Source organism: Microbacterium sp. H6 (assembly GCF_003314775.1).
GTDB classification, from domain to species: domain Bacteria; phylum Actinomycetota; class Actinomycetes; order Actinomycetales; family Microbacteriaceae; genus Microbacterium; species Microbacterium oxydans.
Window position 1 is genome coordinate 4,512 of record NZ_QOAY01000068.1, and the last position, 50,185, is coordinate 54,696.

Below are 50,185 nucleotides of genomic sequence, written 5' to 3' on the forward strand. Positions count from 1 at the left end.
TCGGTACTCGGCGTCAGAGGAGTGGGCGATGCGGTCGAGGTCGCCGGACGGATCATCCAGGCGGCCACGGAGGACGCGAAGGCTCTCACCGCCGAGCGCGACGCTCAGGAGCGCGCTTCGCTGCTGCGCACGATCGGCATCGCCGAGGGCCAGGCGGTGCCGCCGGCGCTGCGGACACAGCTCTCGGCGCTCGAAGACGATCAGAAGAAGCGGGCTACGCGGAGCCTGCGCGACGGGATCGACCGTGTGCTCACCGACCTTCAGTCGCTGTACCGCGACGTCGTGATGCTGCAGTTCGGGCAGAGCGAAGGTCTCATCAACAGCGAGTTGCGCACCGAGCTGTCCGACCTCGCTTCCGCCTGGCCCGAGACCCGTACTCTTGTCGTACTTGACCACCTTGCCGAGACGCGGCAGTCGCTGGAGCGCAACGTCGCCCCGCTGCTCGCCCTGGAGAGCTTGCTCGTGACGATCACGAGCGGGAGGAAACCGTGAACAATCGATCGACTTCCCGCCTGCGCCGCGCCGCCGCGGTCATCGCAGGGCTCGCCGCCGCGTCCGTCGCCCTGTCGGGCTGTCTGTACGCGATGATTCCCGAGCAGTCGTCACGGCCGTCGACGACGAGTGCGCCGGACACCGAGGGCGTCGCCGAGGACCTGCTGCCCTTCTACTCGCAGGAACTGACCTGGACGGAGTGCGGTGTCGGCTTCGACTGCACCGATGTCACCGCTCCACTCGACTGGGAAGACCCGGGGAAGGGTGAGATCACCCTCTCGGTCGTCCGACACCGCGCCGAGGGCACCCCCGTCGGCTCGTTGCTCACGAACCCGGGCGGTCCGGGGGCCAGCGGTGTCGACCTGATCCTGAACAGCCTCGACTTCGCGGTCGGCGCCGACCTCATCGAGAACTTCGACGTGATCGGGTTCGACCCGCGCGGCGTCGGAGATTCCACCGCGGTCACCTGCTACGACGCACCGCAGATGGACGACTACCTGTACGGCATTCCCTCGGCAGCACGAGGCACGGCCGAGTGGGAGGCCGAGCTGCTCGACTCGCACAAGAAGTTCGCCGAGGCGTGCGATGCCAACAGCGGGGGGATCCTTCCGTACATCACCACGGTCAACGCCGCCAGGGACATGGATCTGATCCGCGCGCTGCTGGGCGACAAGCAGCTGAACTACCTCGGCTACTCGTACGGCACGTTCCTCGGTGCGACCTACGCGAAGCTGTACCCCGAGAAGGCCGGCCGCCTGGTGCTCGACGGCGCGATCGATCCCGCTGTCCCCGGGCTCGAGGTCGGCGCGACGCAGGCGCTCGGGTTCGAGTCCGCGCTCCGCGCCTACATGCAGGACTGCCTCGACTCGGGGGAGTGCCCGTTCAACGGCAGTGTGGATGAGGCGATGGCCGATCTGGGGGCGCTGCTGGCGAGTGTCGACAGCACCCCTTTGAAGAGCGGAGACGGCCGCATGTTGGGTGCGGACTCCCTGATGACCGCCATCATCGCCGCGCTCTACTCGCAGGACAGCTGGGGCTACCTCACGCAGGCGCTCGATGAGGCACTGCAGGGCGACCCGACCTCGGCACTGTTCCTCGCCGACTTCTACAACGGACGCGAGAACGGCACCTACACCGACAACTCCACCGAGGCCTTCCGCGCCTACAACTGCATGGACTACCCGGTCGAGGATGACCCGGCGGCAGAAGCGGCGACGAACGCGAAGATCGCCGAGGGCGCGCCCACGATCGCGCCCTACTGGGCCGGGCCTGACTCCTGCTCGGTCTGGCCCTACCCGCCCACGGGCACGCGAGGTGAGATCAAGGCTGAAGGCGCCGGCCCCATCCTGGTGATCGGCACGACGAACGACCCGGCGACCCCCTACGAGTGGTCGGAGTCGCTCGCGAACCAGCTCGAGGAAGGTGTTCTCATCACGCGTGTCGGCGAGGGGCACACCGGATACAACAAGGGCAACGCCTGCGTGGACGACGCGGTCGAGGCGTTCCTGCTCGACGATGTCGTACCGGAAGACGGGCTCCGCTGCGAATGAGGAGGCCTCGATTCGCGAGTGAGCGCGAGACAGGGTAATATCGGTGATCGCGCCGCTCACGCGTCGCACGCCGCTTTAGCTCAGTCGGCAGAGCATTTCACTCGTAATGAAAAGGTCGTCAGTTCGATTCTGACAAGCGGCTCCATCAAACCCCCGGAATCCCTCGTGATTCCGGGGGTTTCGTCGTTTATGTCGGTAGCACCTGCAAACGTAACGATTGCGAGTGCATGTGTGCACCTATGTGTGCACTGCTCCGATGAGAGGAACGACGATGCCCAAGAAGCGCAGTCACGGCGACGGGGGGCTCTTCTACGTGAAGAGCCGGGGCCTCTGGCGAGGCGTGATCGACGACGGGTACCACCCCGACGGCCGACGACGTCAGCGCACCGTCAGCGGCAAGACGCAGAAGGTTGCGCGCGACAAGCTCGACGCCCTGCGCGCAGAGATCCACGACCACGGTGCACCGCTCGACAAGGCGGTCACCGTCGAAGCATGGGCCGAGCACTGGCTCCGGACCGTGTGTGAGCCGGCCATGAAGCCCGCAGCACTCGCAGGGTACGAGTCCGCAGTCCGGAAATGGATTCTGCCGGCGCTGCGGAAGAAGCGGGTGTCCGCATTGAAGCCATCCGATGTGCGCGCAGTAACTCTGTCGGTGACTAGTGCCGGCCGAGCGGTTTCGTCCGCCCAAAAGGTGCACGCTGTGCTGTCCTCAATGCTCGAAGCTGCACGAATGGACGGCCTATGCGCGAAGAACGTGGCCCAAGACGTCACACCGCCCGGGCGGGGCGAGGGAGGCCGTGGCGCGCTCGACACTGACGTCGCGCTCCGCGTCCTACAGACAGCGCTCGGACGCCCCGACGGCTCCCGCTGGTGGTTCGCGATCCTCACGGGGATGCGACAAGGCGAACGACTCGGCGCGACGATCGACAGCGCCAACCTTGCTGCCCACGACTTCACTGTGCAGTGGTCGCTCACCGAGGTGCGCTTTCGACACGGATGCAGCGAGCCATGTGGGAAGAAGCGCGCAGGCGCGTGCCCGAATCGGAAACTGATGGTCGGGCCAGGCCTTGTTCACCGCCAGCTCGACGGGCGACTCTGCATCGTGCGCCCGAAGTCCGGCAACGTCCGCACATTTCCCCTCATCCCCGCGCTCGAGAGTGTCCTCACGACGTACCTCGCCGCCGACACGCGACCGAACCCGCACGGGCTCATCTGGCGAAACGACGACGGCTCGCCGATCACGCCAGAGCAGGATCAAGCCGAGTGGCGTTCGATCCTCCTCGAAGCGGGCGTCATCACCTCTGAGCAGGCGCTACCGCCGCGGGAGCGACCCGAGGGCACACCCGATACCCCGACGACGCACTTCGCGCGGCACACGACCGCGACCGTGCTCATGGAGCTCGGCGTGGACGCGAAGGTCATCGGCGAGATCGTGGGCCACGTGGACGTGCGCACCACTCGTGGATACCAGCACGTCTCGTCGGCCGAGGCTCGCCGCGCGCTCCAGGCTCTCGGCGACCACTTCGTCGACGCGCTCGAAAGGTAGGCTCTCGACCATGGGAAGACGACAGCGAATCCTCACCGGCTGCGCGGACTGCTTCAAATGCACGACGAGTCGTGTCGGCGTCGGGGCGCGAAACGCGGGTCGCGTGGGCGCGGCCGTCGCGACTGTCGGGATCTCTGAGGCCGCTATGGCTTTTGCCCGCACGTGCAACACCTGCGGACACCAGATGTCTCTCCACGATCGCCCGGGCGCGCAGAGCCCGGCAGGGCGTGCGTTGAGTGCGGCTTTCAATCCTCCTGCCGCCACTGACGGGCGCCCGTTCCCGCCATCCTTCTACGAAGGGCAGGAGCAGGCTGCAGAAGCCCCCTCCGCGCGCTACGCCGCCCCGATTGCATCCGATGGTCCCGATGCGGGATGGTACAGCGACCCGGACGGCTCGCCGACGCTCCGCTGGTGGAACGGTCGAGAATGGACCGATCACCGGAAGTAGACACTCGCCGGCGTCAGACTGCAGGCACCTTCTCTGCCCACTGGCCAGCGCCCATGCGCGGGTCGACATACACGGTGTCACCGATTCGTGCGAGCACGCGCTGAAAGGCGACGACGAGTTTGGTCGTAACCCCCAGGTCGTATGCCATCGCGCCAAGATGCCCTTCCCAGCGTTCTTCCGCTGCGCGATAGCGCTCCGGGGTGATGAGACACAGAGCCGCCCACTCATCGGCGCGCCGCTCCTGCTTCGCGTTCACTGGTCCGAACTTCGATGGGACGTCGCCCCAGATCGCGTGTGCGAGCTCGTGCGCCAGCACGGATCGTTCTTTCCGCAGCGTCATCCCAGCTCGCAGTCGAATCCGATTGAGGTCGTGGCGGTATTCGCCGTCTCGTGTCGCCAACTCGACATACTCAATCGTGATCCCGAGGGCACCGGCCATGTCCTCAAGCATTCTCGTCATCCGTCGTACCCTTCATCGGTCTCATCTTCGTCGGTTCGTTCCGACGCGACCGCACGAACGTCATCCTGGACGGGGCCACGGACGTTGCGAGTCTTGGCGATGCTGGTGACATTCGATGGCGTGCCGGGAATGAGGTCGAGAAGCGAGATGCCGTCGGCTTGGAGGCGGGCTACTGCGCGTGCGATGACTCCATCTGGCGAGCTCCCGAGGGCTGTCGACATCTTGCCTAGCTCCTCTACGTCGATCATCCGTAGGCCGTTCAACGACTTGCTCACCGTCGGATGAGGCATGCCTGCCCGCTCCGCTAGTGCGCGAACACCCAGATTTCGTTCCGCAGAGAGCATTCGGAGCTCTGTGGCCACAGCCGACAGGAGTGGTCCAAGATCTCGCGCTTTGGTTCCCATATGGAACACGATAGCTAATTTTGGAAACACCGTCTACCTAGCTTGACCTGGTTCCAAATGGAACCTAATCTCATCCACATGAAGTACGACCAGATCAAGCACCACGTCGCCGCAGAGGTGCGAGCGGCCATCGCACGAGCTGGCCTCACCCATAAGCAGGTTGCCGAAGCCATCGGCATGGCGGAGGCCACCTTCTCCCGAAGGGCAAACGGGCACACCCCGTTCTCAGTTGTCGACACCGTGCTCATCGCCGTCTTCCTCGGCATCGATCCCGTATCCCTTCTTCGGATGCCGGCTGAGGGCAGCGCCCTCGCGGAGAATGCGGCATGAGCGCCGGTGTAGTCCAGCGCATCGAGTTCGCGCCGGCCCTCTTCACGCGAGAGCTCGCGGCGTACTACCTCTCGAAGTCGCTCCGCGAGGTCGACGACCTGCGTTCGAAGGGTGAGCTGATTCCCGTCGGAGACGGCAAGCGTGTCACCTTCACCAAGGCGGAACTCGATCGGTACGTCGAGAACCTCCCGGAACGGGACGGAGAGCGCGATGCATGACTCCCTGCCGTTCTTCTTCTGGTTCCCCGTTGCCGTCCTCCTCTGGACGCTGCTCCTCATCATGACCATGCGCTCCCTCCGCCGAGACCCGCACGAAGACCTTTCGCGTCTCGACCGTCTCGACGGGATCACCGACCGCCCGCGTCGCTAAACCGGGTCGCCGCGCTCCCAGTCGCCTGCGACAGGGCCGGTACTCAGTGCACCCACTTTCGAGTGGATCGCACTCGCACCAACTCAACTCCACACAGGACCGAATCCCGCACAGGGATACGAGGGGCCAGTCGAAGCCACGATGCTGCGATCCCTCATGCACTCGCGTCGGCGGGCCGTGGCAGGCCCGAGACGACGCGGAGGACGACTGTGCGGGGGGAATGCGCGCCGAAGGTGATGCCGAGAAGGCGCGCTCGAGCGGGGATGACGCTATGTCGCGTCGTGGCCCCGTAGCGAACGTGACGCACGACTGAGTGCTGAACAACCGCGGGTGACTCATCGAAGGGAAGCCCACAGATTTCCGACCGGCGACGAGATATCGCCGGCGCCCTGAACCTCATGGAGTACACCGTCGGACAAGTCGACGGCAGGGCACGCAGACCTACTGCACAACGAAAGGAAGCTCATGACAGAGGCAATCGTGTGGGGAGTCATCTGGCTCATCCTCACCTTCGGAGGCGCATGGCTCATCTACGCGCTCTTCGCGCTCGGAGGTGTCGGGCTCGCAGCGGCCACCGACAAGCTCTGGATCGCCCCGATCCTCGTCGGCATCGGGATCATCGGCGCTATCGCATGGTTCGTCTTCGGCGCCGTGCACACCGTGCTGCAGATCATCGACGTGATCCGGCTCGCTACGGGCGGCTGACGTGCTGCTCCAGATCGCCCTCTGGGTAGCCGCCGTGTGGATGGCGTTCAGCGCTCTCGCCGTCATCAGCCAGATCGGTAAGCCTCGTGCACCGATCACACCTGGAACCGCCATCTTCTCGCTGATCGTGACCGTGCTCATCATCGTCACGCTGATCGCGGCCGCCCTCCAGCACCAGTAGTCCCACGCCCGTGCGTGCGCTCGCAGATCGGCGCACGGGCACGCAGAAACCGAAGGAACCGAATGCCCGGACGACGTGAAACCGTCCGGGCCTTCTCCATGCAAGAAGGAGCGAACCGATGATGACGTTCAGCAGTCTCGAGGAGATGGCGGCCACCCGTGGGCGTTGACTTCACCCGCCAGCCGTCGAAGACCCTTGAGCGGGTGTTCAAGTCCCTTGGAGGGCGTGTCCTTGAAAGAGCCGGCCACAGCGTCAGCTACGCCTTTCCGGACGGCGGGGTGTTCGCGATCCCGGCTGGTGTCCACGCCGGCAACGCGAAGCTCATCTACGACACGGTGCAGGCGCGGTACGGCACGAAGGACACGCGTTCACGCACCGACCCGCTGCGCTCGGCCGTCAAGCGCGCTGGAGCGCCAGCGATCGCGGTGGGGCACCTCGCGATGTCGAAGCATGCCAACGACCGGTTCGAGCTCATGGCGGCACAAGCTCGCCTCCATCAGACGGAGGTCCGTGACGCTCTGCAGTTCCCCGAGCAGGTGCTGTGGTCCCCGCTGCACGAGTCCTGGCTGTGGGTGCGAGGTCGAATCATCGTCGCCGTCGTCCTGGACGAGAACGGCATGACGATCATCCGCACGATCCTGTGGGCCACCGAAGACCTGTGGGAACAGAACCCCCGGCCTCCGAAGGAAGACGCGTGACGCCCCGGACCCCCAATCCCACCATCCACGACTACTGCCGCGCCTGTTTCGGGTGGGGCGCTCACACCGTCCGCAAGGGCACCGACTACGAAGACGAAATCGACTGTCTCGACTGCGGCGGATCAGGCATCCGCCGAGGAAGGAACGAACCGATGAACACCAACGCACTCGCCCACACCGGAGACCCCGAAGTCTCCCACATCGCCGCGATCAGCCTCACCGGAACCAACACGGAGAAGGTGATGCACGTCGTCGTCGACCTGCTGCACGAGCTCGGACCGCAGACGCCAGCCGAACTCGAGCACGTCTACCGATCGCGTCGCGCGGTCAACGACTGGCCGCAGGTCGCGTTCTACAGCATCCACAAGCGGGTGTCGCAGATGAAGAAGCACATCCGAGTGCTGCGCGGAACCGGCATCCGCGCGGGAGGTGCCGAGCGTGTCGAGTTGGCCATGGAGCCGCTCAGGGCACACACCCACGTCACGACGCACATGCAGGGCGACGCGTGAAGACGTCGCGTCCGGCACGACGGTTCCCCGCCCGAGCTCTCCGTGGCGGGTGGGTGGGGGAGCGATCAGTCTCACAGCCGAGCGTCGGTGACCGACTGCGATCAGTTCAACACCAGAGCCTCGGTACGACGTTCCATTACGCCGAGCGCATCACGCGAATCGAGCACAACAACGGCGCGACGACCTACTTCCTCGCCAGCTCCACCACCATCACCGCGCCGCAGGGCGCTCAGATCTTCTGGGAAGCAGCATGACGAACATCGACACCGTATTCGAACCGACTCGATCGCAGGGCAGCGCCCTTCTGCTCATCTTCAAGCTCCTCGTGTTCTATCCGGGGATGCTGGTGGGCCTCGCCTGGATCATCACCAACGCGCTCACCGGCATCATCGCTGACGGCGTCACCTTCTGGCCCGTCCTCGGTCTCGTCTTCGCATTGTGGGTGATCGGATCATGGTTCACCCCGACGAAGACGAAGTGACCGAACCTGAGTTCGCTCCACCAGTACCGGCGGTCGCCGCGATCGACGCTCCGCTCACTGTGCGCCGCGCGACCATGACGCGCGCCAGCCTGATCGCCAACATCGTCGTCGCTTGCTCGTGCATCGCGATCATCGCGATGGGCGCCGCGTACCGGCTGGCAGGAATGCCATGACCGACCTTGCCTCGCTCACCACCGAAGAGCTGCGCATCGTGCGCGACGATCGCTCGGCGCTCACAGACGGCATCTACCGCATCATCGATCAGCCGATCGACGAGTTCAGTGTTCGCTCGAAGCTCTTCGCCTACATGTCGGAGCAGACCCTTGCGGCGACACACGAAGTGCTCAACCGGCTGCTACAGCGCCAGGAATCGAAGGAGGACGGCGCGTGATCGAGTACCGCGACGAACCGAACAGCCCGTGGAAGCCCAGCCGGTTCGCCTGGCTCCCCGAAGACATCGAGTGGCTCAACTCGACCGTCGGGTGGGCCATGTACCGACAGACCGGAGATCCATCATGAGCGTGTTCACAGCGACCAACGGGATGACCGTCGAACGCGATCACAACGGAGACGTGATCCTCGACAGGGCCACTCGCCACCCTTCGATCTTCATGGGTGAAGGCACGGCACTCGCGCTACGCGAGTTTTTCCAGCGTGAGCGTGACGAAGCCAACGGCGTCTGGCGCTCACAGATCGACCCCGCTTGGACTGCGGTTCACCAGGACGGTTATCCGAGAGTGAAGTTCCGCAACGACGACGGGATGCGTGAGTTCTCGATCTACCCAGACCGATCCAACATGCATGCATGGTCGCCTGAGCTCCAGAGGATCGGTCTGGAGTACCTGGATGCTCGCCCGGAGCGGAAACCCTGGGAAGACGCGCAACCTGGCGAGGTGTGGGCGCTCGGCATGGGTGGCGGGTATCACTGCGACTCGATCTCCGTGATCGAGACCGCGGAAGGTATCCGCTTCATCTGGGGCGTCAGTGGCGGCGCGATCCGGAACATCGCGATCACCGATCGAACCATCGACTACGGCAAGCGGGTTTTCCCGCCGGAGGACGAATCATGACCGACGCCGTTTACACCGGGCTGGTCCTCGATCTCCCCGAGCCCGACTATCACGCCCACCCGTCGCTCTCATCGACCGGAGCGAAGCTGCTCCTCGACTCGGCCGCGAAATTCGACTGGGTCGTGAACAAGCGCAACCGGCAGGAGAAGAAGGCATACGACGTCGGCACGGCAGTCCACTCGCTCGTGCTCGGTACCGGTGCCGAGGTAGTGATCATCCCTGACGAGCTGCTCTCCGGGGACGCACGGTCGATCTCGAGCAAGGCTGCGAAGCAGTGGGTCGTCGACGCGCGGGAGGCCGGCAAGCTCCCGATGAAGGAGGCTGAGTACACGCCGGTGAAGCAGATGGCGGACGCTCTGCTCATGCACCCCACAGGTCGGGCGCTGCTCGATCGGCCGGGAAACGCCGAGGCTTCGATGTTCGCGATCGACCCGGTCACCGGTATCGAGCAGCGCTGCCGGTTCGACTTCCTTCCCGACGACCGCCGGGTCGCCGTCGACCTCAAGAAGACACGGCCCGGCCACGCCCGCCCGTTCAAGTTCGCGTCGACCGTCGTCGAGTACGGGTATCACGTGTCGTGGGCCTGGTACACGGAGATCGCGGCGCTCATCGGCGAACCGGTCGTCGACATGGTCTTCCTCGTCGTCGAAGACGCCCCGCCGTACAACATCCTCCCGGCACGTCTCAACGACGAGTTCAAGGAGATCGGGGCCGCGCAAGCGCGCGTCGCCCGCGAGCGGTTCAAGCGCGCGCTCGACACCGGCGAATGGCCCGGCTACGCGCCAGAGATCCAGCTCATCCGCCCACCCCAGTTCGCCATCTACGACCACATCGACTCGCAGGAGAACCCCACATGAGCACCATCAACCCGGAGACGGCTCAGTGACCGCGCCCGCAGTGATCGAGCTTCCCGAGACGCAGGGGCAGTCACGACTCCACCGCCCCGCGAAATCCGAGAACCCGGACGACATCACATCGGCCGCCGACCGCATCGACGCGTTCTGGGAGAAGCACCCGAACGGGAGCATCCTCACCGAAGTCGAGACGACGGTCGTCGAGGCAGTCGACGTTCTGCCGTATCTCGTGTTCACGGTCCGCGCCTACGTGCGCAAGCACACCGAGGACGACCGACCGAGCGCGACGGCCCACGCGACCCGCGGGCAGAACGACGACGACGAACTCGTGCGCCAGTTCCCTCAGGAGACGGCCGAGACAGCGGCAATCTCCCGAGCCATCCGGAACATCGGCATCCTCACCAGCACGACGAGGCCGTCGCAGGCTCCGAACGCACCGGCGGCGCCCGGAGTGCTCCCGCCCGTGAATGCTCTCGCGGTCGCCCGCAAGGCGAAGGGGTGGAGCCAGAAGACGCTCGCGACTGCCATGACTCAACGCGGCTTCGCCTGGTCCCAGGCCGTCGTCTCGAAGGTCGAGAACGGATACCGCCCTCTGCAGGATGACGAGGCTGAGGCGCTCCGTGGGCTTGTCGACTACCTCGGTGCATCGTGAAGCCCCTCGTATGGCGAGGCGACATCTCGGGGAAGTGGCGGGTAACCACCGATCGTGGTTCTTGGGTCAGCATGGTGGGCACCAGCGACGCCGGGTATGACACACAGCGGGAGGCGTACGACGCCGCGTGCGCAGCCCTTGCGGCTGTTCCAACGTGAGCGCGATTCCCGCGAAGGTTCGCGCCGCGGTCCATGAGCGGGCTGGTGGCAGATGCGAGGGGTGCGGCAAGGCCGCACCCCTCGAACTGCATCACCGGAAGTTCCGCTCACGGGGCGGGAAGCACACGGCAGCGAACATCGTCGCGTTGTGCGGGTGGGGCAACCATACCGGCTGCCACGGCCTCGCTCACGGACCGAACCCGCCCCAAGGGTGGTCGCTCCCGTCCGGGCTGAGCGACCCCACCAAGGTGATGTTCCTGCACCACTGGGGACTCATCTTTCTCGAAGACTGACCGGGGGTGCCCCGGAGAATGGGGCACCCCGTGGTCGACATCAAACGCATGATCCAGGCGCAGGAGAGGCGCGCGGAAGTTTTCGCCGACGGGGATCTCCCGGAGCACCTGAAGCTGTTCGTCCTCGCGGGCCTCCACATCTGGGAGACAGCCCCCGACGCGGTGAAGGTGAAGACCTTCACGAAAGAGCACTGGGCGTACCGCGCGCTCCGCATGATGGGCTACAGCGGAACAGCCGAAGAGCTGTCCCCCAAGCTCAGGTTCATCATCTTGAGCAAGGACGTCCCGAAGTACCGGATGCCTGAGGATCGCAGCGCGTGCATCGGCACGATGCTTCGCCCGTCCGGTGGGCCGTGCAAGCAGAAGCCGACGATCACGACCACGATCCCGAACCCTCTCACGGGTGAACGGGAGTGGTTCGCGTCGTGCTCGCGTCCCATCCATCGCGCCGACTTCGACGCGCAGCGGAAGGCGGCATGGCAGGCGTGGCGCGACAACGGCGAGCCGAAACCAAAACCCAACAGCGGCGGCCTCCTGCTGCGCTACTTCGGGCCACGCATCGAGGAGCTCTACGCGTGGGCCGACTCCGACTATCAGCGGGGCGACAAGGTGCCCGAGCCGCCCGCACAGAAGCTCGCGATCGTCACCAGCTTGGCCGATCGCCGACCCCGAAGGGACACGTAATGTCCAAGATCATCCTCGTCCGAGGCATCCAGGCCTCCGGCAAGTCCGAGTTCGCCAAGACGTGGGCGGCGACCGATCCCGAGAACCGGGTCCGGGTCAACCGCGACGACATCCGCCAGATGATCAGCGGCACGTCGAAGACGCTGCTCTCGCACGACCTCGAGTCATTCGTGACACGGATCGAGAAGAGCGTCGCGCTCACCGCGCTCCGCGCCGGCAAGGACGTCGTCATCGACGCGATGAACCTCCGCTCGAGATACGTACGGGCATGGGTCAGCCTCGGCTACCCGGTCGAGTTCGTCGACTTCCCCGTGTCCCTCGACCTGGCGCTCGCTCGGAACGAGGCACGCGGTGGGAAGGTTCCCGAGGCCGTGATCCGGGCGACGTACGAACGGCTGACGTCGAAGGGGAAGCTGCCTGACCCACCGACCGCCGACGAGCCACCCGCTCCCGTCAGGCAGTACGTGCCCGACGTGACGAAGCCCACCGCGATCATCGTGGACATCGACGGCACTCTCGCCCACATGGGCGATCGCCGCGGACCGTACGACTGGGACAAGGTCGGCATGGACGAGCTCGACATCCCCATCGCTGTGCTCGTGAACCACATGGGCGAGACGCACCGCGTCGTCCTCATGTCTGGACGCGAAGACATCTGCAAGGGGGCGACCGAGCGCTGGCTGCTCGACAACAACGTGCGCTACGACGCGCTGCACATGCGCGCCGCCGGCGATCGCCGCGCCGACACCGTCGTGAAGGCCGAACTCTTCGACCACCACGTCCGGGACCAGTTCAACGTCATCTTCGCGGTCGACGACCGCAACGCCGTCGTCGCCGGATGGCGAGCGATGGGAATCAAGACCCTGCAAGCCCAGGAAGGGGCATTCTGATGCGCATCGACGCACTCATCGACATGGACGCCGTCGCCGACGAAATCGCCGCTGGCTACGTCACAGAGAAGACGCACCCCGAGTTCCCGCAGCTGCGCATCCTCAACTACACCGACCGGTGCCAGTTCGATCGGCACTGGAACCAGATCACCCGTCTCACCCGCGGGATCATCTACGACGCAGAGACCCGCGAGGTACTCGCCCGCCCCTTCCCGAAGATCCACAACCACGGCGAGCCAGATGCCGGCGAGCTGAACCTCGACGAGCCGATCATGGGTGCGTTCGACAAGCTCGACGGCTCGCTCGGCATCACGTACATGCGACCTGACGGCCTGCCCGCGATCGCCACTCGTGGATCGTTCACCTCGGAGCAGGCGGTGCACGCAACCCGCTGGCTCCGGGACTCGCCATGGGGAGAGCACGTGGGCCACGGAATCGGCACCTACACGTGGCTCTGGGAGATCATCTACCCCGAGAACCGTATCGTGATCGACTACGGCGATCGCGACGAACTCGTCTACCTTGGTGCGATCGCGCACGAAACTGGCGACTACTCGCCTCCCTATGTCCGCGAAGAAGAACTGGCGAGCACGACAGAGATCTACGCGGGGACGCTGAGGGACGCGCTCGCGATCCCACCGCGCCTGAACGCCGAAGGTCTCGTCGTGTGGCTCGACTTCAACCGCGCGGTGAAGATCAAACAGGCCGACTACGTCGAACTCCACCGCATCGTGTCGAATCTCACCGTCAAGGAAGTCTGGCGGCAGCTCCGCGCCGGCACCTTCGATGGCTTCGTGGTCGCGCTCCCTGACGAGTTCCACGCCTGGGCTCGGGACACCTCCGCTCCGCTCATCCAGCAGCACCGGGACGTGGCATACGCGGCCTCGATCTGGCTCGACTTGCTCGCCCACCAGGGGCTTGAGACGCGCAAGGACCAGGCGCTGTTCATCACCTCGAGAGTCGCAGCCGACATGCGTGGCCTCGTGTTCTCTCTGCTCGACGGGAAGAGCATCGACGACGCGATCTGGCGGATGATCGAACCGAAGGTGGCACCGGATGCCTGACGCAGAGCAGACCAACGCGGACGCGAAGCTGGCCGCATTCCTGGCGGGCATCGAGGCGAACAACGCGCTCTCTGACCACCTCAACAGCCTCAAGGTAGGCCTCGAGGAACGTGGATGGTCGACCCCTAACGCTGAGCAGGCGGCGATCGTCACCACGAACACGATGATGCAGCTCTCCACCCTCGGGATGCGCTGATGTCCTTCCCTGCCCGATTCAACGGCCAGTGCGCGGCGGCGTGTGGCTACCGCATCCACGAGGGCGACGAGATCGAGAAGGACGCCGACGGGAAGTACCGACACGTCGACTGTGTCCCGGCGCCGACGAAGTTCGACATGAGCCCGAAAGACGTCGTCTGCCCGGACTGCTTCTGCATCCGGCCCTGCCGATGCCTCGACTGAGGAAGGACCGTCGATGACGATTCCACGGAAGTCCGGGGCGGCGTTCTCGCTCCCGATCCCGCTCGACGCGATGCAGACCATCCAGGAGTGCATCGAGCGCGTCTACGGAACGGGCGAGACCCGCATGTGGATGCAGGGCGACCAGATGCAGATCGTCGAGCCGGAAGACGGCTGGGGTCCGCGAAAGCGCGGACGCGGTGCCCTGCCGTCGGCATCGAACGATCAGATGCGGCTCAAGTACCTCGAGCTGCGCGACGGCAAAGCGGTTCTCACGATCGAGGACATGCAGTACACGGTCCTCGTCGTGTCCGAGATCGCCCGCCAGTGGTTCGCGAGCGTCGGCGGCGTCAACTACGTCGAGACGAAGCTCATGGTCGCCGACCACCCTGACCCCGAGTTCGTGTTCACGATGCAGCGCATCGACGGGCTGACGCCAGCCGACAAGCTCGCCGCGGCCGAGACGCGCATCGCCGAGCTTGAAGCCGAGCTCGTCCAGTACCGAAAGGAGCCGTGATGGCTCAGAAACCTCGCACTCCGGTGCATTTCCCGCGGATGAAGGTCCGCGGACGCCGGAACAGGGCGAAGCTCACTGAGCGGCGACGCTACGTCACCGTATTCCCACACGCCGCCATGACGGTCTCCGACGACAGACGCATCGCGCGCTTCGATGTCATCGCCGGATGGCGCCCGGGATGCCAGCGCATCGAGATCACGACGATCAAGGATGGATACGGCCGCGCGGTGCCCGGTATCCCTCCCCACACGGTGGTGCGACCAGCACCCCGCCCGGAGCCTCAGTACAAGGTCGAGTTCGAGATCGAGAACCGTATGAGTGCTGAGACCTGGGACATGCTCTTCGGGAGGGATCGCGATGGCGAAGGATGAGCGCCTCTACATGACGTTCCCGAACGACTTCCACCGGCACCCGAAGCTGCGCAACCAGCCAGCCGAGGTCAAGTGGGCGTTCGTGGAGATGAACGGCGAGGCGCGCATCGCAGACAACGACGGACGATTCAGCGCGGAGGACGCCGAGTTCCTGTGGTCCGCGGATATCCTCGAGGCGCTGACCGGCTCGCACCCGACACGTCCGCTGGTCGTCCGCGACGGCACCGACTACGTCATCCGCGAGTACTCGAAGCACCAGCAGACGAAGGCGGACCGTGAGGCCCGGAGCGCGGCGCGGGCTGAGGCGGGGCGCAAGGGAGGGCTTGCCAAAGCCCAAGCAAGTGCTAGCAAGAGCCAGGCCGACGATGGCAACCAGAAGCAGAGTCAGAGTCAGAGTCAGAGTCACCAGACTTCTACTCACGTTTCAGAGAGTCCGTCACGAGATACACGCGCGAGCGACGTGACGGACGCTCAATCTGAGACCTACCGAAGCACACTGGCAAGCCAGTACGGGATCGACGTGATGCGCATCCGGGCGCACATCTTCGACAGGCTCGGCATGACGATCGCTCCCGAGGACACCGTCAACGTCTCGATCTGGATTCTGAACAAGATCAAGACGCCACCGCGCGCGCCGACGAAGTACGTCCTCGCCGCCATCACCCGTTCACCGGCCGAGGTGCAGCAGTACATCCACGAAAACGGACTCGTCTGAGTCTGAGTTATCCACAGGTCACCCCCGTCCGGGCGGTGGCCTTTCTCGTTTCAGGAGGAAGTCATGCCCTCTGGGTACACCGCCGATCTTCACGACGGCAAGCCGGTCACGTTCGAACAGTTCGTCCTCAAGTGCTCCCGGGCGATGGGCGCTGCGATCATGCAGCGCGACGAGTCGCCGGACGTGGAGATCCGGGAGCGCACGCTCGACGACCACTACGTCGAGCGAGTCTCCGCATCGGCGATCGCCCTGCAGGACGCGATGCGTCGACCGCAGTCTGAGTGGGCGGAGATGCAGGACATCGCACTCACCGAGGCCGCGGCCTACCGGGAGAAGTACCTGGCCGACGTGCAGGCTATGCGAGAGCGCTACGAGGAGATGCTCGGCCAGGTGCACGACTGGACTCCGCCGACGGCGGAGCACGCGGGGCTGCAGAAGTTCATGATCGATCAGCTCACCGAGTCGATCAGCTTCGACTGCACCGGCTGGGAGCCGGCCGTACCCGAGCGCCTGTCCCCGGACCTCTACGCACAGTCGGAAATCGCACGGCTCACGAAGGCACACGCGAACTACGTGAAGTATCTCGCAGAGGAGCGCGAGCGCATCGCCGGGCAGAACGCGTGGGTGCGGGCGCTGCGCGCGTCCCTCCAACGGCCATGAAGTCTCACGACCTCGAGTTCGCCGAGTACCTCGATGCGTGCTGCGGACGCTACGCCCGCTCCCTGCCGTATAGGCGACGCCTCGAACTCGAACGCCCGCTGCCACCCCCACATCCGAACACCGAGCATCTGTACCCACGCAGGCTCGCTCCATACCCGAGGAGGAGCGCATGAGCGCCGACATCCTGTCCGACCCCACCCACCCGCACGGCACCACGGAGGGCTTCGACCGCGGATGCCGGGGGAGCCACTGCCCGGCAGATGTCTCCTGCCGTGTCGTCCATCTCCGCTACAACGGCGACTTCGCGTTCCACCGTGCGATCGACTCAGGCATGACGCCTGCCGAGTTCGTCGAGCAGGAACGCGCTCGCCCGAGTGCGCCTCGCACGCTCGGGAAGGTCGTCGGCCGCCGCCAGTACGTGCGCCGCACGCCCGGTGTCGCCTCGACCCCGTATCAGCAGTCGATCATCAACCTTCATGCGCTGCGTCTCACCGACGCGGAGATCGCAGAACGCCTCGGGAAGACCCGAGATCAAATATGCGCGACACGCCGACTGCTCAAGCTGAAAGCCAACCGGAGCCCCCGCCACATCGCGGGGGTTTCTTCGTCCTAGGAGACCGATGACACCGTCAGCAGCGACGCTCGAGCGCTCGCACACCGACCTTCTCACGCAGGCATTCGTCGCCGGCCACGACACCCGGAAGCTCAAGGGCTACGTGCAGCCGAGCGTCCCCTGGAATGGCCTCACCGTCACCGATCTGTTCTGCGGTGCGGGCGGCTCCTCGTCGGGGCTCGTCGAGGCCGGTTACCGCGTCATGATGGCCGCGAACCACTGGGATCTCGCGATCGCATCGCACCAGGTGAACCACCCGGAGACCGACCACTCTCAGGCGGACATCAGCCAGGTCGACCCGCGGTACTTCCCGACGACTGACATCCTGTGGGCGTCGCCGGAGTGCACGAACCACTCGATCGCGAAGGGCGTCAAGCGCCAGCGCGCGATGAACGAGGCGCTCTTCGAACTCGATGGCACCCGCCCGCTCGTCGACGAGGCTGCGAACCGCTCCCGCGCGACGATGTGGGACGTGCCGCGGTTCGCCGAGCACCACCAGTACAAGGCGATCGTCATCGAGAACGTCGTCGACGCCGCGAAGTGGATCATGTTCCCCGCCTGGCTGCAGGCGATGGAGCTGCTCGGCTACCGCCACCAGATCGTGTGGCTGAACTCCATGCACGCTCAGGCGGGCGGCCTGCCCGCACCGCAGTCCCGCGACCGCATGTACATCGTCTTCTGGCGCGCGGACCTCGCGACGAAGAAGCGCCCCGCTCCTGCGATCGGGAAATGGACGCGCCCCGAGGCCGTCTGCCTCGAGCACGGCCTCGTGCGCGCCGTGCAGGCGTTCAAGAAGAAGGAGCCGTGGGGACGGTACCGGGCGCAGTACCTCTACCGCTGCCCCGAGTGCTACGCGGTTGTGGAACCGGGATGGCTGCCCGCAGCGTCGATCATCGACTGGTCGATCCCTGCACCGCGCATCGGCGATCGCGAGAAGCCCCTCGCCGAGAAGACTCGTGAGCGCATCCGGCGTGGCATCGAGCGGCACTGGACGCCGCTGGTCGTGAAGGCTGCGGGGAACACGTACGACTCAGCATCAGGGAAGCCGGGGAACTACCTCCGTGTGTCGGAACTCGACGTCCCGATGCCGACCCAGTCGGGATCGGCGGAGCACGGCGTCGCCTTCCCGCCATTCCTGGCGCAGTTCAGGGAACGCCACCGCACGCAGACGCTCGATGGCACGCTGCCGACGGTCGTTGCCGATGGCGCGAACCACGCGCTCATCGTGCGGGGCGAAGGGAACACCGTGCCGGCGAAGTCCGCGGGCGAACCGCTCGGCGCGCTGACTGCCTCAGGGTCGATGTTCCTCGCTCAGCTCATCCCCGTGGAGGGTCGCGAGGGCAAGAGCGCAGCATCCGCCGCGGACCCGCTTCGCACGCAGTCGACGCGCAACAAGACGGGGCTGCTCGTGCCGTACTACAGCACAGGGACAGCTCGCACAACGTCCGACCCGCTCGGTGCTGTGACCACAGTCGACCGGGAAGCGCTGGTCGTCCCACTCCGCAACCACGGCGTCGCGAAGCCGAGTACATACCCGATCGACACCGTCAGCGCCGAGGGCAACCACCACGCGCTCGTGATGCGGAACAACAACGGCCGCGGTTCGGGAGCCGAGATGTCGACGCCGGTGCATGAGCCGCTGCGCGCGCTCACGACGGCGGGGCATCAGTCGCTGATCGAACCGATCGAGCCGATCAGCCTCGACGTCGACGACGCCGGGTTCCGCATGCTCGAACCTCACGAGATCCAGGCAGGCATGGGCTTCGCCCGCGACTACCACCTCCTCGGTTCGAAGCGCGACAAGGTCAAGCAAGCCGGCAACGCCGTCACCCCACCGGTGGCACGTGACCTCGGATTCGCGGTGGCTGAGTTCATCAACGGATCGGCGGTCGCGGCGTGAGTCCGAACGAAAGGAAATCAGGATGACCGCATTCATCGGTATCGACTGGTCGCTCACAGGATGTGGCGTCGCCGCGTACGTCGACGGCGAGTGGGATCGGTGCACGATCTCCACCAAGCCCGACGACGGCACCATCGTCGGCTACCTGGACCGGGTGCACGGTATCGCCGCGCAGATCGAAGCTTGGGCGGACCCCTCCGATGGAGACATCTGGGCGATCGAGGGGCCATCGCTCGCGGCGAAGAGCTCGGCGCTGGATCGCATGTTCGGGGGCTGGTGGCTGACCGCGAGCGACCTCACAGAGCATCACGAAGCGCCGTGGGTGTTCGCCCCCTCGTCGCTCAAGAAGCTCGCCACGGGCCGGGGGAACGCGAACAAGAGCGACGTGCTCCTCGCGACCGAACGGCGCGTGCCGGAGGCGGCCGTGTCGAACGACAACGAAGCCGACGCCGTCTGGGCGGCGATCGGCGCATCCATCCTCGAAGGTCACCCGATCATCGAGCTCCCCGCAGCCCACACCAAGGGGCTGACCCGAATCCTGAAAGGACGATCGTGACCACACCTGTGAAGCGCACCTCGCGCGACATGATCGAACTCCTCGAGGCGCACTACTCACCGCCGCCGTCGAAGCCGCCGGGGGGACGACTCATCACCGAGATCCAGGCTCCGAAGAGTCTGCGCCGGGCTGATGCGCTGTACCTGCCGATCACGACCGGTGACCGCGGCACGATCATCGGTCACGAGATCAAGGTCAGCCGGAGCGATGTGATCGCTGAGGTGCGCGACCCGCACAAGGCCGACGCCTGGATGCGTTACTGCAACCGGTGGTGGCTCGTCGTCGCGGACGCGTCGCTCATCGACGGCCTCGACATCCCCGAGAAGTGGGGCGTCATGGCGCCGCCCGTGCGCGGACGGTTCATGCAGATCATCACGAAAGCCCCGACGCTGCAGCCCGACCCGTCGATCCTCGTCGAAGCATGGGGGACCATCTTCGCCAAGACCGGCTTCGCTGACATCGCTGCCTCCGCGGAAGCGAAGATCTATCGACAGCGAGCCGAACAGCTCGCAGAGGCAAACCAGGAGCACAGCCGAGAGATCTCCCGATTGTCGGCTGCCCTCGGCGAGAACGACGGGAAGAGCGCGTACCGATCGAACCGGCTCACGGTCGCGAACGTTGTGGCAGAGCTTGACCGGCTCGGGGAGTACGGCGACGACGCGCCGAATGCGTTCCGTGGTCTCACGTGGACGCTCGACGCCGAGAAAGTCGCCCGGGCAATCCTCGCCGCGGCGGCCGTGGAGGACGACCGGCGGCCCGTCACTGACGACATCGTTGCCGCCATCGAACGCGCCAACAACGTTGCTGCTCGCCTCACCCAAGTCCTCGACGAAGTCCAGACAGAAGGAAGATCATGATCGCATGGCCCGAGTCCATGAAGGTGGGTCCGATCGGCGAGTGGCCGACGGCCCTCACCGCCAACCGGCAGCCCTCGAAGTTCAGCGCGCCGTTGTCCGACACCCTCACGCTCCTCGACCGGGAGATCTACCAGCTCGTCGAGACGCGCGCACAGCAGGAGTCGGCTGAGCTGCTCATCGCGGTCCCGCCGGGAGCGTTCCGCGCCGACGGTCGCCCGTACGCGAACGCGAAGCCCGAGCACCCGGGCGTCATCTTCTCGATCGACGCCCCGTTCGGACACCTGTCGTACCCGTGCGACACGTACCCGCAGTGGCAGGACAACCTCCGCGCGATCGCGAAGACGCTTGAGGCGCTCCGCATGGTCGAACGGTACGGCGTCTCCAAGCGCAGCGAGCAGTACCGCGGATTTCTCGCCATCGAAGCGACCGCCACACCGGCCGGATTCGCGAACCTCGACGAAGCGTGGACGTTCCTCTGCCGACTGGTCGAGAGCGAAGGCACCGTCCTCAACGTCGCGACAGCACGCGTCGTACTCCGCAACGCCCAGCGTGCGACACACCCCGACCACGGCGGCGATGCCGCGATCTTCCAGCGCGTCACTCTCGCCGAGGCGAAGCTCCGCGCCGAAGGGTGGCTGAAATGACCGAGTGCGCAGGCATCACGATCATCGTCGATGAGGGACCAGACCGCACGATCATCAACATCCCGAAGGCGGAGTCCGTGGAGATGTTCACCCGCGAGATGCCGCTCCGGATTACGCCCGCGAACCTCTTCGACGCCGTCGACGACCCGTTCTGGTCCCGACCGCCCGACCGAATCGCCGGTCTCCTGTTCCGCCCCATCGGCGACTACACCATCCGCGAGGAACCGAATCCCATGTATACCTCCGCGCCGGCCCTGTCCGAGCGCGAGCAGGCGGAGGTCGACCGGTTCGGCATCCACGCGGAGGACGAGCGCGGAGGTGTCTGGTGACCGTCCGGCGCGAAGAGCGCCTCACGGTCACCGCCCGTGATGACGACGCTGTCTCGATCCTCTCGGCCATCGGAGAGATACCGGCGGGTGCGCAGATCGTCGACATGGAAATCTCCGACCCCCACCGGAACGCGATGGGTCACAGGTACGGCCCGAACCCGGTCACGTTCACCTTCAAACGAGAGGTCACCGATGCCTGACGGCACCGAGTTCTGCATCACCAACCGCACGGACCGGATGGCGGCGCTCCACCGTGCCGACCGCCCATACCCGTGCCGCCGGCGGGGGATGACCCCGGGAGGAGAGCGCATCCCCGAGGCGCACTACGCCGAGTGCGAGAACCCCGACTGCCGGGGGTGCGTGCCCCGGTCGGCGCAGCATGGCTACCTCTGCGGTGTCTGCTATCGGCGTGTCGTTGACGCGCTCGGGCGGCTCGCGTGGCTGATCGCTCACCTCCGGTCGATCGAGAAGCCCGCGCAGGCGGTGGGGGAGCGAGTCGACACGTCCATGGAGAAGTCGATCCTCATGCCCGACCCGTGGATCGCCGCCGACGAGCTCATGGTCTCGCTCGGCGCGCGACAGATCAGGTCGACCGCGACGATCGACCAGGCGATCCAGCTCGCGCACGACGCAGTCGCGCTCGACGTCGACGAGTGGATCAGCACAGCAGAAGGCGCGACGCAGGCAGTCGTGATGTTGAAGCGCATGGCGGTCGCGTTGAAGCGCTGGCCGGACTCGGAGGCACAGTTCCGGCCCATCCCGCACCTGCAGTGCCCGTCTTGCGGATACACCCACCTGTGGCGCTCCGCACCGGACCGCGTCGGCGACGAGCTGCGCGTCGTGTGCGGGTCAGAGGGATGCGGGTACGTCGTCGCGTGGGAGACGTGGGTGAAGCAGTACGCGCCCGCGTTCGCCGCCATCGAGTCAGACATGAAGCGCCGCGAGAAGGCGGCCAAGAAGGAGAAGACGACGTGAGCTGGGGACTCGATATCGAGTACGAAGGTCGCGACCGACTCGACTGGGTGGAGATCGTCGACGGTCACACGTACAACCTGGAACCGATGTGGCGGCTCGCTGGCATCTTCAAGCAGGGGAGTCATGAGCTCGAAGGCGTCCGCGCCGACGTGCTCGCCGACCGCGCCGCACGAGGACTCATGCGCGCCGTCTCGAAGCCTGCCGAGTTCAAGGCGCTCAACCCCGCGAGTGGGTGGGGCGACTACGAAGGGTTCATCGAGATCCTGACCCGCACGGCCATCGTGTGCGCCGAGAACCGAGACGGGATCGTGCGATGGAACGGATGACGCCTCGCCGCGTGCAGCTCTCCCGCCGGCGCGGATACCGGAAGCCCGAAGGGGCGGTCGTCGTCGCACGACCGTCCCGGTGGGGAAACCCGTTCGCGGTCGGGCAAGACCGCGAGATCGTGCTGTTCCCGGACTCACGGTGGGTGCCTCCGCTCGGCGGCACCGTCACCCCGAGGGATCGACGCGAGGCTGTCGAGCTGTACCGGCTCAGCGTGCTCGGGAAGGACGGGCGCGTGGTGTTCCATAGCCCGAGCACTCCGGACGTCGCCGACATCGTCCGCGAGCTCGGCGGGAAAGACCTCGCGTGCTGGTGCCCGCTCGCCCAGCCCTGCCATGCCGACGTGCTGTTAGCGATCGCCAACGAGGAAGGCCAGACCGATGGGTGAGCGGAATCAGCACAACCGGTGGCGGTGCACTGTCGTCGGCTGCAACCCGAAGATCATCGGGCAGGCCGCCGCTGACGAGCACGCCGCGACCGGGCACCGTGTCGCGAAGTGGCCGATCCGGTCACCGCTGGGCAAGGCGAAGGCCCGGGAGCGGAACCGCACCGGCTACTACGACCAGTACAACGTCGGTGAGAAGTCCGCCGAGGCGCGTGGCATCGGCCAGCGACACCGAGGTGACGGCTTCGTCCTCACCGGCGACGACTTCTCGATCGACAACGCAGGACCATTCGGAGGATGACCATGAACGACAAGAAGAAGCTGATCGAGAGGCTGCGCGCTGTAATCGACACCGCGACCTCGGACTCCATGCTGGTCGAGAACGACCGCGTCGTCACGAACGCTGAGCACGACGCGTGTCGGGCTGAGAGGGACGAAGCCGAAGCCGTCCGCGATCTCGTCATCGCGGCTCTCACCTCTACCGACGACGAGCGGGAAGCGCTGGTCGCGATCCTCGAAGCGCCGCTCACCGAGGAGTCGCAGGGGCGTACGTTCTCGGAGATGCTCGCCGATGTGATCCTGGTGCGGTTCGGTTTCCGTCGCACCGAGGTACCGGAGCCGAGCGTCGAGGACTACCCGGATGCTGAGGGTCTGGTCGCGCTTCGGTCCAACGGATCAGAGCCGCATGGCGAACCGTCCGGCTCTCTGACGATTCCGCGCCCGCACGTCCCCTTCGGGCCGATCGGCATCCCGGAGTACAAGGCCGATGCGGACTACCTGGACCACGCCGCGAAGAGCCTTGAAGGGCACTACGAGGTCGGCGGCAGCAACGTCCGAGCCACGGTCGTCAAGCTGCTCCGCGACACGTCCACCGCTCTGCGTGCTGCTGGGGGTGTGCAGGGTCCGGTAAAACTCTCGGAAAACTCCGCGCAGGGCGAACCGTCCGACGCGCACCGCGCACTGATTGACGCCGCGGAGAGCATGACTCCGGACGAGATCCACCAGCACCCGATGGCCGCGCTCGACAAGCTCCGTGCGCTGGCTCGCGAGCTGCGTGCTGCTGGGGGTGTGCGATGAGCGACGCGCCAGTATTCACCGATCTTCGGCGTACGTTCGAGTGGACGTGCCCCGAGTGTGGGAGCGACCACTACGACGTCGGCGAGGTCGATGGTCAGATCCTCACGTGTGAAGGGTGCTCGAAGGCGGTGCTTGTGCGCTGGCCGGGGCTGTCCGCCGAGGGTGTCGTAGCCGAGGAACCGGAATGGGAGTACGGCTACGAACTGATCGAGTCGGATACTCGTGACGTGCTCACGCGAAGTGGGGCATTCGAGAGCTTCGAAGCCGCGCAGCATTGGGCGCAGAAGGCGCACAAGGATGAGTCCGACCCCGAGTACCCGCCGCTCGACGTCCTGATCGTGCGTCGTCGCAAGGCTGGCCCGTGGGTGCCGGTAGAGCAGGGCGCCGATGGCTGAGTCGAAGCCGTGCGGCGTCGGCCACATCCACGGCCGGCACGCGTGGGAGGAAGCGCCGGCGAGGTGGAGCGTGTGCGCCGGCGTGACCTTCGCCGCCCTCGACAACAACCCGGTCATCGCGGATGTCACAGGCATGACGTTCCCGTGCCAGTGCACGCGCTGCGGTCACGTCCACGACACCGGGCGCCTCACCGACTGGCACCGCTACCTCGACTGCACCGCATGGCGATGCCCGAACTGCCAGACCCTCATCGACGACCGTCCCGTGTCATGGGGCGGCTCGGCGATCCCCCTCGACAGAGACGGAAGACAGAGACGATGACCACTTTCGATGACCACGTGAACGAAGCGGAAGAGCTCGTGCGCACCTCCCAGTTCGGCTCGACATCGATGCTGCAACGCAAGCTGAAGATCGGTCTCTCCGAGGCCGGTCGAGTGATGGCGGCGCTCGAGGTCCGCGGCGTCGTCGGCCCCGCTGAGGGAGCGAGGTCGCGGGAGGTGCTCGTGCCGCCGCCCACTCCGCCGACCCTAGAAGAGATCCTCGCCTGCGCGCCGAAAAGACCAGCGGACCATGCCAACATAGCGAAGCGCCAGGCCATGATCCTCGAGTTCGCCGACGGGCATCGCGAACACAGCCCCGAGGTCGAAGTGACCCTCGACCAGTCCGGGACGTTCACCCTCAATCCGATCGTCCCGTTCCGCCGCATCCCCGAAGGAGAGAAGAATCATGCCTGACGTCCTCAGCCGGAAGAAGGTCCGCGCGCGCAAGCAACACACCTGCATGCTGTGCCATCAGCCGGCGGTCGAGCCGGGACAGGAGTATGAGCGCGCCACGCTCATCTACGATGGCCGCGTCTACGACTGGGTGAACTGCGCCGCATGCGACGCGCTCATGCCGTTCGTCGCCGAGTGGGCCAACGACGACGCCATCGGAGAGGACACGGTTGAAGAGTGGGCGACGGACGCCGGGTGGAACGCCAGCAGCACAGACCCCGCCGACCAGAACGATGAACAGAAGGCAGCCCTCGCCTTCCTCGTCCGCTACCGCAAGATGATCGTCGACCATCAGTACACGAGCGTCGCAGGCCACCCCGACGACCCAGAGTGCGCGTACCGCTCCGACGGCACCGACGCCACGTACTGCGGTGAGCCCGAGCACATGCACCTGTGGAGCGACCGATGATCGCCGGACCGCGTCGGCTCGTGTATCGGCCAAGCCCACCGAATCCGCTCTACTTGCCGTCGCTCAGCGCGATGTATGCCTTCAGCGAAGGCGTCTACCGCGGCATCCGAGAATCGACCCACAGACAGGAGAAGCGATGAGCACTCACACGCTCGAGAAGCCAGACACCGTCACCACAGATGCTGGGGACCACGACCGGTTCTCGCACTACGTCCGCAAGAACGACATCATGCTGTCGGCCTTCTCGGGGAAGCCCGTCAAGGCGCTGTGCGGGAAGACGTGGACGCCCGGACGAGACCCGGAAAAGTTCCCGGTCTGCCCCACATGCAAGGAAATCTACGAGGACAACGGGAAGCTGCTGAGCAATGACGCCTGAACCGATGCGCAAGCGCGACTTCATCTCGACCAACGAGCTTGCCGACGCGGCCGTCCGGGTCAGCGACCTCCCGAAGCTGTTCAACGTGCGCCGCTCCACGATCGACGAGTGGATCGCGAAAGACGGCATCCGCACGTTCGAGCATCCTGTCTGGGACGGCACCGGCCGGCCACCGCTCGCGGTCAGATGGGGAGACATCCCCCTGAAATCTCCCGGCACGACACGATGGCATCCGAAGGAGAACCGGAAGAACTCCTGATAGAGTCTCTATGGTTGGACTCGTCCATACCCCACACCCTCGGATCATCACTCCGAGGGTTTCGTCGTTAAGACCCCCTCCCGGCGTGCCGGTCGAGCCTTCCCAAAGGCTCCCGACTAGCTCGGTCGACGGGCGAGCGACGAATCCCGCCCCGAAGAGCCGGACACCATCGCCGGAGCGCACCACCTGGCGTGCATAGGGGCAACAACTCAACAGGCCCGAGCCAGTTCGGCTGCGGCGGGCCGATCCGGGATAGCTCAGCGGCAGAGCGACGCACTGTTAATGCGTTGGCCGCAGGTTCGAATCCTGCTCCCGGAGCTGTGGAGGTGCGGGTCTTTCGACAACTTCGGGTGCGCGGTAACCATCCCCGCCAAGGCACCCCGAGCCGGTCCAGCACCTCCCGCAACTTCCCTTCGACCACGGCGGTGCAATCATGCGCGTCATCCGCGGCATCGCCGTCGGCATCAGCTTGAGCATCCTCGCTCACATCATCTGGAAACCCGCGCCCGGCTGGGCGCTGAGCAGGGGAGACTCGTGAACACCCCCACACCCACGGTGCCGCCCGCCGCGGAGTTCCACTGCCGCGACTGCGGCACCTCATGGAGCTCCGATGCAGCCGCCGGCGAATGCGAGATCCTCGACGCCGCCGAAGCAAGGCAGGCGCGTCGCGAGAGGGGCTGACCCGTGGCATGGTCGACGTCGGACCGGAAGTCGCAACTTCCGCCGGACTGGCCGCAACTCTGCAAGTTGGTCCTCACCAGGGACCGGCACCGCTGCCAGCACATCCGTTACGACACCGAGCGCAAATGCCTGCAATACGCGAACCAGGTCGACCACAAAGACCAGTCGCGATCGTGGGATCACTCGCCGTCGAACCTGCAAGCGCTGTGCGAGCACCACCACCGCGTGAAGAGCTCCTCAGAGGGAGGGCAAGCCGCGTCGGCGCGTCGGAAGGCTGCAAAGAAGCGCCGCCACCCCGGGCTGATGCCCTAGCGCTTGCAGAAGCAATTCTCTCGGCGGGTTACCGCGTGCAATCCCATCCAGCACCCGAGGCGAGTGCCGATCAGCAGTCGCGAAAGACGCTCGATCACTTCGACGCGTCCGATGATGCAAGATCCGTCCTCGCGCCGCGGCCGGGACGGCTCGCCCACCATGCGTCGACTGTCGCTTCCGACCATCCCGCGGTCGGCCCGACGCGAACGTCGGGCTCGGGCATCTTCCCCTGAGCGGCGTAGTGCCGAATCGTGCTCGCCGCGAGGCCGAAGCGCGCTGCAACTTCGGCTGGCCCCAGGTACTGCACGGTCATACCTGCAATCATCCCATGCGCTGTAGAATCGCTCATGGTTCCTTCCCTTCGGTTGGATTCCACCGCCCCGGCTCTGTTTCACCCTCCATCGGAGGTCGAGCCGGGGCATCTTCATGTCACCAAGTCTGCAATTCACCCGGATCAGGTACATCGAACAACGCAACTTCCCACGGCTCCTGAGCCCGCGGCTCACCCCGCGGCCAGCGCACGCCGGCGAGCGGCTGCAACTTCCTGTCGTAGACAGGTGCAACCTCCCTCGGCGCAAGAAGCGGATTCACCCGCTCCGACTCCGGCACCGTTGCAAGATCCGTCACGGCTGGCACCCCGATACGTCGGCTCATGGTGCAACTACCTCTCCTGACATCGTCGTGTGCAGCGCGGGAGCGTCCCCAGAACGCTCCCGCGCGCTCCGCCACAGCACCCGAGTCGCTCCGATGCGCCATCCGCCCGTCGGCGAGACGGCCGCGACGCTGGATTCCCCAGCCAGCAATCCGCTCATCGTGCAACTCCCTGTGTTGTGTCCCCTGCGGAGACTTCGGGAACAATCTGCTCCCCGTGCACGTCCCGGCCATGACGCCGGGTGCCGCCTACGCGGACGCGCGAAACCTGCAACTAGAACACCTCACCCCACGCCGCGGACGGCGCAACTTCGACGACGGCTGGTGCTTCGTTCTCCCACTGCGCAAAGGGCGCAACATCGGGCGCCGTCGCGTTCGCGATGATCGTGTGCACCTGCTGCCGCGAGAGGCCCACTGCGCGTGCAATCGCGACCTTCGATGCTCCCTTCGACGCCGCGTCGAGAATGAGCGAGTCCCGTTCCGACGTGAGCCGACGCAGCATGTCGAGCTGGTCGAGCGCCCGTTCCGCGGAATCCTCCCAGGCGACCTGCTCCCGCTCCTCTGCGGCGCGCTCCCGCCACTGGGAGAACGTCACCCGCTCGGTGCCCCAATGCTCAATCCACCATTGCCGGAATTCAGACGTGACGATGCCGCGGACCATGTGCGCCGCGCCGTAGAACGCCGCCTGTTCCGTCGTGAGGCCGCGCGCCGTCGCCTTCGCAAGATAGGCGTTTGCGCGGGGGCTGTTCTGGAACAGGTAGGTGACGCCGCCCGTGTGGTCGTAGAAGCGTGCAAGCTCCCCGGCGACATATTCCGCCCATGCGTTGAAATCATCCCGGTATGCGCTCATCGTCGATTCCCCTTCGGTGCCCGGGGGTTTCACTTCCCGGATGCTGCAAGTAGGTGTTGTGGTCAGCGCGTGAGCGCAGCTGCAAGGGCTTCCGGCGTTGCCGAGAGCACCGCCACATAGGCCCGGTACAGCGGTTCCGTGATGTCGCCGTCGATCTGCACCGCACCGAACACGCGAGGGCTTCCCGGCAACGTCAACGTGTCGCGAGCGTGCGCCACCGCGTCCGCTTCCGAAATGCCGTCGAGCCCTGCCCGTTGATCCGCGGTCACTGCCGCAATTGCGGCGCGCAGGTCGCCCGTCGTCGTCGCATCGGTCAGTGTGTACGCAAGGCCATCGATCCACACGGCCGCAACTGCTTCGACCTCTCCGGCGCTGAATTCGTCTGTCATCGCGTAGTCGGACGCGTTCACGTGCCCGTCCCATTCCGGCCGACGGGTGAGCGTAGAACGCCTCTCCACGTCCGCGCCCTGGTGCTCGGTGAGCGTGTCGCCGTCGAGTGTCGCGCTGTGCGCCGTGAATCCGTCTTCCCAGTCGAATACTCGCATGTCATTCTTCCCTTCGATTCCCGGCCTGTTTCACCTGGCCGGATGAGTCCGCGCTCCCGTCGTGATCGGGACGCCGCCTACGCGGTGCGCGGGGTGCTGCGATCAGGTCCAGCGCTCGCGCCATCCCATCGGCGGTACGACAGGGTGCGGCTGATCGCCGACATCGTGCAAGTAGTACAGCGTCGATCCGTAGTCATCGTCGCCGTTGCTCACGTCTATCTCTTGCCCGTCGTGATCCGGCTCTGCGGAATTCCACCGCTCCGACACGTCCACCGCGTAGAACGCAGCGCCGTCGTCCACCAGGTGCCCGCACGTCGGGCAACGCAACGCCTGATAGGTCTCTCCGTCGTCGGTTACGGTCTCTTCGACCAGCTCGGGGCACTTCCCCCGGATGCTCTGCTGCAGCGCCGTCATCGCGGCCAGCATGTCGGCGGCGGTCATGTTCGTGATGTCCAGAGTGCTCATCGTTCGTTCCCTTCAATTGCCCCGGGTGCTTCACTTCCCGGGGGATGTTCAGATGTCGCGTTCGTACGTCGTGACGAACGGTGAGCCGTAGCGCGTTGCCTCTAGCGCGTCGGTGCAATCCGGCCATTCCATGCTGTCGATGTCCGCCAGTGCCGCCCGCCATTCGGGATCGGTCAGGAGGTCCGAAACCTCCCGGATCTCGGCAACGACGCCCGCCGCTCGCTCACCCATCGAGTGAGCAAGGATCAGTGCCGGGTCACGGTCTGCGATTTCTTCGGGCCATTCGATCACGGCCGCGTAGACAGGACTCGGGGCGCGCTGTGCGCGGTCGGCTTCAATCCCCGCGACGATCCACCCACGGAACACGTCTAGGAACTTGTCATTGAGTCCCGGGAACTTGGCTGCCACGTCGGCGGCGATCTCAGCGGGGGTCTTGGTCTCGCTCATCTTGCTTTCCCTTCGGTTGCCCGGGTGTCTCACTTCCCGGGTTGGTCCCGTGCTGCGGTCGTGAACCGCCGACGCCTACGCGTAGCACGGGGGCGACTTACTCGCCGTGCATCTTGGCGGTCCAGTACGCACCCCAGTGAGCGAGGTACCCAGCGCCGTTCTCGGTGTCGCCGCCGCTCTGCTCGAATGCCCCGAATTGATCCGATCCGGGGTAGCGCCGCTCCAACTCGCTTTCGATCACGTTCGACCGCTCCGCGTTGAGCTTGGTTTCCGGATCGATGTAGAACGCGCCGTCATCCGTGAGCGTCTGGTGCTCCGCGATGATCTCCGCCGTTCCCATCGTCGCAATCCGCGCGCGGTAGAGCTCGGAGAACGCGAGTGAGAGACCGAACGCCACCGCGCGCTCATCCTCGCTGCGTTCCTTGCGCCCCGGAAGCTCCGCATGCAACGTCTCGATCTCAGCCTCTCCGAGACCGTCACTCAGTACCCGATCCTGAACGGCCTTCGCGGCATCGTAGTAACCCATGGTCAGCGCTCCCCACGGATGGCAGCGATGGCCGCGGACGGGTACGTGTACGCGACGCCGAGCGCGTCGAGAGTCGCGCGCATCGTCTCCTGCATCGCGTTGAGCCTCTCGAAAGCTTCACGGCCCGTCTTGCCCACGATGCCGAACGCACGCGTTCCCGGGTAGGTAGCGCGGTTCGATCCGCCCGCCGGGATGATGTGCAGGTAGTGACCGGATGCAGACTGCTCAACGATGAGCCGGTCACCCGCGTGGATGATGCCCGCTGCTTCCGAGTAGCTCGCGAGGATCGCAGCCTGTACCGCGATGTCTGACTTCGTGATGCGCTCAGCCATGGTTCCTATCCCTGTGTGTGGTGCAACGGCGGTGTGCCTGTTGCTGTGTCTTCGGTTGGTGTCGGTGTTTCACTTCCGACATCTACGACTATACACACACTCATGTGTGTTGTCTACCCGTGCTCACACATTCCCCGCGCCACACGCCGGCCATGCACAGCCACCCATCACGCACAGCTGCACGCCAGGGACAGACACAGCCCATGTGTCCACTCAATTGACACGACAAGCACGCACGACACCGCCCAACCGTCAAGCGACCTGACACACCGGGGGCACCACCCCCCCACCCCCCTCCACCCACCGCCCGCAAGCGTTCTGCCTCTCGCGGTGCGCGCGGGTCTGGGGGGTCATGATCCGGCCCCGAACCGAGGTGATCGCATGTCCACCGACAACCGACCACTGCTCATCGTCGCCGCGACCATCGTCGACGGGGAGGCGTCGGCCTCTCAGATCGGCGTCGACGACGTTGCGATCATCACGCCACGCTCGCACGCGCAGGTTGGACGTATCATCCGAGGTGTCGTGATGACGCCGCGCTTCGCCGCTCTGCTCGAGGCGAACGACCGGGCAGCGTCGAGGGTCGCGAGCTGTGCGCGTATCGACGCGCGCAAGAGCGGCGTCGGCTGGGGATGAGCTTCCTCCGCTTCCGCGTCGCCACTCGAGCGAGCGGCGTCCGTCGTCAGGTCTGGGTGCACGTCTACGACGACCGCGAAGAGATGGCCCGAGCGCACCAGAAGCACCGCGGCCACGAATACCGTACCGAGAACGACATCGCCGGCGGCGTGGTGCACGACGGATTCCGGTGGCCGAAGCCTGACCCGACGCCTCTCGTCGTGATGCGCCTCTGGACGGGCCAGCTCACAACACGGACCGTCGCGCACGAGTCGACGCACGCCGCGGCCGCCTTCTACTTCATGGACTGCGTGCCCGGATGGGATAGCCGAGCTCGAACCTTCCTGCTCGGCAACCATGAGCCGCTCGCGTACCTCATCGGCGACCTCACCTCCGAGGTCATCGCCGCCCTGTACCGCCTCGAGCTGCTGCACTGATCTTCCCGGCGCCATCGCCGGGTTGGGTATCCCCGCATCAACCGCCCCAAGGAGGCGTCATGTCCACTCCCGCCATCGGACGCATCGTCCACTACACCCTCTCCGACAACGACGCGAAGCGCGTCAACAAGCGCCGCGACGACGCCATCCGTCGGGCGCACGAGAATCGCGAGCATCTCGAAGAGACTGGCTGGCAGACCCACTACGGGAACCGGGTCAACGCCGGCGAGGTCTACCCGATGCTCATCGTGCGCGTGTGGAACCTCGATCCCGGCACCGTCAACGGTCAGGTCTTCCTCGACGGCAACGACACGCTCTGGGTCCCGTCGGTCAGCGTCGGCGAGGGCGAGCGCACCTTCTCCTGGCCGCCGCGCGTCTGACGCGCAGTCCCGATTCGTCCAAATGGCAGGACGCCTGATTCTGGATCAGGCAATCGAGGTTCGAGTCCTTGATCGGGAGCACATCATCACCGTCCGTCGACCGTTTCGGTCGCCGGCTTCCGTTTCGGGAGAAGGAACCACCATGGCCGGCAGAGGGCAACCACCCAGCGAAAAGCGTTCGCGAGCTCGCGACAACGTCACCCGTGACGTCATCAAGTCGGACGGCAAGATCGGCGGCTTCCCGCTGCCGAGCGACGTCCTCCCGCGCGTCGAGAAGAAGGAAGCCGACCCCGACTACTGGGAAGGCGAGATCGAGCGCGAGGAATGGCACCCGCAGACCGTGCGGTGGTGGCAGAACTGGCGCGAGTCGCCCCAGGCCGCGAAGATGCTCACCGCTCCCGACTGGGACTACTTGCTCGACACGGCGCTGCTGCACCACCAGATGTGGATGAGCGGTGGCAAGAACTCCGAGCGTGCCGCCGAGATCCGTCTCCGCGTCGCCACGTTCGGCGCGACGGTCGCCGACCGGCTGCGTCTGCGCCTCGAGGTCGAGGTGCCGGAGCAGTACCCGGTGGGCAAGGCCGAGAACTCGAACGTGACGAGCATCGACGAGCGGCGCCAGCGACTCGGGGGAATGTAGGCCATGCCCCGGCGTCTGCTGACCTCGCCGGGGCACGACAGGAAGCGATCCCTCGGATGGATCGCGACGTGGTGGATCGAGACGTTCGTCGTCCACAGACGCGGCGGCGCGCAGGGCATGCCGATCCAGTACGGCGACGAGTACACCGGCTTCATCGTCGACTGCTACGCGCACGACGCCGCCGGGAAGCGCTTCTACAACTCGGCGTTCTTCTCCCGCCCGAAAGGCACGGACAAGTCCGGCCTCGCTGCCGCCCTCGTGCTCTTCGAAGCCTTCGGGCCCGCCCGGTTCGCCGGATGGGCGAAGGGCGGCGAAACCTACGAGTTCCTCGGCCGCACGTACACCTACGTCGCCGGCGAGCCGATGGGCAAGCCGGTCAAGACCCCTGTCGTCAAGATCATGGCGACGGAAGAGGGCCAGACCGGCAACGTCTTCGACAACGTCTACTACAACCTGACCGACGAGAACGCCCCGCTGTTCGCGCTCAAGGCCGTTTACGGGGTCGACGCGGGCAAGACCCGCGTGCTGATCCCTCACAACGGCGGGCAGATCACGCCGTCGACCGCCGGCGCGGCATCGAAGGACGGTGGCCTCGAGACCTTCGCGGTCTTTGACGAGACGCACCTCTATGAGACGCCGACGCTCCGCGCGATGTACGACACCGTCGTCCGCAACCTGTCCAAGCGCCGCAAGGAGGGCACGTGGTTCATCGAGACCACGACCATGTACGAGCCCGGCGCCGAGTCGGTCGCGGAGGACACGTACTTCCTCGCTGACCAGATCGAAGCCAAGAAGGCGCGTCGACCGCGTCTCCTCTTCGACCACCGGTGGGCCGACATCGAGTCGCTCGACAAGATCAAGGTGCCCGACCCCACGAAACGAGGCGGGAAGCGCCTCGAGACGGAGGCCGAGTACATCCAGCGGCTCACCGATGGGTTCTACGAGGCGTTCGGTGACGCGATCGCCTGGAACGACCCCGAGGGCATGCTCGACGACCTGTTCGACCCGCGGCGCGCCGAAGAAGACACCATCCGGTACTTCTTCAACGCGGTCGTGGCCGGCAAGAACGCGTGGATGAAGCTCGCGGACTGGTCAAAGATCGGGCTGCAGCAGTTGCTCGCCGACGCGAAAGCAGCGGGGGAGAAGCTCGGGTTTCGACCGCCCATGCGTGGCGACGAGATCGCGCTCGGATTCGACGGGTCGCTCAATTCCGACGCGACCGTGCTCATCGGCTGTCGCATCAGCGACGGGTACGTGTTTCCGATCGGTATCTGGGAGGCTCCGGACTCGAAAGAGGCGAAGCACTGGCAGGTCGACCACCAAGAGGTCGAGGCCGTTCTCGATGCGACGTTCAAGAAGTTCAAGGTCGTCGCGTTCCTCGCCGATCCGCCTCACTGGCGCGACTACGTCGACCGCTGGGAGACGAAGTACGGGCCTGACCTCGCCGTGAAGGCGACGGAGGCGAAGCCGATCACGTTCGAGACAAACCAGCACAACGTCATGGCGAAGGTCGTCGAGCGGACCGACACCGCGATCAAGTCCGGCGAGCTCCGCCACGGCAACCACAAGGTGCTCACTCGCCACGTGCTCAACGCACACCGGTGGAAGCGCACCGGCGGCGACGTTATCGGCAAGGACCGCAAGGGCTCCGCCAAGAAGATGGACGCCGCGATCGGCATGTGCCTCGCAGTCGAAGGCCGTGCGCGCTACCGGAAGCAGTTCAAACCGAAGTCCACGGCCGTGCCCAGGCGCGTCCGGTAATCACGTGAAGGGGGTGGTCGCACCGTGCTCAGCGAAACGAGTATCCCCGGCTCCGACGACTGGTGGCTGGTTCGTCTCTGCAACAAGCTCGGAGACGGCCTGCCCCGAATGGGTCGGCTCCAGTCGTACCGCGACGGCGACGCGCTTCTCCCCGAGAACGCGTTCGACGCTGGCACTCGCGAGTCCTACCGTCGGTTCCTGCGTCGCGCACGCCTCCACATCGTGGAGACGCTGCGCGACGCACGAACCGATCGGCAGGGGGTCATCGGGTTCCGCACCGGTGCCGCCGGCGACGACACCGGCGACATCGCGGCGTGGGACAACTGGACCCGCAACCGCATGGGCATCCAGTCCCGGCAGTTCTTCAACGACACCGCTGACTTCGGGCGCTCGTACATCCTGCAGATCCCGTCGCCGACGGGCATGATGTGGACGATCCGTAACGAGTGGACGACCATCTCAGAGCAGGACAGCGTCCGCCCGTGGCTCGCCGCGGCCGGCATCTCCGTCGGCTTCGACGCGATCGCCGGCGCAGAGTTCGTCACGCTCTTCCGTCCCGGCTACTACCGCATGGCATGGCGCCGCACCTCCATCCCCACGCTCCCTCAGGACGGCACCCCTTGGGCGTCCGCCGACGACTGGACTTGGCTCGGCGACGCCGTTCGCACCCCGTGGACGCCTGACGCGCTCCTGGTGCAGAACCGGACCACCGACGGATACGGCATCTACGAAAAGCACCTCGACACCGTCGACCGCATCAACGAGATCACCGTCAACGCGATCTCGCTCATCGTCATGCAGTCGTTCCGTCAGCGTGGCGTGAAGGGAAACCTCCCGTCGCACTATCCGGAAGGTCACCCGAACGCCGGGCAGGAAATCGACTACGACGAGATGTTCAAGGCTGGCCCCGCCGCCCTGTGGATGCTCCCGAACGACACCGAGATCTGGGAGTCGGCAGCGACCGATGTCACGCCGATCTACAACGCCCGCAAGGAGGAAGTGAAGACGCTGTCTTCGCTCACCCGCACCCCGCAGGACATGTTCGACGGCGATTCGCAGAACCAGTCCGCTCTCGGCGCACAGACGTCGCGCGAACCGCTCTACTACGCGGTGAAGGCAATGAACGAGCAGCTGGACATCGCACTCGGACAGGCGCAGGCGAACGACTTCGCCTTCCGAGGCGACGAGGTTCGCGCCGACGCTTCGAAGATCGAGACGATGTTCCAGAAGATCATCCCGGCCACGATGTCGGAGAAGTCGGAAGCCGCCGCAAAGTACAAGAAGGGCGGAGCGACCCAGCGCTACATCGACACCGAGGTGTTCGAGATGTCGCCGCAGGAGCAGCGCCGCGCCGCCGGCGATCGCGTGGATGAGGCGTTCACGGCCGCGCTCGCTACCCCGCTGACCACGCCCACGCGTGCGACGACCGGAGCGACAGATGGCGACTGAGCAGCAGAAGTACGAGGTGCTCGTCGACCGTTACGCGGCTGAACAGGCATCTCTCATCGAAGCGCTGCTGCGACTTCTGCTGGGCGTCTGGTTCCAATTCGGATGGTGGGGTCGACCTGACATGGTGAACGCCGCGGCCGCGGCGTCCGCCGTGCACGTCGACGCCGCCACCCGACGCGCTCGGCGCATGTCGCGGGCATTCGTGCTCCGACAGCTCGAGCTACTCGACGCCGCGCCCGTCCATCTCCCAGAAATCGAGGACGCGTACCCGCGATCCGACGCCGCGATCGTCGAGGTGTACAAGCGCCCCGCACGGCAGACGGAGCACCTGATCCGACAGCGGATCAAGCGCGAGCCCGAGACAGCGACATGGACGGTCACCGACGAAGAGTGGAAGCAGTTCGAGGAACGGCTCACCACCATCGTCAGCGACGACCTCGCCGCCGTTGCGCGCGACGAAGCCCAGAAGGTGATGCGCGCAGCGCCGAAGATCGTCGGGTATCGGCGGGTGCTCCACCCGGAGTTCTCCCAGACCGGCCCCTGTGGTCTCTGCATTGTCGCCGCTGACCGGTTCTACACCAAGGGCGAGCTCATGCCGCTTCACGGCAACTGCAAGTGCACCATCTCGCCGGTCACGAAGAACCAGGATCTCGGTCTGAAACTCAACGCCGACGACCTTGCGCGTCTCTACGCAGCAGCGGGCTCGACTTACGCAGACGACCTCAAACGGATCACCGTCGAGGTGCGCGAGAACGGCGAGCTCGGACCGATCCTCACCCGCCAGGGCGAGAACTTCCGTGACGTTGACCAGGTCAACCGCGACTCGAAGCGGAAGACGTACCGAGCATTCAAGCAGACGACGCCGGCCGACGAACGGTCGATGTGGGAAGCGATGCGCGCTACGTCTGAGCGCTCCGTGAGCATCCTCGAGGCAGCGCAGGCCGACGGTATGAACCTCGTCGACATCACCGGCAGGGGAGCGACCCCGATCCCGATCCGCGACATCGCCCAGGCGATCCGCTGGCACCAGTCGCTCATCGCACGCGCCACCGCCAACCTGGCCTGACTCAAGACCCCCTGCCCTGATTCGGGGCGGGTTTCCACCTTCCGATTCGGAGGCTCAGCAGCATGCCCGCACACACCCCCATCCGTGTCCTCGGCCCGCAGTTCGCACCGTCCTGGCACCGTCCGTGGTTCCGCTACATCGACCCCGTTCCGGGCGCAGAGGGAGCCTCGACCCCGCCCGCACCCGGTGCGCCCGTACCTGCCGCGCCCCCTGCTCCGGAAGACCTTGGGTTCCCCAAGGACACCCCGCTCGAGCAGATGACGCCCGAGCAGGTCGCCGCGTACTGGAAGAACCAGTCGAAGGTGCAGCAGCGGATCGCCGAGGACGAGAAGAAGAAGACGAGGGCGTACGAGGCGTTCGGCTCCGTCGAAGACCTGCAGAACGCGGCGAACGCCGCAGAACAGTCTCGACAAGCCGCGCTCAGTGAGGCTGACCGCACTCTCGAGCAGGCGAAGGCGGCCGCGAGGGCGGAAGGCATCGCCGAGGGTGGCGCGCGCCACCTCGCACCGGCAATCACCGGCTGGCTGGTCGCACACGTCAAGGGTGCGGAGGAGTCCCTCGAAGACGCAACGGCCCGCGTGGCCGGTGCGATCGAGTTCGCCGATCTGACGAAGTTCGTCGGCGAGAACGGAGATCTGGACGCCGCAAAGGTTCAGACGTTCGCAAAGTCCATCGGTTCGGCGGACAGCGGCGCAGCCCCGGAGAGCTACCCGCTCTTCGAGGCAATGCAACGGCAGAGCACGCCTGCGCCTGGTGGGACCGGTTCGGTCGCCGCCATCGAAGCGGCCGCCTACAAGCAGATGACCACCCCCTAACGAAAGGCATTCGAATGTCTGACTTCCAGACCACGAAGAGCTCGGTGGGTCGAGTACTGGACACCCGTTGGCGCACCGGCAAGCACGGTGAAGACGGCGCGCGTCCTGGACAGCTCGACCCCACCGCGTTCACGGCAGGCACCCACTACAACCTCCCCGGGAAGCCCGCCAACAACACCATCCCGTCCGGCACGGCCGTCCAGAAGCTCGCGAGCGGACTCTACGGCCCGCTCGTCGCTGACGGCGTCCTCGCCGGCTACGTGAATGACGACTACGGCGTGGAGCTCGGGGCGACCCCGGCGACGGCCAAGCCGACGTTCGCGCTCCTGATTCACGGTGTCATCAACCCCGACTTCCTGCCCATCGCGGCGCAGAAGGCTCTCGTCGCGGTGGCTGGAACCTCCGGTCTCTTCACCTACACCACCAACTAAGGAGGGGCATCATGCCGTTCACCAAGAACTTCCGAACCCCCGCCCAGCTCAGTGGTGTCGCGCGCGCCGCGTTCCGAGCCGAACTGGAGAAGCACGTCACGAACGGTCTTCTCCCGCTGAAGGTCAACTTCGCTCTGACGTTCGACTTCGGCGTCGGGCAGTCCGCACTGCCGCCGGCCGCACGGTACCGCTCGTTCAACACCGAGTCCGACGTGAACGTCACGTCGACGAGCGAGCGCCGTCAGGGCAAGCTCCCTCCGATCTCGATCCGCCTCCACGTCGATGAGTTCCAGCAGCTCGAGATGATGGGGCAGACCGACGCGATCGGCGCGGAGTTCGAGCGCTACGCCACGCTCAACGCGCAGTCCATCGCGGCTCGCGTCGTGCTGGCGCAGGCGCAGGCCATCACCGACGGTGCCGTGACCATCACCGACCGCGGCATGTCGTTCGCGGTCGACTTCGCTCGCAACGCCGCCAACACGGCGAACGCAGCGACCGCATGGTCGACGGTCGCCACGGCGAAGCCGCTGACCGACCTCGAGGCGCTGCGCGCGGCCATCAACCGCTCGCTGGACCGGATCATCATCTCCCAGCAGGCGATGACCTACCTGCAGACGAACGTCGACCTCATCAAGATCGCGCTGCAGCGCGGCACGGACCTCCCCTCGCGGATCTCCGTCGAGGACGTTCGGTCTGTGTTCCGCGACTACGGCCTCGGCGAGATCGAGATCAACACGGACAAGGTCATCAACAACGCGGGAGCGGAGATTCCGCTCTTCGCCGCCGACAAGGTCGTCATCATCTCGGGCGGCGCCGTCGGGCGTACCGACCTCGGTGTGACTGCCGAGTCCACCCGCGGCGACGTCGGAATCAGCCGCTCGGAGGCGCCGGGCGTCTTCGCGGGCGCGATGGAATCGGACGACCCGTCCGGCTACAACGTGCTCGCCTCCGCGATCGTGCTGCCCGTCGTCACCTCGGCGAACAACACGGCCGTCCTGGACGCGTTCTGATCCATCCGCACCGTGGGGCGGCATCCATCGGGTGTCGCCTCACCTGCATGCAGAAAGTAGGTCTGCCATGGGCAACAGCAAGAAGCAGTATCTGACCGGAACCGTCCACCGTCTCCACGAGGGCGTCCTCGAGTCGCTCTACGCCGGCGACGAGGCGCCCGACTGGGTGACGAACCCCAAGGTTCTCTCCGAGGCGCAGCCCGGAGAGCCCGCGTCGCTCGAAGCGACGGAGCCTGGCGGTCAGACGCAGCCGGCCGGCGACCCCGGGATGAGCTCTGACGAAGAGGTTGACGACCTCACCGGGCTCGACGGCAAGGCGCTCAAGAAGATCGCGGGCGAGCTCGGTCTCAAGCAGACCGGATCGAAGCCGGTGCTCACCGCGGCCATCCGTGCGAAGCGCGCCGAGGCAACCCCCGCTCCTGCCGCTGAGGACGCGGAGCGGACTGCGCTCATCGAACAGCTCAAGGCGAAGGGCATCGAGGTGGACGAGAGCCTCACCGAAGCCGAGCTGCAGGCACTCGCCGAAGAGGAGTGACTCATGGCAACGCTTCCTGACGTCCACGTGGATGAGATCCCGAAGCACTACTCGGGGGACACCTCCGAGTTCACTGGCGACTTCCTGCAAGGGAAGCTCAATGAGGTCGTTGACCAGATCAACGTCCGCTGGGGGACCATCGTCGAATCGCGTCTGGCGTCAGGAGCGTTGCCCACTCGTCTCTACAACGCCGTCGTGGTTCGTGCCGCGAGCCGCGTCCTCAACAACGAGGACGGTTTCTCCGAGGAACACGAGGGCCAGTACGGGTACAAGGTGAGCGCGCTCGTCGCCTCCGGCTACCTGTGGTTCACCGACATCGACGAGAAGGATCTGACCGGCGTCGTGGCCCCCAAGGGGCACAGTGGCCCGATCGGGACCGCCATCGTCGGCCGGCACTACGGAATCCGCTGATGTCTCTACTCCGGCGGAAGGCTCCACACACCGTACAGGTACAGAAGCGCGAGACGATCCTGAACGACTCGGGCATCCGCGTCGACCGGAACGTGGGTGCACCCATCGCCGTCCGTTGCATGGTCGAGCCAGTCCGCGACTGGTCATCGTCCGAAGAGGTCGAGTCTCTCGGTCTGCAGGTCGTCGACCTCGCCATCGTCCGGGCGGCGAAGTGGCCCGGCGACATCAAGTCGCACGTCATCTACGCCGGCGCGCTCTTCGAGACCGTCGGAGCGCCGCAGCACCACTCAGTCTCACGGCGCACCGGGCACTACCGAGTCACGATCAAGTGGCTCCGCGATCTGTAGGAGGCGCGCATGTCGTACGTCGATCCACGCGCCGGCTCTATGGCCGCACAGATCGCCGGGCAAAGCTCACAGATGGACATGGTCGCGAGCCGAGGCGTCCGCGCCGTTCAGAACGTCGCCGCGGGGCACCGGCTGACCGGAGCGTACATCTCGAAGGTCTTCGCAGCCACGGTCCCGTCGGTTGTCCCGTCGAAGGTCGGGCCCGTCGACGACCGCCTGATCGTCGCGGACGACGAGGCGGCCGTCTCGATCGAGTACGGGCACATCGTCCGGTTCAAGAACGCCCGGAGGGTGCGCTTCGTGCCCGGTCAGCACATCATGGCGAAAGCGTTGAAGGTGATGGGCTGATGGGCCTTCTCCTCCACAACGACAAGCTCTTTCAGACGCTGATCCGGGAGATCGCTCCGGTTCGAGCGAGAGTCGCCGCCGACCTCGACATCGGCTCATTCGCCGAGCTTCCGTTCGTCACGCACTTCTCGCTCCCGTCCCAGGACAGCAACGGCCGTGGCCTCTGGACTGTCGTCCTGAACGTGAGCATCTTCGATGATCCGTCCACCGCATTCGAGCTCGTCGACGAGGTCTACACCGGCATCCAGCGATGGGACGAGTTGCCCACCGCGGGTGTCGTTCCCGGCGTCGGCGGCGTCGAAGCGATCGAGAACGAGATTTCTGCATTCTCCCGGGTCGGCGGGGAAGCGCAGATGGAAAACAAGTCCGCGATCCAGTTCTCAGGGTCGTGGCAACTCGCCGTCCGCAAGTTCTAGTCCTTCTGCGCCCCTCGGGGCGGGTCTGCAACCCAACACCCAGGAGGAACCGTGTCTGTCGACGCAACCAAACTCGTGATCCCGGGGCACGGCACCGTGTTCCACGCCCCGGTCAACACCCCGCCGCCCGCGAGCCCGCTCGCGGCATTCAACCTGCAGGCCGACGGCCCGGCCCCGTGGAAGAACCTCGGGCACACGTCCAAGCAGAACACCATCGCCTTCACGAAGGAAGGCGGTGAGAAGGAGTCGATCGACACCTTCCTCGCGGACGCCGTGCGCACGACCACCAGCTCCGTCACGTGGGGTCTGACGGTCGCGGCGCTGCAGTTCGACGAGGCGACTCTCGACCTCGCCTTCAACGGTGAGTTCGACGAGGCGACCGGCGGCTACACCGTCGCAACGCCAGCTCCGCTGTCCACTGCTCTCTTCCTCTACTTCCAGGACACGACCGGCTCGGTCGGCTTCTGGATTCCGAACACGGAGGTGTCGCTCGGCGACGCACCGTCCGTCGACACCGCCCAGTTCCTCGAGCTGCCGCTGTCGGTCGCCATCCTCTCGGCCGCGAACTCCGCGATCCCCGCGGTCTCCGGTCGTGCCGGCGTGTTCCAGATCTTCAAGACCGGGCTCGTGGCTCCCACGCCGTAAGCCCCCAAGCCGTCCCCCTGGGTGCAGTGCCGCAGACCCGCCCAGGGGGACGTTCCCTCATCGGTCTGCAACGCATGAAAGAGGTCTGCCATGACTACCACTCCCGCCAAGCCCCAGGACCGCAAGGCACCCGCCCGGTCGAAGGCACCGAAGCCGTCCGAGGTGCTCGACGCCGAGCAGGAGGCCGCAGAGCTCCGGGCGGAGCTGCTCGGCGACATGCCCGCACTCCGCGCGCCGCACCGGTTCCGACTCGGGCACAAGAACGACTTCGAGAACCTCACCCTCGATGCGGCCAAGTCCGGAGCCTTCGACGGCAACGGCGACGGCGACGGCATGCTCGAGTTCGATACCTCGAAGCCCGAGGACATCGAGCGGTTCCAGAAGTTCAAGGCGTTCGTCGTGTCGATCGACACGTGGGCCGAGTCCATCGCGGAGGACAAGGAAGCCTACGCCGAGTGGGCCGAAGGCAAGACCGAAGAGCACTTCATGGCGCTCTTCATCTACTACCGCGACGAACTGGGAAAATCGCGCAGCTCTGCGAGCTGATCGACGAGCTCGACACTCAAGGGGCGCTGCGCGCGGACCTGGCCCAGTTCTACAACGGGCTGAACATCGACGACGTCTGGGCAGGCAAGGTCGACGCCCGGCACGTCATCTACCTGGCTGAGCACCTCGTACTCAACCCGCACTCGCGCGTGTTCGCGATCCGAGGCGGCTCGCCAGAACTCCAGGGGTGGGACGCCGCGACCGTCGTCGCCGTCCGCACCCACAACCTCATTGCGTCGCTCGTCCAAGGGCTCTCCGGCGAGAAAGACCCGGCGATGTTCATCGACTGGCCCGGGCGCGACGCCGAAAAAGAGCTGACCTTCGAACCGAAGACCATCGCGGAACTTCTGGCCGGGGCGCTCGACAACTTCATGAACGAGTAGGGGTGACGCGGATGGCTGGTATCAACCCCGGGCGCAACGCAGGCCGCCTGTCCATCCGCGTCATCCCCAACACCAACGACTTCCGGCGCGATCTCAAGCGCCGTCTCGACATGATCGAGAAGACGACGAGCATGACGGTGAAGGTGACCCGTGCGCGTCTCGACAGCAACCGGATCAAGGAAGACATCCGTCGGCAGCTCGGCTCGCTCAAGGAGCTCGACGGCGCTGTGCGCGTGCGAGTGCGCCCCGACGTCGACGGCATGAAGGACATCGTCGCGCCCGTGCGCCTGACGATGGACAAGCTCACGGTCGAGCGACTCCGCAAGAACATCGACCGTCAGCTCCGCGACATCGAGGTCTCGATGACGCCGACGATCGAGGACCGCCGCCTGCGTCAGCAGCTCGACAAGCTCGGCGCCGAGTTCCACGACATCTCCGGTCGCCTCGCGCGCGACATCCTGTCCCCGGAAGACGCCGAGAAGCTCCGTCACCGTCTCAACGACATCAAGGACCACATCGACCACGTCGCCCGGAACAGGGAAGCGCGCATCGATGCGAACCCGTTCACGGCATGGGCCGCGGCCCGTCTCGCATGGCTCACACGCCCGCGGACCGTCGAGATCGTCGCGAAGGTGTCGAAGACCTCAGTCATCGCCGCTCTGACGACCCTGTCCGCGCTCTCGGGCGCACGTCTGTCGTGGAAGTGGATCGACGACCTCGCCACCTCGATGAAGAACCTCGACAAGAGCCTCCCGGCGATCGTCGGCTGGACAACCAGCATCACCTCGCTCGTCGGATCGATCTTCGCGGCCACCAGTGGGCTTGTCGGCATCGGCCAGGGGCTGTTCTCGATCCTCCCGGCGTTCCTCGTCATCCCCGGCCTCATCCTCAACGGGATCGGCTCGCTGACCGCGCTGATCGTTGCACTCCGCAACGCCAAGACCGAGCTCGGATCGCTGTCCGATGACATGTCCGAGCTCGGCAACATCATCAACGACGCGTTCTGGACCCAGGCTCGGCAGCCGATTCTCGACCTGGTCAACGGACTCATGCCACAGCTCCGGAACTCTTTCCACGAGCTGTCTACGGGTATTGGCCAGTTCACCGGCGAGCTCGCGAAGGCATTCGGCGAGGAACTCGGAGGGGGAGGACTCGAGGAGATCTTCGCAGGCATCGCCGAAGGCTGGCGCATCCTCTCCACCGGCGCCCCTGCGTTCGCCGGCGCGATGACCTCGCTCTCGCAGGTCGCAGCGAAGTACACGCCCCGCCTCGCCCAGTGGTTCGTGCGGCAGGCCAACACCTTCGACAACTGGCTCGAAGCGGTCTCCTCTGACGGTCGACTCGACGGCTGGATGGAGACCTCCATCAAGTCGATGTACGACCTCTGGGATGCGACTACCGGCGTCGCCGGCGTGTTCAAAGGTCTCTGGCGCGCGGCCGACAGCGCGGGATCGAAGGGTCTCGCGGGCTTCGCCGACATGATGCAGGAGTGGGACCGTGTCGTCAACGGCGCGGACTTCCAGCGCGGACTCACCGCCATCTTCCGCGGGTCAAGCGCCGCAATGGGAGCGTTCGGCGACGCGATCCGCGCCGTCGGCCGCATGGTTCTCGGACTCGACACCTCTATCGAGAAGTTCATCGGGTCCGCGGGCAAGTTCCTCGGCGGGCTCATCGAAGGCGCTGCGAACGCGCTCAACCGGCCGACCGTCGACAAGGGGCTGCTCGACCTGTCGAGCGGACTCGTGCGCGCGCTCGAAGGCATCCTGCCGCACCTGCCCGCGATCGCGAGCACGTTCGGGAGCTTCCTCGGGCTGCTCGGTGACCTCGCTGGCACCCTTCTGCCCACGGCAGCAGGCGTGCTCGCAGAGCTCATGCCCGCGGTTGATGGCCTGATCTCTTCGATCCGGGACTCCGGCATCCTGCAGACGCTCGGTGACGCGGTCACTGACATCGCTGAGCAGCTCGGTCCCGCACTTGACGACTTCGTCGCCGCCGTCGGGCCCGTACTCATCGACGCGCTCTCGGAACTCGCAGTCGCACTCGTCGACATCGCGCCGATCCTCGCAGACCTCATCACAGCGCTGGGGGAGTGGATCGGGGCTCTCGGAGACTGGGCGAAGTCCAACGGCGACTTCTTCGACGCCGTCCGCGAGTTCATGGGCTGGGACATGAGCAGCTCGGGTGCCTTCAAGGAACTCGGGAAGCTCGGCCAGTTCAAACCCAAGGACGACGGCAACCCGTGGACCGTCGAGGTGTCGTTCGACTTCGAACGGTACTGGAACGACAACCGCATGACCGTCGCGGAGAAGGCGCGTGGGATCGCGAAGGTCTTCATGGATGAGTACCAGCGCGTACTCGCCACCGAGGGTCAGGGCGCCGCCGACGCGCTCGTCGAGAACTTCCGAAACATCGAAGGCATCCCGCCAGAGGTGATCGCGAAGATCAACGAGAGTCTCAAGCAGGGCTTCGCCCTCCCCGACCTCATGCCCGTCGAGCAGAGCTACCTCGACGACGTCGTCAACAAGGTCAAGGAAGCGTACAAGAGCGGAGGCGCCGAAGGTGCCGCGGCGATGTGGAACGAAGTCACAGGCTTCAACCTCGCGCCCGGCAACACCGACAACATGCGGCGCTGGGCAGAGAACATCCTCGCCGACGCCAACATCAAGATCCCCAACCCGAAGTTCGACCCCAACGCCGCCGACGTGGTGGCGGAGGAAGCGACCCGCATCGCCGACCGCATCAAGAAGTCATTCTCGAGCGGGAACAAGAACAAGGCATGGATGAGCGAGTTCTGGTCTGTCGACGTGCAGACCCGGAACGAGATCATGTCGCAGCTCGGCGACCTGGCAGACGACGCCCGCAAGGCGCTCGACATCAACCGCGCCGACCGTGGAAGCGGCGCAGGCGGCGGATTCTCTCGTCAGCTCGCCCAGGGCATCACCGAAGGGCTTCCCGAGCTCGACCGCTCGATGATGTCGATGAAGGACAGTATCCAACGCGGCATGTCCGGTTCTGAGACATGGCTCACCGCCAACGGCACTGCGATCATGGGCGGGCTCAAGGCCGGAATCGACGGGGTCACACCGGTCATTTCGGCCGATATGGCGAATCTCGGTGGTGTGCTCAGAGCTGCCATGGCCTCCGCTGGGTCGTGGCTGCAGTCAACGGGTGCGGCCACGATGGGTGGCATGCAGTCCGGCGCGGCATCCGGCCGTGGGGGAGTGGTCAGCGCCTTCACCGGCCTGCAGCCTCTCATTGGATCGGTACTGGCGGGAGCCGGCGGATGGTTCTACGGGGTTGGCGCCGCCATGATGTGGGGCATCGCACGCGGTGTCCTCAACAACAGCGGTGCCGTCTCTAGGTCTGCCGAGAACGCCGTGAGGAACGCAGTATCGGCTGCGCAGCGCGCCGGCGAAATCCACTCGCCATCACGCCTGACGGCCCGCACCATTGGTGCGCCGCTCGCGCAGGGGATCGCAGTAGGAATCGATCGAGAATCCGCAGGCATCCGCCGGTCAATGGTGAACGCCATTGACTTCTCGAATGTCAGCGGATCGGCCCCCGCGGGCTCGGCGTCGGGGCAGGGCGGACAGCCCTCGAACGGGCCAAGCCTGACCATCATCAACCCGGTGGTCCGCGACCTCAAACAAGAGGCGTGGGAAGCCGCCCAACTGCTGGGAGTTCTCGCATGATCCGAGTCAACGGCACCCCGCTGAACAACCCAGCGCTCGGCTGGGTGTTCAGGCCGGCCTCGGTTCCGTACTCCGCGCTTGAACCGCTCACGGATGACCTCAGGGTGGCAGGACGCGACGGCCTCGTCGCGACGCCTGCCACCCTGAGCGCACCCGTGTGGCCGTTGACCGTGAACACCGCGCCAGGTGCATGGGAGTCGCTTCTCGCGCTCTTCTCCGCTCGGGATCTGGTACTCACGGACGACACCCGTCCAGGGCTCAGCACGCGCGCCCGCCTGAAAGGAGCCAGCCCAGATCGCGTCTTCACGCGGAACGAGTGGGTAGACGTCACGTTCTTGGTCGAACTGCTCGACGTCTACTGGCGCCCAACGGCGGACACGACCGCTCCGGTCGATCTCACCGCCGCATCGGTAACACTCGAGCTCTTCGCGGGGATCAGCGGGGTCGTCTCCGATTCCATGATCCGACTGAAAGGCGCCGCGACGGGGACACGGGTCACAGATGCCTCTGGCGCATGGCTCACCCTCCCGAACGCCGCGAGCACCGAGTATGTGCGATTCGAGTCCAAGACGGGAAAGTGCTTCCTCACTACGACGGATACGTGGAGCGGCGGCACCGAGATCTCAGGTCTTGTCGACTTCGGCGGCCCACGCGGGCACTTCGAGATCACCCCGGTGCTCGGCACGGCCGACCCGTCGACCCGAATCGCGAAGCTCACGATCACCTCAGCGACCCGCGCTGGGGCCGTCCTCGCTGTTCGAGGCAGGTCGTCTCGCATCTTCTGACCTCGAGAGGGAAGCCATGTTCGACATCCGCCTGAGGAAGTACAGCCCTGCGGGAGTCAAAGGCGGTGTGCTCCAAACACTCGCTATCGACGCCACGGACGCTGAATCTGCCACGGCAGCACTGACGTTCTCAACGAGCTCTCGTATCGCGGAACGTCTCGAGGCCCCTTTCGTCGTTGGCCTCGAGTACACCACTGGTGCCTCATGGTCACGCCCGCGCAACGACCTCTACATCGTGCTCGAAGATGCCGAGAACGCCTCCGACCAGACAGACGTGATGCAGTTCACAGCACAGTCGTACGTTGGGTGGCTGCTGTCGCAGGGAATCCACTGGTGGAACTGGGACTCGAAAGACGGCCGGACGCGCTTCTACGACATGACGCCAGGCAAGCTGGTTCGTCAGTTCCTCTATGAAGCGCAGGTCGACGTCACAGGCATCCGGCGCGGGTGGGCGCCCATGCTCACGACCGACGTCACCGATGCCAAGGATTCCCTCGGCCAGCCGTGGCTGCCCACAGACCAGATCAAGATGTCGCTCGATCTCTGGCGGCCCTACTCTGCCTTCTTCCAAACATGGAGCGATCAGGGGCACTTCGAGTGGTGGGCGGAAGGGACGAAGCTGCGGCTGGCGCGAGTGGGGTCAGGCGTGGATCGGACCGCGTCCCTGGCACTTGGAGGCCCGGGCTTCAAGGCCGCGCCGGCAAAGACCAACTTCGGCGGCACATTCACTCGAATCGTTCTCATCCCCGACGGCACGATCGCGCTGGGCGCGGACAACGTAGATGCCGACTCTCGTTTCGGGGCGTTGGAGACGTCCATGACGCTCTCCGGCGTATCGGACAGCGATACCGCGCTGCGCCAGGCACAGCCCGTGATGCAGGAGAACCGGGCGAAGAAGGTCGAGCTGTCGTACGACTGGAGCCCCGGGAACGGCCGTCCCATCCCGTGGCAAGACTTCACAATCGGCGACACGGTCACGGCGCGAAGGAAGACGGCGAAGCAGCCGCAACGCGTCATCGGCATCCAGGTCTCCAAGCGAGAGAACACCGTCGACGCGCGAGCGATCGTCGGCTCGAAGCTCGTCGGGCTGCAGACGAAATTGGCCAAGCGCGTTGGTTCAGTCGCACAGGGAACGATCATCGGCGGGTCTGGATCGGCTCTGCCATCGAACCCGGGCGTCGCGCCATCTGCGCCAGCCCAGCCGGATGCTGTACGCGCAGAGGCGAACGTGGGCTCCTGGCGAGAGGATGGCACAGCCGTCGCAGCCGTGCGCGTCGCTTGGAACGCGGTCACCACGAGCGCGGACGGCACAGCCATCGATGTCGACCTGTACGAGATCGCATCCCGGTCGGGGGCAGGCGAGCTCCAGACCGATACATTCACCCAGTCGCTGAGCGCCACGGTCGAGACTTGGACGCCGGGCGTCCCTCGCTACGTAGCGGTCCGAGCTCGTTCGGTTGCCGGCATCTGGTCGGCGTTCTCCGAGGAGATCGGCGTGACACCGGCGACTCCGTCAAGCATCGTTCCGACCCGACCGGAGGGACTCCACGTTCTGACGAACGTCGGGAGCTTCCAAGTCGACGGCTCCGCCATCGCCGCAGTCGCAGTCGAGTGGGAGCCGGTCACGCGCTCGGTCGATGACACGCTCATCGAGGTTGGCGAGTACGAACTTCGGTACGGGCTCAACTCGCAACGGGTGACCGAGCCCAGGGCAAGCTTCACCGTTCCCTCGGGGCGAACGATAGAGGTCACTGTCCGAGCTCTCACGACTCTTGGCGTGTGGGGTGATCCCTCCGCGACTCTCGAGGTCACTGGGGCTGTGCCCGCTGCTTCCCTCGCCGCGCCCTCGGTGCCGATCCTCACCACGGGGGTCAGCACGGTGTCCGGGGTTTGGGACGGGAAAATCGGCGACAGCACGCCCCCTGCGGGTTTCGGGCATGTCCGCATGGAGACCGCGTCCGAGCTCGACGGGCCGTGGTCACCGGTCGGTACCCCGTTGGTGACCGCCGGAGGTGCGGTCATCCGTTCCACGATGGGCGCGACCGTTCACGTCCGGCTCACGTCGTACGACACCCTGGGTCGCGTCGGTGCGACGTCGCCGGTCGCATCGATCGTCGCCGAGGGCGTCGACGGGGACAACATCGTCGCGGGCACGATCGAGGTCAACCATGTGTCGCCGGCGTTCGGCAATGATCTGCAGATCTCGGCGAACAGCTCGGTGCAGATCATCGTCGGCCGGCAGGACGAGCAGGCGTCGTCGCTGGCGACGCTGGAAGACGGCGTCGAAGGGGCAC

At 65.8% G+C, this 50,185-nt stretch carries 76 protein-coding genes and 3 tRNA genes; 71 read left to right on the forward strand and 8 right to left on the reverse strand.

From position 1 onward, the window contains the following. The 5 genes from DSP71_RS23140 to DSP71_RS24575 form a co-directional block, all read left to right on the forward strand. Positions 1 to 492, forward strand: a 492-nt coding sequence (locus DSP71_RS23140) for a DNA polymerase III subunit delta' C-terminal domain-containing protein (protein ID WP_309472605.1), incomplete at its 5' end; no start/stop codon positions are given. Then, positions 489 to 2,042: an alpha/beta hydrolase gene (locus tag DSP71_RS04750; protein WP_058632081.1), complete on the forward strand. Its 1,554-nt coding sequence runs from the start codon at positions 489 to 491 to the stop codon at positions 2,040 to 2,042. The genes DSP71_RS23140 and DSP71_RS04750, both read left to right, overlap by 4 nt. 69 nt (positions 2,043 to 2,111) lie before the next feature. Continuing rightward, positions 2,112 to 2,187, forward strand: a tRNA-Thr gene (locus DSP71_RS04755). A gap of 126 nt (positions 2,188 to 2,313) precedes the next feature. Then, positions 2,314 to 3,588, forward strand: coding sequence for a tyrosine-type recombinase/integrase (locus DSP71_RS04760; protein WP_113680479.1), 1,275 nt, complete (start codon positions 2,314 to 2,316; stop codon positions 3,586 to 3,588). Between the two features lie 184 nt (positions 3,589 to 3,772). Next, positions 3,773 to 4,036 carry a DUF2510 domain-containing protein gene (locus DSP71_RS24575; RefSeq protein WP_181800663.1) on the forward strand — a complete coding sequence of 88 codons (264 nt, stop codon included), beginning with the start codon at positions 3,773 to 3,775 and terminating at the stop codon, positions 4,034 to 4,036. A gap of 13 nt (positions 4,037 to 4,049) precedes the next feature. On the opposite strand, the gene DSP71_RS04770 is transcribed toward DSP71_RS24575, so the two are convergent. Both DSP71_RS04770 and DSP71_RS04775 read right to left on the reverse strand, forming a co-directional pair. Further along, a complete protein-coding gene (locus DSP71_RS04770) occupies positions 4,050 to 4,496 on the reverse strand; it encodes an ImmA/IrrE family metallo-endopeptidase (RefSeq protein WP_113680481.1) in 447 nt (148 codons plus the stop codon). Beyond that, on the reverse strand, positions 4,493 to 4,900 hold the full coding sequence (locus tag DSP71_RS04775; RefSeq protein WP_113680482.1) for a helix-turn-helix transcriptional regulator: 408 nt from the start codon (positions 4,898 to 4,900) through the stop codon (positions 4,493 to 4,495). Before DSP71_RS04775 ends, DSP71_RS04770 begins: the two co-directional genes overlap by 4 nt. Positions 4,901 to 4,978: 78 nt before the next feature. Between DSP71_RS04775 and DSP71_RS04780 the strand changes: the two genes are divergently transcribed. The 44 genes from DSP71_RS04780 (at position 4,979) to DSP71_RS04975 (ending at position 26,688) form a co-directional block, all read left to right on the forward strand. Continuing rightward, positions 4,979 to 5,230 (forward strand): helix-turn-helix transcriptional regulator, encoded by a 252-nt coding sequence (locus tag DSP71_RS04780; RefSeq protein ID WP_113680483.1) that lies wholly within the window; start codon positions 4,979 to 4,981, stop codon positions 5,228 to 5,230. Further along, positions 5,227 to 5,448: a helix-turn-helix domain-containing protein gene (locus DSP71_RS04785; protein WP_113680484.1), complete on the forward strand. Its 222-nt coding sequence runs from the start codon at positions 5,227 to 5,229 to the stop codon at positions 5,446 to 5,448. Before DSP71_RS04780 ends, DSP71_RS04785 begins: the two co-directional genes overlap by 4 nt. Beyond that, on the forward strand, positions 5,441 to 5,599 hold the full coding sequence (locus DSP71_RS21965) for a hypothetical protein (protein ID WP_181800664.1): 159 nt from the start codon (positions 5,441 to 5,443) through the stop codon (positions 5,597 to 5,599). The genes DSP71_RS04785 and DSP71_RS21965 overlap by 8 nt, the downstream gene beginning before the upstream one ends. Before the next feature lie 465 nt (positions 5,600 to 6,064). Beyond that, positions 6,065 to 6,304: a hypothetical protein gene (locus tag DSP71_RS04790; protein WP_113680485.1), complete on the forward strand. Its 240-nt coding sequence runs from the start codon at positions 6,065 to 6,067 to the stop codon at positions 6,302 to 6,304. A 1-nt stretch (position 6,305) separates the two neighbouring features. Beyond that, positions 6,306 to 6,485, forward strand: a complete 180-nt coding sequence (locus DSP71_RS04795; RefSeq protein ID WP_113680486.1) for a hypothetical protein — start codon at positions 6,306 to 6,308, stop codon at positions 6,483 to 6,485. Positions 6,486 to 6,688: 203 nt separating this feature from the next. Further along, entirely contained in the window at positions 6,689 to 7,183 is a 495-nt protein-coding gene (locus DSP71_RS04800; protein WP_147251197.1) for a hypothetical protein, read from the forward strand. 152 nt (positions 7,184 to 7,335) lie between these two features. Next, the gene (locus DSP71_RS04805) at positions 7,336 to 7,692 is read left to right on the forward strand and encodes a hypothetical protein (RefSeq protein WP_147251198.1); all 357 of its coding nucleotides are present in this window, start codon (positions 7,336 to 7,338) and stop codon (positions 7,690 to 7,692) included. 53 nt (positions 7,693 to 7,745) lie between these two features. Then, on the forward strand, positions 7,746 to 7,946 hold the full coding sequence (locus tag DSP71_RS04810; RefSeq protein WP_181800665.1) for a hypothetical protein: 201 nt from the start codon (positions 7,746 to 7,748) through the stop codon (positions 7,944 to 7,946). After that, positions 7,943 to 8,173: a hypothetical protein gene (locus DSP71_RS04815; protein WP_113680490.1), complete on the forward strand. Its 231-nt coding sequence runs from the start codon at positions 7,943 to 7,945 to the stop codon at positions 8,171 to 8,173. The genes DSP71_RS04810 and DSP71_RS04815 overlap by 4 nt, the downstream gene beginning before the upstream one ends. Beyond that, a complete protein-coding gene (locus DSP71_RS21970) occupies positions 8,170 to 8,346 on the forward strand; it encodes a hypothetical protein (protein WP_181800666.1) in 177 nt (58 codons plus the stop codon). Before DSP71_RS04815 ends, DSP71_RS21970 begins: the two co-directional genes overlap by 4 nt. Beyond that, the gene (locus DSP71_RS04820) at positions 8,343 to 8,564 is read left to right on the forward strand and encodes a hypothetical protein (RefSeq protein ID WP_113680491.1); all 222 of its coding nucleotides are present in this window, start codon (positions 8,343 to 8,345) and stop codon (positions 8,562 to 8,564) included. The genes DSP71_RS21970 and DSP71_RS04820 overlap by 4 nt, the downstream gene beginning before the upstream one ends. Further along, the gene (locus tag DSP71_RS23145; RefSeq protein WP_258546267.1) at positions 8,561 to 8,692 is read left to right on the forward strand and encodes a hypothetical protein; all 132 of its coding nucleotides are present in this window, start codon (positions 8,561 to 8,563) and stop codon (positions 8,690 to 8,692) included. The genes DSP71_RS04820 and DSP71_RS23145 overlap by 4 nt, the downstream gene beginning before the upstream one ends. Further along, positions 8,689 to 9,243, forward strand: a complete 555-nt coding sequence (locus DSP71_RS04825; protein ID WP_113680492.1) for a hypothetical protein — start codon at positions 8,689 to 8,691, stop codon at positions 9,241 to 9,243. The genes DSP71_RS23145 and DSP71_RS04825 overlap by 4 nt, the downstream gene beginning before the upstream one ends. Next, on the forward strand, positions 9,240 to 10,100 hold the full coding sequence (locus tag DSP71_RS04830) for a PD-(D/E)XK nuclease-like domain-containing protein (RefSeq protein ID WP_113680493.1): 861 nt from the start codon (positions 9,240 to 9,242) through the stop codon (positions 10,098 to 10,100). Before DSP71_RS04825 ends, DSP71_RS04830 begins: the two co-directional genes overlap by 4 nt. Positions 10,101 to 10,125: 25 nt before the next feature. Further along, entirely contained in the window at positions 10,126 to 10,749 is a 624-nt protein-coding gene (locus tag DSP71_RS04835) for a helix-turn-helix transcriptional regulator (RefSeq protein WP_113680494.1), read from the forward strand. A 154-nt stretch (positions 10,750 to 10,903) separates the two neighbouring features. Then, the gene (locus DSP71_RS22625; protein WP_147251200.1) at positions 10,904 to 11,200 is read left to right on the forward strand and encodes an HNH endonuclease; all 297 of its coding nucleotides are present in this window, start codon (positions 10,904 to 10,906) and stop codon (positions 11,198 to 11,200) included. A 30-nt stretch (positions 11,201 to 11,230) separates the two neighbouring features. Beyond that, a complete protein-coding gene (locus DSP71_RS21975; RefSeq protein WP_181800667.1) occupies positions 11,231 to 11,884 on the forward strand; it encodes a hypothetical protein in 654 nt (217 codons plus the stop codon). Beyond that, the gene (locus DSP71_RS04850) at positions 11,884 to 12,774 is read left to right on the forward strand and encodes an AAA family ATPase (protein WP_181800668.1); all 891 of its coding nucleotides are present in this window, start codon (positions 11,884 to 11,886) and stop codon (positions 12,772 to 12,774) included. Before DSP71_RS21975 ends, DSP71_RS04850 begins: the two co-directional genes overlap by 1 nt. Then, complete coding sequence (locus DSP71_RS04855; protein WP_113680498.1) at positions 12,774 to 13,838, forward strand: 2'-5' RNA ligase; 1,065 nt, start codon at positions 12,774 to 12,776, stop codon at positions 13,836 to 13,838. Before DSP71_RS04850 ends, DSP71_RS04855 begins: the two co-directional genes overlap by 1 nt. Continuing rightward, on the forward strand, positions 13,831 to 14,034 hold the full coding sequence (locus DSP71_RS04860) for a hypothetical protein (protein ID WP_113680499.1): 204 nt from the start codon (positions 13,831 to 13,833) through the stop codon (positions 14,032 to 14,034). The genes DSP71_RS04855 and DSP71_RS04860 overlap by 8 nt, the downstream gene beginning before the upstream one ends. Next, the gene (locus DSP71_RS04865) at positions 14,034 to 14,237 is read left to right on the forward strand and encodes a hypothetical protein (protein ID WP_113680500.1); all 204 of its coding nucleotides are present in this window, start codon (positions 14,034 to 14,036) and stop codon (positions 14,235 to 14,237) included. Before DSP71_RS04860 ends, DSP71_RS04865 begins: the two co-directional genes overlap by 1 nt. Positions 14,238 to 14,250: 13 nt before the next feature. Then, complete coding sequence (locus tag DSP71_RS04870; RefSeq protein ID WP_113680501.1) at positions 14,251 to 14,751, forward strand: hypothetical protein; 501 nt, start codon at positions 14,251 to 14,253, stop codon at positions 14,749 to 14,751. Next, on the forward strand, positions 14,751 to 15,122 hold the full coding sequence (locus DSP71_RS04875) for a hypothetical protein (protein WP_113680502.1): 372 nt from the start codon (positions 14,751 to 14,753) through the stop codon (positions 15,120 to 15,122). The genes DSP71_RS04870 and DSP71_RS04875 overlap by 1 nt, the downstream gene beginning before the upstream one ends. Next, positions 15,109 to 15,837 carry a hypothetical protein gene (locus tag DSP71_RS04880; protein WP_113680503.1) on the forward strand — a complete coding sequence of 243 codons (729 nt, stop codon included), beginning with the start codon at positions 15,109 to 15,111 and terminating at the stop codon, positions 15,835 to 15,837. Before DSP71_RS04875 ends, DSP71_RS04880 begins: the two co-directional genes overlap by 14 nt. 63 nt (positions 15,838 to 15,900) lie before the next feature. After that, the gene (locus DSP71_RS04885) at positions 15,901 to 16,497 is read left to right on the forward strand and encodes a hypothetical protein (protein ID WP_113680504.1); all 597 of its coding nucleotides are present in this window, start codon (positions 15,901 to 15,903) and stop codon (positions 16,495 to 16,497) included. A gap of 169 nt (positions 16,498 to 16,666) precedes the next feature. Further along, on the forward strand, positions 16,667 to 17,110 hold the full coding sequence (locus DSP71_RS04890) for a hypothetical protein (RefSeq protein WP_113680505.1): 444 nt from the start codon (positions 16,667 to 16,669) through the stop codon (positions 17,108 to 17,110). Positions 17,111 to 17,117: 7 nt separating this feature from the next. Further along, positions 17,118 to 19,010 (forward strand): DNA cytosine methyltransferase, encoded by a 1,893-nt coding sequence (locus DSP71_RS04895; RefSeq protein ID WP_113680506.1) that lies wholly within the window; start codon positions 17,118 to 17,120, stop codon positions 19,008 to 19,010. Between the two features lie 22 nt (positions 19,011 to 19,032). Beyond that, a complete protein-coding gene (locus tag DSP71_RS04900) occupies positions 19,033 to 19,566 on the forward strand; it encodes a hypothetical protein (RefSeq protein ID WP_113680507.1) in 534 nt (177 codons plus the stop codon). Then, positions 19,563 to 20,423 carry a hypothetical protein gene (locus DSP71_RS04905; protein WP_113680508.1) on the forward strand — a complete coding sequence of 287 codons (861 nt, stop codon included), beginning with the start codon at positions 19,563 to 19,565 and terminating at the stop codon, positions 20,421 to 20,423. Before DSP71_RS04900 ends, DSP71_RS04905 begins: the two co-directional genes overlap by 4 nt. Next, on the forward strand, positions 20,420 to 21,067 hold the full coding sequence (locus tag DSP71_RS04910) for a molecular chaperone DnaJ (protein ID WP_113680509.1): 648 nt from the start codon (positions 20,420 to 20,422) through the stop codon (positions 21,065 to 21,067). Before DSP71_RS04905 ends, DSP71_RS04910 begins: the two co-directional genes overlap by 4 nt. Next, positions 21,064 to 21,396 carry a hypothetical protein gene (locus DSP71_RS04915; protein ID WP_113680510.1) on the forward strand — a complete coding sequence of 111 codons (333 nt, stop codon included), beginning with the start codon at positions 21,064 to 21,066 and terminating at the stop codon, positions 21,394 to 21,396. The genes DSP71_RS04910 and DSP71_RS04915 overlap by 4 nt, the downstream gene beginning before the upstream one ends. After that, complete coding sequence (locus DSP71_RS04920; RefSeq protein WP_113680511.1) at positions 21,393 to 21,596, forward strand: hypothetical protein; 204 nt, start codon at positions 21,393 to 21,395, stop codon at positions 21,594 to 21,596. The genes DSP71_RS04915 and DSP71_RS04920 overlap by 4 nt, the downstream gene beginning before the upstream one ends. After that, positions 21,589 to 22,371 (forward strand): hypothetical protein, encoded by a 783-nt coding sequence (locus DSP71_RS04925; protein WP_113680512.1) that lies wholly within the window; start codon positions 21,589 to 21,591, stop codon positions 22,369 to 22,371. The genes DSP71_RS04920 and DSP71_RS04925 overlap by 8 nt, the downstream gene beginning before the upstream one ends. Then, positions 22,368 to 22,697 carry a hypothetical protein gene (locus tag DSP71_RS04930; RefSeq protein WP_113680513.1) on the forward strand — a complete coding sequence of 110 codons (330 nt, stop codon included), beginning with the start codon at positions 22,368 to 22,370 and terminating at the stop codon, positions 22,695 to 22,697. Before DSP71_RS04925 ends, DSP71_RS04930 begins: the two co-directional genes overlap by 4 nt. After that, on the forward strand, positions 22,685 to 23,083 hold the full coding sequence (locus tag DSP71_RS04935; RefSeq protein ID WP_220151077.1) for a DUF4326 domain-containing protein: 399 nt from the start codon (positions 22,685 to 22,687) through the stop codon (positions 23,081 to 23,083). Before DSP71_RS04930 ends, DSP71_RS04935 begins: the two co-directional genes overlap by 13 nt. Further along, the gene (locus DSP71_RS04940; RefSeq protein ID WP_113680515.1) at positions 23,076 to 23,381 is read left to right on the forward strand and encodes a hypothetical protein; all 306 of its coding nucleotides are present in this window, start codon (positions 23,076 to 23,078) and stop codon (positions 23,379 to 23,381) included. Before DSP71_RS04935 ends, DSP71_RS04940 begins: the two co-directional genes overlap by 8 nt. A 2-nt stretch (positions 23,382 to 23,383) precedes the next feature. After that, positions 23,384 to 24,157: a hypothetical protein gene (locus tag DSP71_RS04945; RefSeq protein WP_113680516.1), complete on the forward strand. Its 774-nt coding sequence runs from the start codon at positions 23,384 to 23,386 to the stop codon at positions 24,155 to 24,157. Beyond that, complete coding sequence (locus DSP71_RS04950) at positions 24,154 to 24,552, forward strand: hypothetical protein (protein WP_113680517.1); 399 nt, start codon at positions 24,154 to 24,156, stop codon at positions 24,550 to 24,552. Before DSP71_RS04945 ends, DSP71_RS04950 begins: the two co-directional genes overlap by 4 nt. Continuing rightward, entirely contained in the window at positions 24,545 to 24,874 is a 330-nt protein-coding gene (locus DSP71_RS21980; protein WP_181800670.1) for a hypothetical protein, read from the forward strand. The genes DSP71_RS04950 and DSP71_RS21980 overlap by 8 nt, the downstream gene beginning before the upstream one ends. Next, positions 24,871 to 25,287, forward strand: coding sequence for a DNA translocase FtsK (locus DSP71_RS24580; RefSeq protein WP_396652042.1), 417 nt, complete (start codon positions 24,871 to 24,873; stop codon positions 25,285 to 25,287). The genes DSP71_RS21980 and DSP71_RS24580 overlap by 4 nt, the downstream gene beginning before the upstream one ends. Next, positions 25,280 to 25,735 carry a hypothetical protein gene (locus DSP71_RS04960; protein WP_113680519.1) on the forward strand — a complete coding sequence of 152 codons (456 nt, stop codon included), beginning with the start codon at positions 25,280 to 25,282 and terminating at the stop codon, positions 25,733 to 25,735. The genes DSP71_RS24580 and DSP71_RS04960 overlap by 8 nt, the downstream gene beginning before the upstream one ends. 136 nt (positions 25,736 to 25,871) lie before the next feature. Continuing rightward, entirely contained in the window at positions 25,872 to 26,111 is a 240-nt protein-coding gene (locus DSP71_RS04965) for a DUF3039 domain-containing protein (protein WP_113680520.1), read from the forward strand. Further along, on the forward strand, positions 26,101 to 26,370 hold the full coding sequence (locus tag DSP71_RS04970) for a hypothetical protein (RefSeq protein ID WP_113680521.1): 270 nt from the start codon (positions 26,101 to 26,103) through the stop codon (positions 26,368 to 26,370). Before DSP71_RS04965 ends, DSP71_RS04970 begins: the two co-directional genes overlap by 11 nt. Positions 26,371 to 26,616: 246 nt before the next feature. Continuing rightward, positions 26,617 to 26,688 (forward strand) — tRNA-Asn (locus DSP71_RS04975). 1,600 nt (positions 26,689 to 28,288) lie between these two features. Here DSP71_RS04975 and DSP71_RS04990 read toward each other — a convergent pair. From DSP71_RS04990 to DSP71_RS05015, 6 genes are all read right to left on the reverse strand, one after another. Continuing rightward, on the reverse strand, positions 28,289 to 28,864 hold the full coding sequence (locus DSP71_RS04990; protein ID WP_113680524.1) for a hypothetical protein: 576 nt from the start codon (positions 28,862 to 28,864) through the stop codon (positions 28,289 to 28,291). A 62-nt stretch (positions 28,865 to 28,926) separates the two neighbouring features. Next, positions 28,927 to 29,274, reverse strand: coding sequence for a hypothetical protein (locus tag DSP71_RS04995; RefSeq protein ID WP_181800669.1), 348 nt, complete (start codon positions 29,272 to 29,274; stop codon positions 28,927 to 28,929). 237 nt (positions 29,275 to 29,511) lie between these two features. Beyond that, entirely contained in the window at positions 29,512 to 29,850 is a 339-nt protein-coding gene (locus DSP71_RS05000; RefSeq protein ID WP_147251203.1) for a hypothetical protein, read from the reverse strand. Positions 29,851 to 29,922: 72 nt separating this feature from the next. Then, positions 29,923 to 30,321: a hypothetical protein gene (locus tag DSP71_RS05005; protein WP_113680527.1), complete on the reverse strand. Its 399-nt coding sequence runs from the start codon at positions 30,319 to 30,321 to the stop codon at positions 29,923 to 29,925. A gap of 97 nt (positions 30,322 to 30,418) precedes the next feature. After that, positions 30,419 to 30,847 carry a hypothetical protein gene (locus DSP71_RS05010; protein WP_113680528.1) on the reverse strand — a complete coding sequence of 143 codons (429 nt, stop codon included), beginning with the start codon at positions 30,845 to 30,847 and terminating at the stop codon, positions 30,419 to 30,421. A 2-nt stretch (positions 30,848 to 30,849) separates the two neighbouring features. Further along, on the reverse strand, positions 30,850 to 31,179 hold the full coding sequence (locus DSP71_RS05015) for a hypothetical protein (RefSeq protein ID WP_113680529.1): 330 nt from the start codon (positions 31,177 to 31,179) through the stop codon (positions 30,850 to 30,852). A 381-nt stretch (positions 31,180 to 31,560) separates the two neighbouring features. Between DSP71_RS05015 and DSP71_RS05020 the strand changes: the two genes are divergently transcribed. The 22 genes from DSP71_RS05020 to DSP71_RS05125 all read left to right on the forward strand — a co-directional run. Beyond that, complete coding sequence (locus DSP71_RS05020; RefSeq protein WP_113680530.1) at positions 31,561 to 31,815, forward strand: hypothetical protein; 255 nt, start codon at positions 31,561 to 31,563, stop codon at positions 31,813 to 31,815. Next, positions 31,812 to 32,231, forward strand: coding sequence for a hypothetical protein (locus tag DSP71_RS05025; RefSeq protein ID WP_113680531.1), 420 nt, complete (start codon positions 31,812 to 31,814; stop codon positions 32,229 to 32,231). Before DSP71_RS05020 ends, DSP71_RS05025 begins: the two co-directional genes overlap by 4 nt. A 59-nt stretch (positions 32,232 to 32,290) precedes the next feature. After that, entirely contained in the window at positions 32,291 to 32,611 is a 321-nt protein-coding gene (locus DSP71_RS05030; RefSeq protein WP_113680532.1) for a hypothetical protein, read from the forward strand. 7 nt (positions 32,612 to 32,618) lie between these two features. Next, positions 32,619 to 32,690, forward strand: a tRNA-Gln gene (locus DSP71_RS05035). A 63-nt stretch (positions 32,691 to 32,753) separates the two neighbouring features. Further along, positions 32,754 to 33,251 (forward strand): hypothetical protein, encoded by a 498-nt coding sequence (locus DSP71_RS05040; RefSeq protein WP_113680533.1) that lies wholly within the window; start codon positions 32,754 to 32,756, stop codon positions 33,249 to 33,251. Between the two features lie 3 nt (positions 33,252 to 33,254). Then, positions 33,255 to 35,012, forward strand: a complete 1,758-nt coding sequence (locus DSP71_RS05045) for a terminase TerL endonuclease subunit (RefSeq protein WP_113680534.1) — start codon at positions 33,255 to 33,257, stop codon at positions 35,010 to 35,012. 24 nt (positions 35,013 to 35,036) lie between these two features. Next, a complete protein-coding gene (locus DSP71_RS05050) occupies positions 35,037 to 36,461 on the forward strand; it encodes a hypothetical protein (RefSeq protein WP_147251204.1) in 1,425 nt (474 codons plus the stop codon). Continuing rightward, positions 36,451 to 37,527 (forward strand): hypothetical protein, encoded by a 1,077-nt coding sequence (locus tag DSP71_RS05055; RefSeq protein WP_113680536.1) that lies wholly within the window; start codon positions 36,451 to 36,453, stop codon positions 37,525 to 37,527. Before DSP71_RS05050 ends, DSP71_RS05055 begins: the two co-directional genes overlap by 11 nt. A gap of 62 nt (positions 37,528 to 37,589) precedes the next feature. After that, positions 37,590 to 38,342: a hypothetical protein gene (locus DSP71_RS05060; protein WP_113680537.1), complete on the forward strand. Its 753-nt coding sequence runs from the start codon at positions 37,590 to 37,592 to the stop codon at positions 38,340 to 38,342. 14 nt (positions 38,343 to 38,356) lie between these two features. Then, positions 38,357 to 38,773, forward strand: a complete 417-nt coding sequence (locus tag DSP71_RS05065) for a hypothetical protein (protein ID WP_113680538.1) — start codon at positions 38,357 to 38,359, stop codon at positions 38,771 to 38,773. An 11-nt stretch (positions 38,774 to 38,784) separates the two neighbouring features. Then, positions 38,785 to 39,783: a major capsid protein gene (locus DSP71_RS05070; RefSeq protein ID WP_113680539.1), complete on the forward strand. Its 999-nt coding sequence runs from the start codon at positions 38,785 to 38,787 to the stop codon at positions 39,781 to 39,783. 67 nt (positions 39,784 to 39,850) lie between these two features. Further along, the gene (locus DSP71_RS05075; RefSeq protein ID WP_113680540.1) at positions 39,851 to 40,318 is read left to right on the forward strand and encodes a hypothetical protein; all 468 of its coding nucleotides are present in this window, start codon (positions 39,851 to 39,853) and stop codon (positions 40,316 to 40,318) included. Positions 40,319 to 40,321: 3 nt separating this feature from the next. Further along, positions 40,322 to 40,729 carry a hypothetical protein gene (locus DSP71_RS05080; RefSeq protein ID WP_113680541.1) on the forward strand — a complete coding sequence of 136 codons (408 nt, stop codon included), beginning with the start codon at positions 40,322 to 40,324 and terminating at the stop codon, positions 40,727 to 40,729. Then, entirely contained in the window at positions 40,729 to 41,076 is a 348-nt protein-coding gene (locus DSP71_RS05085) for a hypothetical protein (RefSeq protein WP_113680542.1), read from the forward strand. Before DSP71_RS05080 ends, DSP71_RS05085 begins: the two co-directional genes overlap by 1 nt. A gap of 9 nt (positions 41,077 to 41,085) precedes the next feature. After that, positions 41,086 to 41,424, forward strand: a complete 339-nt coding sequence (locus DSP71_RS05090) for a DUF5403 family protein (RefSeq protein ID WP_113680543.1) — start codon at positions 41,086 to 41,088, stop codon at positions 41,422 to 41,424. Further along, positions 41,424 to 41,840 (forward strand): hypothetical protein, encoded by a 417-nt coding sequence (locus tag DSP71_RS05095; protein ID WP_113680544.1) that lies wholly within the window; start codon positions 41,424 to 41,426, stop codon positions 41,838 to 41,840. Before DSP71_RS05090 ends, DSP71_RS05095 begins: the two co-directional genes overlap by 1 nt. 51 nt (positions 41,841 to 41,891) lie before the next feature. Next, positions 41,892 to 42,485: a hypothetical protein gene (locus DSP71_RS05100; RefSeq protein ID WP_113680545.1), complete on the forward strand. Its 594-nt coding sequence runs from the start codon at positions 41,892 to 41,894 to the stop codon at positions 42,483 to 42,485. Between the two features lie 90 nt (positions 42,486 to 42,575). Beyond that, a complete protein-coding gene (locus DSP71_RS05105) occupies positions 42,576 to 43,031 on the forward strand; it encodes a hypothetical protein (protein WP_113680546.1) in 456 nt (151 codons plus the stop codon). Further along, entirely contained in the window at positions 42,941 to 43,414 is a 474-nt protein-coding gene (locus tag DSP71_RS21650) for a hypothetical protein (RefSeq protein WP_147251205.1), read from the forward strand. The genes DSP71_RS05105 and DSP71_RS21650 overlap by 91 nt, the downstream gene beginning before the upstream one ends. An 11-nt stretch (positions 43,415 to 43,425) precedes the next feature. Next, on the forward strand, positions 43,426 to 47,106 hold the full coding sequence (locus tag DSP71_RS05115; protein ID WP_147251206.1) for a hypothetical protein: 3,681 nt from the start codon (positions 43,426 to 43,428) through the stop codon (positions 47,104 to 47,106). Then, positions 47,103 to 47,891 (forward strand): hypothetical protein, encoded by a 789-nt coding sequence (locus DSP71_RS05120; RefSeq protein WP_113680549.1) that lies wholly within the window; start codon positions 47,103 to 47,105, stop codon positions 47,889 to 47,891. Before DSP71_RS05115 ends, DSP71_RS05120 begins: the two co-directional genes overlap by 4 nt. A gap of 16 nt (positions 47,892 to 47,907) precedes the next feature. After that, positions 47,908 to 50,185 (forward strand): hypothetical protein (locus DSP71_RS05125; RefSeq protein WP_147251207.1); only part of this gene is annotated, 2,278 nt, incomplete at its 3' end.

Coding starts and splice junctions, on each gene's coding strand:
- DSP71_RS04895 (WP_113680506.1), top strand. CDS start 17,118: ATGACACCGTCAGCAGCGACGCTCGAGCGCTCGCACACCGACCTTCTC.
- DSP71_RS04990 (WP_113680524.1), bottom strand. CDS start 28,864: ATGAGCGCATACCGGGATGATTTCAACGCATGGGCGGAATATGTCGCC.
- DSP71_RS05105 (WP_113680546.1), top strand. CDS start 42,576: ATGACTACCACTCCCGCCAAGCCCCAGGACCGCAAGGCACCCGCCCGG.
- DSP71_RS05005 (WP_113680527.1), bottom strand. CDS start 30,321: ATGAGCGAGACCAAGACCCCCGCTGAGATCGCCGCCGACGTGGCAGCC.
- DSP71_RS24575 (WP_181800663.1), top strand. CDS start 3,773: ATGTCTCTCCACGATCGCCCGGGCGCGCAGAGCCCGGCAGGGCGTGCG.
- DSP71_RS05115 (WP_147251206.1), top strand. CDS start 43,426: ATGGCTGGTATCAACCCCGGGCGCAACGCAGGCCGCCTGTCCATCCGC.
- DSP71_RS05075 (WP_113680540.1), top strand. CDS start 39,851: ATGGGCAACAGCAAGAAGCAGTATCTGACCGGAACCGTCCACCGTCTC.
- DSP71_RS05030 (WP_113680532.1), top strand. CDS start 32,291: ATGTCCACTCCCGCCATCGGACGCATCGTCCACTACACCCTCTCCGAC.
- DSP71_RS04945 (WP_113680516.1), top strand. CDS start 23,384: ATGAACGACAAGAAGAAGCTGATCGAGAGGCTGCGCGCTGTAATCGAC.
- DSP71_RS05045 (WP_113680534.1), top strand. CDS start 33,255: ATGCCCCGGCGTCTGCTGACCTCGCCGGGGCACGACAGGAAGCGATCC.
- DSP71_RS04870 (WP_113680501.1), top strand. CDS start 14,251: ATGACGATTCCACGGAAGTCCGGGGCGGCGTTCTCGCTCCCGATCCCG.
- DSP71_RS04855 (WP_113680498.1), top strand. CDS start 12,774: ATGCGCATCGACGCACTCATCGACATGGACGCCGTCGCCGACGAAATC.
- DSP71_RS04850 (WP_181800668.1), top strand. CDS start 11,884: ATGTCCAAGATCATCCTCGTCCGAGGCATCCAGGCCTCCGGCAAGTCC.
- DSP71_RS04940 (WP_113680515.1), top strand. CDS start 23,076: ATGGGTGAGCGGAATCAGCACAACCGGTGGCGGTGCACTGTCGTCGGC.
- DSP71_RS04815 (WP_113680490.1), top strand. CDS start 7,943: ATGACGAACATCGACACCGTATTCGAACCGACTCGATCGCAGGGCAGC.
- DSP71_RS04900 (WP_113680507.1), top strand. CDS start 19,033: ATGACCGCATTCATCGGTATCGACTGGTCGCTCACAGGATGTGGCGTC.
- DSP71_RS04805 (WP_147251198.1), top strand. CDS start 7,336: ATGAACACCAACGCACTCGCCCACACCGGAGACCCCGAAGTCTCCCAC.
- DSP71_RS05010 (WP_113680528.1), bottom strand. CDS start 30,847: ATGGGTTACTACGATGCCGCGAAGGCCGTTCAGGATCGGGTACTGAGT.
- DSP71_RS04890 (WP_113680505.1), top strand. CDS start 16,667: ATGAGCGCCGACATCCTGTCCGACCCCACCCACCCGCACGGCACCACG.
- DSP71_RS05065 (WP_113680538.1), top strand. CDS start 38,357: ATGTCTGACTTCCAGACCACGAAGAGCTCGGTGGGTCGAGTACTGGAC.
- DSP71_RS05000 (WP_147251203.1), bottom strand. CDS start 29,850: ATGACCGCCGCCGACATGCTGGCCGCGATGACGGCGCTGCAGCAGAGC.
- DSP71_RS04960 (WP_113680519.1), top strand. CDS start 25,280: ATGCCTGACGTCCTCAGCCGGAAGAAGGTCCGCGCGCGCAAGCAACAC.
- DSP71_RS05025 (WP_113680531.1), top strand. CDS start 31,812: ATGAGCTTCCTCCGCTTCCGCGTCGCCACTCGAGCGAGCGGCGTCCGT.
- DSP71_RS04915 (WP_113680510.1), top strand. CDS start 21,064: ATGACCGAGTGCGCAGGCATCACGATCATCGTCGATGAGGGACCAGAC.
- DSP71_RS05090 (WP_113680543.1), top strand. CDS start 41,086: ATGTCGTACGTCGATCCACGCGCCGGCTCTATGGCCGCACAGATCGCC.
- DSP71_RS24580 (WP_396652042.1), top strand. CDS start 24,871: ATGACCACTTTCGATGACCACGTGAACGAAGCGGAAGAGCTCGTGCGC.
- DSP71_RS04935 (WP_220151077.1), top strand. CDS start 22,685: ATGGAACGGATGACGCCTCGCCGCGTGCAGCTCTCCCGCCGGCGCGGA.
- DSP71_RS04860 (WP_113680499.1), top strand. CDS start 13,831: ATGCCTGACGCAGAGCAGACCAACGCGGACGCGAAGCTGGCCGCATTC.
- DSP71_RS21965 (WP_181800664.1), top strand. CDS start 5,441: ATGCATGACTCCCTGCCGTTCTTCTTCTGGTTCCCCGTTGCCGTCCTC.
- DSP71_RS04910 (WP_113680509.1), top strand. CDS start 20,420: ATGATCGCATGGCCCGAGTCCATGAAGGTGGGTCCGATCGGCGAGTGG.
- DSP71_RS04830 (WP_113680493.1), top strand. CDS start 9,240: ATGACCGACGCCGTTTACACCGGGCTGGTCCTCGATCTCCCCGAGCCC.
- DSP71_RS04820 (WP_113680491.1), top strand. CDS start 8,343: ATGACCGACCTTGCCTCGCTCACCACCGAAGAGCTGCGCATCGTGCGC.
- DSP71_RS04770 (WP_113680481.1), bottom strand. CDS start 4,496: ATGACGAGAATGCTTGAGGACATGGCCGGTGCCCTCGGGATCACGATT.
- DSP71_RS04825 (WP_113680492.1), top strand. CDS start 8,689: ATGAGCGTGTTCACAGCGACCAACGGGATGACCGTCGAACGCGATCAC.
- DSP71_RS05120 (WP_113680549.1), top strand. CDS start 47,103: ATGATCCGAGTCAACGGCACCCCGCTGAACAACCCAGCGCTCGGCTGG.
- DSP71_RS05020 (WP_113680530.1), top strand. CDS start 31,561: ATGTCCACCGACAACCGACCACTGCTCATCGTCGCCGCGACCATCGTC.
- DSP71_RS04965 (WP_113680520.1), top strand. CDS start 25,872: ATGAGCACTCACACGCTCGAGAAGCCAGACACCGTCACCACAGATGCT.
- DSP71_RS05095 (WP_113680544.1), top strand. CDS start 41,424: ATGGGCCTTCTCCTCCACAACGACAAGCTCTTTCAGACGCTGATCCGG.
- DSP71_RS04950 (WP_113680517.1), top strand. CDS start 24,154: ATGAGCGACGCGCCAGTATTCACCGATCTTCGGCGTACGTTCGAGTGG.
- DSP71_RS04875 (WP_113680502.1), top strand. CDS start 14,751: ATGGCTCAGAAACCTCGCACTCCGGTGCATTTCCCGCGGATGAAGGTC.
- DSP71_RS04865 (WP_113680500.1), top strand. CDS start 14,034: ATGTCCTTCCCTGCCCGATTCAACGGCCAGTGCGCGGCGGCGTGTGGC.
- DSP71_RS04885 (WP_113680504.1), top strand. CDS start 15,901: ATGCCCTCTGGGTACACCGCCGATCTTCACGACGGCAAGCCGGTCACG.
- DSP71_RS04925 (WP_113680512.1), top strand. CDS start 21,589: ATGCCTGACGGCACCGAGTTCTGCATCACCAACCGCACGGACCGGATG.
- DSP71_RS05015 (WP_113680529.1), bottom strand. CDS start 31,179: ATGGCTGAGCGCATCACGAAGTCAGACATCGCGGTACAGGCTGCGATC.
- DSP71_RS04775 (WP_113680482.1), bottom strand. CDS start 4,900: ATGGGAACCAAAGCGCGAGATCTTGGACCACTCCTGTCGGCTGTGGCC.
- DSP71_RS04785 (WP_113680484.1), top strand. CDS start 5,227: ATGAGCGCCGGTGTAGTCCAGCGCATCGAGTTCGCGCCGGCCCTCTTC.
- DSP71_RS05040 (WP_113680533.1), top strand. CDS start 32,754: ATGGCCGGCAGAGGGCAACCACCCAGCGAAAAGCGTTCGCGAGCTCGC.
- DSP71_RS05080 (WP_113680541.1), top strand. CDS start 40,322: ATGGCAACGCTTCCTGACGTCCACGTGGATGAGATCCCGAAGCACTAC.
- DSP71_RS04880 (WP_113680503.1), top strand. CDS start 15,109: ATGGCGAAGGATGAGCGCCTCTACATGACGTTCCCGAACGACTTCCAC.
- DSP71_RS04760 (WP_113680479.1), top strand. CDS start 2,314: ATGCCCAAGAAGCGCAGTCACGGCGACGGGGGGCTCTTCTACGTGAAG.
- DSP71_RS05070 (WP_113680539.1), top strand. CDS start 38,785: ATGCCGTTCACCAAGAACTTCCGAACCCCCGCCCAGCTCAGTGGTGTC.
- DSP71_RS05085 (WP_113680542.1), top strand. CDS start 40,729: ATGTCTCTACTCCGGCGGAAGGCTCCACACACCGTACAGGTACAGAAG.
- DSP71_RS05055 (WP_113680536.1), top strand. CDS start 36,451: ATGGCGACTGAGCAGCAGAAGTACGAGGTGCTCGTCGACCGTTACGCG.
- DSP71_RS04790 (WP_113680485.1), top strand. CDS start 6,065: ATGACAGAGGCAATCGTGTGGGGAGTCATCTGGCTCATCCTCACCTTC.
- DSP71_RS04970 (WP_113680521.1), top strand. CDS start 26,101: ATGACGCCTGAACCGATGCGCAAGCGCGACTTCATCTCGACCAACGAG.
- DSP71_RS04780 (WP_113680483.1), top strand. CDS start 4,979: ATGAAGTACGACCAGATCAAGCACCACGTCGCCGCAGAGGTGCGAGCG.
- DSP71_RS05060 (WP_113680537.1), top strand. CDS start 37,590: ATGCCCGCACACACCCCCATCCGTGTCCTCGGCCCGCAGTTCGCACCG.
- DSP71_RS21980 (WP_181800670.1), top strand. CDS start 24,545: ATGGCTGAGTCGAAGCCGTGCGGCGTCGGCCACATCCACGGCCGGCAC.